The organism is Paraburkholderia solitsugae (assembly GCF_013177695.1).
GTDB lineage: Bacteria > Pseudomonadota > Gammaproteobacteria > Burkholderiales > Burkholderiaceae > Paraburkholderia > Paraburkholderia solitsugae.
Genome location: NZ_WOEY01000112.1, coordinates 1 through 52334, shown reverse-complemented (window position 1 = coordinate 52334; position 52334 = coordinate 1). Strand labels below are relative to the sequence as shown.

General features: G+C 62.4%; 46 protein-coding genes. 22 read left to right on the top strand and 24 right to left on the bottom strand.

What is annotated here, in order from left to right; genetic code table 11:
* Positions 1–753: 753 nt before the first annotated feature.
* The 3 genes from GNZ12_RS28370 to GNZ12_RS28360 are packed head-to-tail and all read right to left on the bottom strand — an operon-like array spanning position 754 to position 6291.
* The gene (locus GNZ12_RS28370; RefSeq protein ID WP_172315490.1) at positions 754–3804 is read right to left on the bottom strand and encodes an efflux RND transporter permease subunit; all 3051 of its coding nucleotides are present in this window, start codon (positions 3802–3804) and stop codon (positions 754–756) included.
* Positions 3801–4934 carry an efflux RND transporter periplasmic adaptor subunit gene (locus GNZ12_RS28365; protein ID WP_172315489.1) on the bottom strand — a complete coding sequence of 378 codons (1134 nt, stop codon included), beginning with the start codon at positions 4932–4934 and terminating at the stop codon, positions 3801–3803. Before GNZ12_RS28365 ends, GNZ12_RS28370 begins: the two co-directional genes overlap by 4 nt.
* A complete protein-coding gene (locus tag GNZ12_RS28360) occupies positions 4924–6291 on the bottom strand; it encodes a TolC family protein (RefSeq protein ID WP_328806083.1) in 1368 nt (455 codons plus the stop codon). The genes GNZ12_RS28365 and GNZ12_RS28360 overlap by 11 nt, the downstream gene beginning before the upstream one ends.
* Positions 6292–6688: 397 nt before the next feature.
* On the opposite strand from GNZ12_RS28360, the gene GNZ12_RS28355 reads away from it, so the two are divergent.
* Complete coding sequence (locus tag GNZ12_RS28355) at positions 6689–7348, top strand: response regulator (RefSeq protein WP_172315488.1); 660 nt, start codon at positions 6689–6691, stop codon at positions 7346–7348.
* The gene (locus GNZ12_RS28350) at positions 7348–8712 is read left to right on the top strand and encodes an ATP-binding protein (RefSeq protein ID WP_172315487.1); all 1365 of its coding nucleotides are present in this window, start codon (positions 7348–7350) and stop codon (positions 8710–8712) included. The genes GNZ12_RS28355 and GNZ12_RS28350 overlap by 1 nt, the downstream gene beginning before the upstream one ends.
* A 988-nt stretch (positions 8713–9700) precedes the next feature.
* Here the strand turns inward: GNZ12_RS28350 and GNZ12_RS28345 are convergent.
* Both GNZ12_RS28345 and nodI read right to left on the bottom strand, forming a co-directional pair.
* Positions 9701–10528: an ABC transporter permease gene (locus GNZ12_RS28345; protein ID WP_172315486.1), complete on the bottom strand. Its 828-nt coding sequence runs from the start codon at positions 10526–10528 to the stop codon at positions 9701–9703.
* A gap of 65 nt (positions 10529–10593) precedes the next feature.
* Positions 10594–11508 (bottom strand): nodulation factor ABC transporter ATP-binding protein NodI, encoded by a 915-nt coding sequence (gene nodI, locus GNZ12_RS28340; RefSeq protein ID WP_172315485.1) that lies wholly within the window; start codon positions 11506–11508, stop codon positions 10594–10596.
* Between the two features lie 265 nt (positions 11509–11773).
* Here nodI and GNZ12_RS28335 point away from each other — a divergent pair, with 265 nt between their 5' ends.
* Positions 11774–12238, top strand: coding sequence for a universal stress protein (locus GNZ12_RS28335; protein WP_074284336.1), 465 nt, complete (start codon positions 11774–11776; stop codon positions 12236–12238).
* A gap of 133 nt (positions 12239–12371) precedes the next feature.
* On the opposite strand, the gene GNZ12_RS28330 is transcribed toward GNZ12_RS28335, so the two are convergent.
* From GNZ12_RS28330 to lexA, 3 genes are all read right to left on the bottom strand, one after another.
* Positions 12372–13016, bottom strand: coding sequence for a DUF2939 domain-containing protein (locus GNZ12_RS28330; RefSeq protein ID WP_172315484.1), 645 nt, complete (start codon positions 13014–13016; stop codon positions 12372–12374).
* Positions 13017–13207: 191 nt separating this feature from the next.
* Entirely contained in the window at positions 13208–13552 is a 345-nt protein-coding gene (locus GNZ12_RS28325) for a hypothetical protein (RefSeq protein ID WP_172315483.1), read from the bottom strand.
* A gap of 57 nt (positions 13553–13609) precedes the next feature.
* Positions 13610–14260: a transcriptional repressor LexA gene (gene lexA / locus GNZ12_RS28320; protein WP_120348284.1), complete on the bottom strand. Its 651-nt coding sequence runs from the start codon at positions 14258–14260 to the stop codon at positions 13610–13612.
* Positions 14261–14575: 315 nt separating this feature from the next.
* Here lexA and GNZ12_RS28315 point away from each other — a divergent pair, with 315 nt between their 5' ends.
* From GNZ12_RS28315 to GNZ12_RS28290, 6 genes are all read left to right on the top strand, one after another.
* Positions 14576–15625: a sulfate ABC transporter substrate-binding protein gene (locus GNZ12_RS28315; RefSeq protein WP_172315482.1), complete on the top strand. Its 1050-nt coding sequence runs from the start codon at positions 14576–14578 to the stop codon at positions 15623–15625.
* Between the two features lie 165 nt (positions 15626–15790).
* The gene (gene cysT, locus GNZ12_RS28310; protein WP_172315481.1) at positions 15791–16687 is read left to right on the top strand and encodes a sulfate ABC transporter permease subunit CysT; all 897 of its coding nucleotides are present in this window, start codon (positions 15791–15793) and stop codon (positions 16685–16687) included.
* On the top strand, positions 16684–17709 hold the full coding sequence (gene cysW, locus GNZ12_RS28305; RefSeq protein WP_172315480.1) for a sulfate ABC transporter permease subunit CysW: 1026 nt from the start codon (positions 16684–16686) through the stop codon (positions 17707–17709). The genes cysT and cysW overlap by 4 nt, the downstream gene beginning before the upstream one ends.
* Positions 17709–18767 carry a sulfate/molybdate ABC transporter ATP-binding protein gene (locus GNZ12_RS28300; RefSeq protein ID WP_120291561.1) on the top strand — a complete coding sequence of 353 codons (1059 nt, stop codon included), beginning with the start codon at positions 17709–17711 and terminating at the stop codon, positions 18765–18767. Before cysW ends, GNZ12_RS28300 begins: the two co-directional genes overlap by 1 nt.
* Before the next feature lie 107 nt (positions 18768–18874).
* Positions 18875–19801, top strand: coding sequence for a CysB family HTH-type transcriptional regulator (locus tag GNZ12_RS28295; RefSeq protein WP_074284329.1), 927 nt, complete (start codon positions 18875–18877; stop codon positions 19799–19801).
* Positions 19802–19976: 175 nt separating this feature from the next.
* Entirely contained in the window at positions 19977–21020 is a 1044-nt protein-coding gene (locus GNZ12_RS28290) for an asparaginase (protein WP_172315479.1), read from the top strand.
* Between the two features lie 159 nt (positions 21021–21179).
* Here the strand turns inward: GNZ12_RS28290 and GNZ12_RS28285 are convergent, their stop codons facing one another.
* From GNZ12_RS28285 to gcl, 4 genes are all read right to left on the bottom strand, one after another.
* The gene (locus tag GNZ12_RS28285) at positions 21180–21581 is read right to left on the bottom strand and encodes a DUF3597 domain-containing protein (RefSeq protein ID WP_172315478.1); all 402 of its coding nucleotides are present in this window, start codon (positions 21579–21581) and stop codon (positions 21180–21182) included.
* A gap of 538 nt (positions 21582–22119) precedes the next feature.
* On the bottom strand, positions 22120–23028 hold the full coding sequence (locus tag GNZ12_RS28280) for a 2-hydroxy-3-oxopropionate reductase (RefSeq protein ID WP_172315477.1): 909 nt from the start codon (positions 23026–23028) through the stop codon (positions 22120–22122).
* 57 nt (positions 23029–23085) lie between these two features.
* A complete protein-coding gene (gene hyi / locus GNZ12_RS28275; RefSeq protein ID WP_172315476.1) occupies positions 23086–23895 on the bottom strand; it encodes a hydroxypyruvate isomerase in 810 nt (269 codons plus the stop codon).
* A 118-nt stretch (positions 23896–24013) separates the two neighbouring features.
* Positions 24014–25789 carry a glyoxylate carboligase gene (gene gcl, locus GNZ12_RS28270; RefSeq protein ID WP_172315475.1) on the bottom strand — a complete coding sequence of 592 codons (1776 nt, stop codon included), beginning with the start codon at positions 25787–25789 and terminating at the stop codon, positions 24014–24016.
* A gap of 328 nt (positions 25790–26117) precedes the next feature.
* On the opposite strand from gcl, the gene GNZ12_RS28265 reads away from it, so the two are divergent.
* The 10 genes from GNZ12_RS28265 to GNZ12_RS28220 all read left to right on the top strand — a co-directional run bounded on the left by GNZ12_RS28265 (position 26118) and on the right by GNZ12_RS28220 (position 33815).
* Positions 26118–27032: a LysR family transcriptional regulator gene (locus GNZ12_RS28265; protein ID WP_172315474.1), complete on the top strand. Its 915-nt coding sequence runs from the start codon at positions 26118–26120 to the stop codon at positions 27030–27032.
* A gap of 101 nt (positions 27033–27133) precedes the next feature.
* Positions 27134–27889, top strand: coding sequence for an RNA polymerase sigma factor (locus GNZ12_RS28260; protein WP_172315473.1), 756 nt, complete (start codon positions 27134–27136; stop codon positions 27887–27889).
* Positions 27879–28811, top strand: a complete 933-nt coding sequence (locus GNZ12_RS28255; protein WP_172315472.1) for an anti-sigma factor family protein — start codon at positions 27879–27881, stop codon at positions 28809–28811. Before GNZ12_RS28260 ends, GNZ12_RS28255 begins: the two co-directional genes overlap by 11 nt.
* Before the next feature lie 236 nt (positions 28812–29047).
* Entirely contained in the window at positions 29048–29422 is a 375-nt protein-coding gene (gene rpsF, locus GNZ12_RS28250; RefSeq protein ID WP_097392318.1) for a 30S ribosomal protein S6, read from the top strand.
* 50 nt (positions 29423–29472) lie between these two features.
* The gene (gene priB, locus GNZ12_RS28245; protein ID WP_028196682.1) at positions 29473–29772 is read left to right on the top strand and encodes a primosomal replication protein N; all 300 of its coding nucleotides are present in this window, start codon (positions 29473–29475) and stop codon (positions 29770–29772) included.
* 2 nt (positions 29773–29774) lie between these two features.
* Complete coding sequence (gene rpsR, locus GNZ12_RS28240; protein WP_012432802.1) at positions 29775–30050, top strand: 30S ribosomal protein S18; 276 nt, start codon at positions 29775–29777, stop codon at positions 30048–30050.
* 27 nt (positions 30051–30077) lie between these two features.
* Positions 30078–30530, top strand: a complete 453-nt coding sequence (gene rplI / locus GNZ12_RS28235) for a 50S ribosomal protein L9 (RefSeq protein ID WP_063495981.1) — start codon at positions 30078–30080, stop codon at positions 30528–30530.
* 134 nt (positions 30531–30664) lie between these two features.
* Complete coding sequence (locus tag GNZ12_RS28230; protein WP_063495982.1) at positions 30665–32050, top strand: replicative DNA helicase; 1386 nt, start codon at positions 30665–30667, stop codon at positions 32048–32050.
* Positions 32051–32178: 128 nt separating this feature from the next.
* A complete protein-coding gene (locus GNZ12_RS28225) occupies positions 32179–32805 on the top strand; it encodes a DUF47 domain-containing protein (protein WP_172315471.1) in 627 nt (208 codons plus the stop codon).
* A complete protein-coding gene (locus GNZ12_RS28220; RefSeq protein WP_172315470.1) occupies positions 32805–33815 on the top strand; it encodes an inorganic phosphate transporter in 1011 nt (336 codons plus the stop codon). The genes GNZ12_RS28225 and GNZ12_RS28220 overlap by 1 nt, the downstream gene beginning before the upstream one ends.
* 119 nt (positions 33816–33934) lie before the next feature.
* Here GNZ12_RS28220 and GNZ12_RS28215 read toward each other — a convergent pair whose 3' ends face one another.
* The 12 genes from GNZ12_RS28215 to GNZ12_RS28160 form a co-directional block, all read right to left on the bottom strand.
* Positions 33935–34741: an SDR family oxidoreductase gene (locus GNZ12_RS28215; RefSeq protein WP_172315491.1), complete on the bottom strand. Its 807-nt coding sequence runs from the start codon at positions 34739–34741 to the stop codon at positions 33935–33937.
* 170 nt (positions 34742–34911) lie between these two features.
* Complete coding sequence (locus GNZ12_RS28210; RefSeq protein ID WP_172315469.1) at positions 34912–36174, bottom strand: NlpC/P60 family protein; 1263 nt, start codon at positions 36172–36174, stop codon at positions 34912–34914.
* A gap of 206 nt (positions 36175–36380) precedes the next feature.
* Entirely contained in the window at positions 36381–38270 is a 1890-nt protein-coding gene (locus GNZ12_RS28205) for a PhoH family protein (RefSeq protein ID WP_172315468.1), read from the bottom strand.
* Positions 38271–38616: 346 nt separating this feature from the next.
* Positions 38617–39078: a peroxiredoxin gene (locus GNZ12_RS28200; RefSeq protein WP_172315467.1), complete on the bottom strand. Its 462-nt coding sequence runs from the start codon at positions 39076–39078 to the stop codon at positions 38617–38619.
* A 140-nt stretch (positions 39079–39218) separates the two neighbouring features.
* On the bottom strand, positions 39219–40112 hold the full coding sequence (locus GNZ12_RS28195; RefSeq protein ID WP_172315466.1) for a polysaccharide deacetylase family protein: 894 nt from the start codon (positions 40110–40112) through the stop codon (positions 39219–39221).
* Positions 40113–40122: 10 nt separating this feature from the next.
* Positions 40123–41187, bottom strand: coding sequence for a bifunctional UDP-4-keto-pentose/UDP-xylose synthase (locus tag GNZ12_RS28190; RefSeq protein ID WP_172315465.1), 1065 nt, complete (start codon positions 41185–41187; stop codon positions 40123–40125).
* Positions 41184–42119 carry a formyltransferase gene (locus GNZ12_RS28185; RefSeq protein WP_172315464.1) on the bottom strand — a complete coding sequence of 312 codons (936 nt, stop codon included), beginning with the start codon at positions 42117–42119 and terminating at the stop codon, positions 41184–41186. Before GNZ12_RS28185 ends, GNZ12_RS28190 begins: the two co-directional genes overlap by 4 nt.
* Positions 42116–43159, bottom strand: coding sequence for a glycosyltransferase (locus GNZ12_RS28180; protein ID WP_172315463.1), 1044 nt, complete (start codon positions 43157–43159; stop codon positions 42116–42118). The genes GNZ12_RS28185 and GNZ12_RS28180 overlap by 4 nt, the downstream gene beginning before the upstream one ends.
* Positions 43160–43165: 6 nt before the next feature.
* Positions 43166–44317: a DegT/DnrJ/EryC1/StrS family aminotransferase gene (locus GNZ12_RS28175; RefSeq protein WP_172315462.1), complete on the bottom strand. Its 1152-nt coding sequence runs from the start codon at positions 44315–44317 to the stop codon at positions 43166–43168.
* 257 nt (positions 44318–44574) lie between these two features.
* Positions 44575–44946 (bottom strand): DMT family transporter, encoded by a 372-nt coding sequence (locus tag GNZ12_RS28170; RefSeq protein WP_120291601.1) that lies wholly within the window; start codon positions 44944–44946, stop codon positions 44575–44577.
* A gap of 25 nt (positions 44947–44971) precedes the next feature.
* Positions 44972–46735, bottom strand: a complete 1764-nt coding sequence (locus GNZ12_RS28165; RefSeq protein ID WP_172315461.1) for an ArnT family glycosyltransferase — start codon at positions 46733–46735, stop codon at positions 44972–44974.
* A gap of 205 nt (positions 46736–46940) precedes the next feature.
* Positions 46941–47315, bottom strand: a complete 375-nt coding sequence (locus GNZ12_RS28160) for an Mth938-like domain-containing protein (RefSeq protein WP_172315460.1) — start codon at positions 47313–47315, stop codon at positions 46941–46943.
* A gap of 525 nt (positions 47316–47840) precedes the next feature.
* Between GNZ12_RS28160 and GNZ12_RS28155 the strand changes: the two genes are divergently transcribed.
* The 3 genes from GNZ12_RS28155 to thrC all read left to right on the top strand — a co-directional run bounded on the left by GNZ12_RS28155 (position 47841) and on the right by thrC (position 51954).
* The gene (locus tag GNZ12_RS28155) at positions 47841–49088 is read left to right on the top strand and encodes a pyridoxal phosphate-dependent aminotransferase (protein ID WP_328806081.1); all 1248 of its coding nucleotides are present in this window, start codon (positions 47841–47843) and stop codon (positions 49086–49088) included.
* 74 nt (positions 49089–49162) lie between these two features.
* A complete protein-coding gene (locus GNZ12_RS28150; protein WP_172315458.1) occupies positions 49163–50494 on the top strand; it encodes a homoserine dehydrogenase in 1332 nt (443 codons plus the stop codon).
* A gap of 8 nt (positions 50495–50502) precedes the next feature.
* On the top strand, positions 50503–51954 hold the full coding sequence (gene thrC, locus GNZ12_RS28145) for a threonine synthase (RefSeq protein ID WP_172315457.1): 1452 nt from the start codon (positions 50503–50505) through the stop codon (positions 51952–51954).
* Positions 51955–52334: the final 380 nt, after the last annotated feature.

Genomic DNA, 52334 nt, shown 5'->3' with positions numbered 1-52334 from the left:
TGCCCCTGTGCGGGGCGGCACTTACTTTCTTTGCCGCCGCAAAGAAAGATAAGCAAAGAAAGCGGCTCACCCCGCTAATTCTTAAGCGGGTCCCCCGCGCAGTCGCGGTAGTGGTGCATCTGGAATCCGTGCCCTCGCACATTCGGCGTTGGCGACAAAGCGCTCATCAGCTCCCACTCCGCACTGCGTGCGTCGCGGATGGGTCTGCCAGGGAAACCAGGGGCTTCGTTCGGGGGCGGTGGGGGCCATCGGCTTCGCCTCGGCGAAGCGCCTCTGCAATCATGCGCGAACCCCTACTTCGAATGAAATGTCGGCTGCGTGGCAGCTTTAGCCGCAGGCCCCGGCCCCAGTTGCGGTGGCAGATTTGGTCGCGGTGGCGATGCAACGGCGAGCCGCAGCGTTGAGCGAAGCGCGAACACTAAACCGCTGCGGGCGGTTTTAGGAAGTGGGTTTCGGCGCGCGCAGCGCCGCCGGAAGTATGACTGCCTTGTCACTGGCGCCGAATGTGCGAGAACACAGATTCCAGATGCACCACTGCCCCCTCCAAGCCAGGGGACCCGCTTAAGAATTAGCGGTGTGAGCCGCTTTCTTTTGCCTGGCACAGGGGCAACGCTAATAGACCAATAACAAATCAAGGAAAGGCCAACGCCGCAGGCAAACAGACGAACAAGCGCCGAGCAGGCAAACAGATCAAGGAAAGGCCAACGCCGCAGGCATACAGAAACAAACGCCGAGCAGGCAAAAACCCCAATTTTAAATAGCCTGCTTCTTCATCAACACCTTCAACACCACAGGCAAAAGCAACAACACCAACGGCAACTGCACAATCAACCCAGAAATAATGGCAACCGCCAAAGGCTGCTGCATAGCCGCCCCCTGCCCAAGGGCAAACGCAAGCGGCAGCAACGCCAAAATAGCCGCAATAGTCGTCATGGCAATTGGCCGCAACCGATTCCGCCCAGCCGCGATCAGCGCTTCCTCAAACCCAACACCTTCATCCCGAATCAGCCCCTGCAACTCCGATACATAAAATATCGCCACCTCAGTCACGATACCGATAATCATCGTCATCCCCATCATCGCGGAGATATTCAACTCGATACCGGTCATCCACAACCCAATAAACACCGCGCCCGCTGCTAGCAACGGCATCGCCATCACCGCCAGCGCAACGCGGAAGCGCTCGTACAGAAACAGCAGCAACCCAAACACCAGCGCAATCGCGGCACCGAACACGGTCAACAACCCCTTGAAGGCAATCTGTTGTTGCTGGTACAACCCGCCCAACTCGTAATACACACCAGTCGGCAACAAGCTCCTGTCACCCAGCACCTTCTGCACGTCGGCGATCGTCGAGCCCAGATCGCGGCCATCGATTCGTGCCGTCACCGCCACCATCCGCTTGAGGTTGTCACGGCTGATCTCCGGCTGGCCGGTCACCGTCACCTGATCGGCAACACGATTCAGCGCGAACAGATGGCCGTCCGGTGCGCGAATCTGCAACTGCCCCAGTTGCGTATCGGTTAGCTTCAGTGCGCCTGCCACAAGCACCCGTACGCCCACCGTCTTCGGCCCGGTCTGGAACTGCGTCGCAACGTTGCCTTCCACCATGTCGGACACGGCCTGCGCAATCGACTGCGGGTCCATGCCCTCAGCCGCCGCGGCCTCCGGCCGGATGTGCAGTTCGAGCGCGTCGCCTGCGGGGTTGATGCCGTCGTTGACGTCCACCACGCCCTGAATCTTGCCGATCTGCGCGGCCACCTTGCGCGCGGTAGTGGCGAGCGTGTTCTGGTCATCCGAATAGATCTTGATCTGCACCGGTTGCGGCACCGCGGTCAGGTCGCCGATCAGGTCTTCCATCAGTTGCGCGAGCTCGATGCTCTCGCCCGGCACCTGCGTCTCGATCTTCGAACGGATCTCTTCCATCACCGTTTCGATTGGCTCACGGCCGCTCGATTTCAGCCGCACGAAGAAGTCGCCCTTGTTGGGCTCGTTCAGATCGCCGCCGAGACCGGCGCCGGTGCGGCGCGAGTAAGTCGCGACATTCGGATTCGTGCGGATGATGCCTTCGATCTGCTTCATCAACCGGTCGGTTTCCGTCACGGACGTGCCCGGGTCGGTGTGATAGTCGAGCACGAAACCGCCTTCGTCCATGCTCGGCATGAAACCGCTGCCCACCCGCGTGAAGGCGAACGCAGCCACCACGATCAACGGCAGCACGCCGAGCAGCACGAGAATCGGGCGTGCCGTCACGCGCTCGATCAGATAGCCGTAGCGCCGGTTCATCCATGAAGCGAAGCGGGTTTCCTTGTGCTCTTCGGCGTCTTTGGGCTTCAGCCAGCGGTCGCACAGAATCGGCACCGCGAGCCACGTGACGAGAAACGAAATGAACAGGGCGCTTGCCATCGTCACGGAGAGCGCCTTGAAGAACGCGCCCGTCACGCCCGACAGAAACGCGAGCGGCACGAAAATGATCAGCGTGGCCGCCGACGAACCGGCAAGCGGCCGTGTGAATTCGAGCGCCGCCGTCATCACGCGGCCGTGAAACTGGTGCGCGCCGCCTTCGCGCATGCGTCGCACGATGTGTTCGATCATCACGATGGCGTCGTCGATCACGAGCCCGACCGCGGCGGCCATCCCGCCGAGCGTCATGATGTTGAAGCCCATGCCGAACACGTCGAGCAGCAGGATCGTCGCGGCCATCACAACCGGCACCAGCGCGACCGCAATCACGGTGATCTTCCAGTTACGCAGGAAGGCAAACAGCGTGAACGCGGCCAGCACGACGCCGATCATGATCGCGTCGCGCACGCTGGTCGCTGAGGCGATCACCAGTTCGCTCTGGTCGTACCAGTTCGAGAGATGCACGCCCGCCGGCATCTGATGCTGGAAGGCGGCGAGCTTCGCACGGATCGCCTTGGCCATCGCCACGCTGTTCGCGCCTGGCTGCTGGTAGACGTTGAGCAGCACGGCGTCCTGGCCGTCGGCCGTGACGCGCATCCATTGCGGCACGACGCCTTGATGGACTGTCGCGATGTCGCCGAGGCGGATTTGCGTCGCGCCGCTGGCCGACACCACCACGTTGCGCAGTTCGTCGAGTTGCGTGATCGTGGTGTTGGCAATCACGAGGTACAACTTGTCATGATCCTCGATGCGGCCAGCGGCCATCAGCACGTTGCTCGCGCCGATCGCTTTCGACACATCCGGGAGCGAGATCTTGTAGGCGGCGAGGCGCGCCGGATCGATCGCGACTTCAAACTCGTCCTGCGCGCCGCCCGTTACCTCGACGCGCGCCACGCCTTCCACTGACGACAGCAACGGCCGCATCTGGAACTGCGCGAGATCGCGCAGCGCCGACAGCGATTGCTGTTTCGATGTCAGGCTATACGCGAGCACCGGGAACACGGTCGGGTCCATGCGACGGACCTGCATCGAAGTGCCTTGCGGAAGCGTCGCGAGAATCTCGCTGATTGCCGACTGCGCCTGCAACGTGGCTTGCGCCATGTCGGTGCCCCAGTCGAAATTGATCGAGATTTCCGCCGAACCGCGGCTCGTGGTCGATTCGACGTCGCGTACGTTCGGCACGCGCCGCAGTGCTTCTTCGACCGGCATCGTGACGAGCGTGGCCATCTGTTCAGCGGGACGGTCGCCCGCGTCGAGCGAGACAACGGCGCGCGGAAACGCGACGTTCGGGAACAGCGAGATCGGCAGGCGAAACGCGGTCAGTGCGCCCGCGATCGCCAGCAACGCGATCACGAACAGCAGCGAGCGCCGGTGCTTCTGCATCCATTGACCGAAATTCATCGTGGCGCGCCTCCGCTATCGCGCACCGCCATGCCGTCCTTCAACTCATAGTTGCCGCTGACGACGAGGCCTTGTGCGCCGTCGATCGGGCCGTCCACGCCGTAGCGGTCGCCGTTCTCGATCTGCGTGACCACCGCCACGCGGCGCGCCTTGTTTTGCGGCGTGATCTGGAACACGTACGCGCCTTTGTCGTCTTTCAGGACGGCGGCACGCGGCACGACCCAATGCGTGCCGCTGCGCGTCGCGATATCGGCGCTAACTCGCGTGCCCGGAATGAATGCGGTCTGTCCGAGCGGGACGTTCGCGCCGACGTTGACGAGTTGGCTTTGCTGATCGACCGATGCCCCGACCAGCACCACACGGCCATCCACCGCGGCCTTCGCGAGCGTGGTGGACAGGCCGTGCAGCGTGACCGTGTCGCCGGCATGGATAGCGGGGACGTCCGACGGTTCGACGCCGAGCATGACGTTCGCCCGTGCGTCCTTGCCGTTGCCGCTGCCGGTGGTCAGTTGCAGGATCGCGGCACCGGGCTGCACCTGATCGCCCTGTGCCGCCGATATCTGCAAAACCACGCCGTCGATCGGCGCCGCGATGACTTTGTGACCGTTCGCGACACCCGTCTGGTTCTGCGCGGCGAGCGCCTGCTGCGCGTCCTCAACGGCCTTGCGGGCCGTGGCGAGTTGCGATTGCGTGGCGAGCCCTTTGTCGTACAGCGATTGCGTGCGCGCCAGTTCGCCTTGCGCCAGCGTCACGGCGCTTTTCGCCTGGTTGGCGGCGAGCACCGCGGCAGGGTCGGCTTGCACGACAAAAAGCGGCGTGCCGCGCGTCACGCTCTGGCCGGCCTGCACGCGCATCTGCACGATATGCGCGAGGTACGGCAGATTGACCGTGGTCAGATTCGACGCGGATGCCGCGACGATGCCATAGGCGCGGACCGGTTGTGCGATGACGGCGCGCTGCACCTGCACTGTTTGCACCGATACGACGGCTTGGTCGGCCGCATCGTCGCCGGCGGACGCATTGGCCGCACCGGCCGCATGCACGGTGGTGCTCGTGAGCGCGACGCAGGCAAGGGCAATCGCATAAGAGGCGATGCGCGGCCGCCGCGCCGACAGTAGGCTATTTCGCATGAGTTTCGGTGAAGGTCTGAGCGGAGGAAAAGGCGTCGGGGATCGCGCTGCCCAATAGCGCTTGCAGGCCGACGCGTTGTTCGGCGAGCGATTCGCGCAGCGTGGCGACGTCGACACGTTTGGTGAGCGCGGCGCTTTCTGCATCGGTGTAGGCGCCGAGCACGAGGTTGTGCTGCGCGTAGGCCGCGGCCGCGTGCTGCGCGGCGAGGTCGACGTCGGGCAGTGCGGCTTCGGTCTGCTGCAACTGTCGCGCGAGAATCACGCTGTCCGCCCGCAGATGGGCGACATCGGCATACGCCTGGTTCAGGCGTGACTGATATTCGTCGTGCAGGCGCTGACGCGTCGCTTTTTCGATCGCCACGTTGCCTTGATTACGGTTGAAGATGGGCAGGCTCAGATTGATCTGGAAGCCGCTGGTGTAAATGTTCGAGGTGTCTCGCGCCCGCACGAAACCGACCGACAGGCTCGGGAACTGGCTGAGAATCGCAGCGCGGTATTTCTGCTCCTGCGCTTCATAGCCCGCTTGCAGCGCGATCAGGTCCGGACGGCGCTGTGCGAGTTGGGCGAGCGCTGCATCGAGCGTTGCGTCGGGCAGTTCGGTCGTGTCTTCGCTGCCGGTGAGTTTCAGTTGCACGTCAGGCGAGAGGCCGAGCAGCGCGTTCAGATCGTGATGAGTCTGTTCCGCAGCCCGTTCGGCGTCGGTGTATTGCTTGCGTGCGTCGCTGTATGCGGTAAGCGCGGCGGTCAGCGTGTCGTCGGTCAGATTGCCGTCACGGTGCGCTTCGGCCATGCGCTCGTAGCGCGTGCGCGCGAGGTCGCGCTGCTGTTGCAGCAGCGGCAGCGTGTCCTGCTGAAAGTGCGTCTTGATGAACAACTGCCGCGCCTGGGCGACGATCTGCCATTCTTGCCACAGCAGCCCGAGATCGGTCTTGGCCACCGTCGCGTCGGCGGATTGCTTGTTTGCGCTGCGCAGCACGATCGCCATCACGTCGATGCTCAGACCATAATTGAACGCGCGCGTGAAGCCGGCCGCGCCCGGATAATCGCTCGATACGCTCAGTTGCGGGTCGGGCAGCAGTCCGGCTGAATAAGCCTGCGCCCGGGCGATGCCGAGATCGTCGCGGGCCAGCTTCAGGTCGGGATTGTTCGCCACCGCCAGCATCGCGACGTCGTCGATGTCGAACCCGTCGGACGGATCGAAGCGATGCGCGGCCAGTTCGGGTAGCGGCATGGTGGACGGATCGATCTGGATGCGTTCGAGCGAACGGGCCGAGGTTGACGTATCCTGCGGCGCGAGCGGTTCGCGGTGATACCACGTGCACCCGCCTAGCAGCATCGCGCAGAGGGGCACGAGCACGCGCAATCGTGCCGCAGGGTCGGCCGAAAATGCAGACGCGAATCTGGCCGGGAATCTGGCCGCCAAGGTAGCAGCCAACGTCGCCGCTGAGGTGGCCGCTGAGGCCGCCGTCGGCTTCGCCGGTCGCCTCGCTGTCGAGGTAGCCGCTGAAATGGCCGCTGCGGCGGCGTTGAAAACGGGCAAAATCCGGCTCCTGAACAATAGGTGGGACAGCCGCGAGCGGATGTCGCAGAACAGGTGCCGATTCTGATGATGTGGAGCTTAAGGAACGCTTAACGGACATTAAGCGTCCCCTAAGCCTCCCTTCAGCGTCCCCTAAGCGTCCGATAAGGAACGCATAAGGAAGCGTTAAGCTAACGGGCCGGACAATGCGGGCAAACTGGAAAGAGGAGAGGCCATGCGTCTGCTACTGGTCGAAGACGACGACATGATTGCGGAGACGGTATTGGGCGCGATGCGCCGCTCCGGCTACGCGATCGACTGGGCCGAAGATGGCCGCGCGGCGGAACTGTCGCTGGGTAACGGCGTGTACGACCTCGTGCTTCTCGATCTCGGCTTGCCGAAGAAGGACGGCATCGACGTGCTCAATACCTATCGCAAGAGCGGGGGGGCTGCGCCGGTGATCATCCTGACCGCGCGTGACGCGGTCGAGGAGCGGATTCGTGGCCTCGATGCGGGCGCTGACGATTACCTGATCAAACCATTCGACCTCGACGAGCTGGCCGCGCGGGTACGCGCGCTCTTGCGGCGGCGCACCGGGCAGAAGCAACCCATCTATGCGCACGGCGAGCTCACACTCGATCCGGCGGCGCACGAAGTCACCAAAGGCGGGGAAGTGCTGCCGCTCGTGCCGCGCGAGTTCGCGTTGCTGCAGGCGCTGATCGAAGAGCCCACGCGCGTGTTCACCAAGGCTGCGCTGGAAGAGAAGCTATATGGCTGGGGCGAGGAGGTGGGCAGCAACACCATCGAAGTGCACGTGCACAGCTTGCGGCGTAAGATCGGCGCGGAGCAGGTGGTGACCGTGCGCGGCGTGGGCTACCGTTTGAAGAGGTGCTGATGACGTCGATTCGCCGCTGGCTGCTGGGCTGGCTGATTTTCGGGCTGGCCGCGGCCTCGGGCGTGGCCGGGTTCGGCATCTTTCACACCGCGCGCGAAGAAGCGAGCGAACTGTTCGACTACGAGCTGCACACGGTGGCGCTGTCGTTGCCGTCGAATCTGGCTGGTGCGAGCGACGGCGAGCATCGCAATCCTGACCTGGGCGATCTGGCCGATGACCGGGTCGTGATCGAGATCTGGGACCGGTCCGGCAATCTCATCTATCACTCGACGCAGGCGCCGGTATTCTCGCGTTTGCCTGCTGGCTTCGGCACGGTCGAGCGTGGCGAGAGTCACTGGCGTGCATTCGGATTGGAACAGCGAGACCGTTATATCCAGGTTGCGCAGCCGATCTCCGTGCGCGAGGACCTCGCGTTGCAACTGGCGCTGCATACGCTGTGGCCGCTCGGCGTGCTGGTGCCGGTGACGATCGTGCTGGTGCTGCTGGTGGTGGCAAAGGGGCTGGCGCCGATTGGCGGGCTGACGCGCGCACTGTCGACCCGTTCGATCGATTCGCTGGAGCCATTGCGTCTGGACGGCGCCGTGCCGGTCGAAATCAAACCGTTGGTGGAAGCGCTCAACGATCTGCTGCAGCGGCTGAACATTGCGTCGCAGGCGCAGCGTACGTTTATCGCCGATGCCGCGCACGAGTTGCGCTCGCCGCTTGCCGCGCTGAAGCTGCAATTGCAGGCGGCTTCCCGCGATGGCTCGTTAAAGGGCGAGGGGCAAGCGCTCGAGCGCGTCGAGGGGCGAGTCAACCGGATCATTCACCTGGTGCAGCAGTTGTTGACGCTGGCGCGTGAGGATGCGCATCCGGTGACGTCGATGGTGCCGGTGAGTTTGCGCCGGATTGGCGAGCAGGCGGTGGGGGATCTTTCGCTGCTCGCGGAGACGAAGGAGATCGATCTTGGGCTGGAGTGTGAAGACGCTCGGGCGGGCTACGATGCTTATACGGTGCTGGCTGAGCCGCACGGCATGAGTGTTCTGTTGGGGAATCTGATCAACAACGCGATTCGGCATACGCCGCGAGGTGGGCGCGTGGATGTGATTCTGAAGCGTGCTGGCGAGCGGGTGGGGTTTGATGTGGTGGATAGCGGGTCCGGGATACCGGAGGCGGAAATCGAGCGGGTTTTCGATCGGTTTTATCGCGGTGAGGAAGCCCAGGGGGAGGGTAGCGGGCTTGGGTTGGCGATCGTGTCGCGGATCGCCGCGCGGCATCAAATGGGGGTTTCTGTGCGGAATAACGCTGCGCGGGCTGGGTTGTGTGTTTCGGTTTTTGGCCTTGCGGCGTATGAGGTTGTGGGGCCTGTTGTGGTTAAGAGTTGATTTCTTTGCCAGCGCGGCGCTTGTTTCTGTATGCCTGCGGCGTTGGCCTTTCCTTGTTTTCTTATTGGTCTATTAGCGTTGCCCCTGTGCGGGGCGGCACCTACTTCTCTTTGCCGGCGGCAAAGAGAAGTAGGCAAGAGAAAGCGGCTCAAACCGCTAATTCTTAAGCGGGTCCCCCGCGCAGTTGCGGTAGTGGTGCATCTGGAATCCGTGCCCTCGCACATTCGGCCCTGGTGACAAGGCAGTCATACTTCCGGCGCGCGCTGCGCGCGCCGAAGGGCATTTCATAAAACCGTCCGTTGTGTTCTGGTTCCCGCGGTTTGTCACAGAACCGTGGCCGGCAGTCGCATCAACTCTGCCGCTGCCGCTGCCGCTGCCGCTGCCACTGCCACGGTGACGGTGACGCGCCGGCGTTTCATTCGGGCTGTATATTCGCACTTTCATTTGCTAGTGGAACTTGCCCTTTGAATACTTGAGCGCTTCGCCGAGGCGAAGCCGATGGCTCCCACCGAACCCAAACGAAGCCATGGGTTTGCACGATGAACCCTTCCGGCGAGCACGTAGTGCGAGGCGGGAAGCATGACTGCTTTGTCACCCACGCCAAATGTGCGAGGGCACGGATTCCAGATGCACCACTACCGCGACTGTGCGAGGGGCCCGCTTAAGAATTTGCGGTTTGAGCCGCTTTCTCTTGCCTACTTCTCTTTGCGGCCGGCAAAGAGAAGTAGGTGCCGCCCCGCACAGGGGCAACGCTAATAAACCAATAAGAATTCTAGGAAAGGCCAACGCCGCAGGCACACAGACGAACAAGCGCCGCGCAGGTAACCAGCTCAAGAAAAGCCCAACGCCGCAGGCGTACAGACGAACAATCGCCGAGCAAGCTAACAGATCAACGAAAGACCAACGCCGTAGGCAGACAGAAAGCACCACGAAGCAAAAAAACCCTTCACCCGCCACGCGAAAAAAACCTGGCCGAAGGCCCCCACCTCTATTTCATCATCCTGCGCCGAAACAAAACCGCCGAAACCACAAACCCACCCACCGCATAAGCCGCCAGCACGGCAACGTGCAAAACAGCCCCGTCAACAGGCCGCCCAAGCATAGCCGGCCGAATCAGATCGACTGCATGCGCCAAAGGCAACAATTCAGTCACCACCCGCGCCGCAGCGGGCAACTGCGAAATGGGAAAGAACACCCCGGACAACAGCAACATCGGCGTCAACACCAAGGTCTGGTAAAACATAAAGAAGTCATACGACGGCGCGAGCGCCGTCACCACCATCGCGATACTCGCGAATGCGAGCCCCGTTAGCACGATCACCGGCAGCGCCAGCAGCATCGACGGAAAACTCGCATAGCCGAGCGCTCCCGCGACCAGCATGATCGCCGCGCCCGATAGCATCGACTTGCTACCCGCCCAGATCACCTCGCCGAGCACAATGTCGCCGAGCGTCAGCGGCGTATGCATGATCGCCTCCCACGTGCGCTGCACGTGCATGCGCGAAAAGCCCGAATACATCGACTCGAAACTCGCCGACATCATCACGCTCGATGCCACCGTGCCCGCAGCCAGAAACGCGATATACGACACGCCGTCGACGTGCCCGACCATCAGCCCAAGCCCGAAACCCAAGCCGAACAGATAGATCATCGGATCGGCAAGATTTCCGAACATCGAAGCAATTGCGAGCTTCCGCCAGACCAGATAATTGCGGCGCCAAACCGCAATCCAGTTCACGGCATTGGCGGGGAAAGCAGCGAAGGTTTCCTGCTTCAAGGGTGCCTCGCCGTGAGTTTCGTAAGTGCGTGCGTCCATTGCGTATCTCTTGCCGTGTCGTTATAGCTGTGGAGGATTGCGAGCTGAGCCGATGTCGATTCGCGTCAGTCCTGCATCTCACGCCCGGTCAGACGCAGGAACACGTCTTCCAGATTCGCCGGACGATGCAGGTAGCGCAGATCGGCGCGTTGCTTGAGCCGGGCATGCACCGGCTGAGCGTCGTTCACATAGCAGAAGAGCGTCTCGCCACTGATCTCGGTGCGCTCGACAAGCGGCGCCAATTCATCGCGCAAAGCAACCGGATCGGGTCCGAAAATTTCGATCACGTCGCAGCCGATCTCGGATGCGATCAACGCGCTCGGCGCGCCTTCGGCGATCTTGCGTCCTTCCTCGATCACACAGAGGCGATGGCACAGCCGTTCGGCTTCTTCCATGAAGTGCGTGGTCAGCAGGATGGTCTTGCCGCGTGCAAGCAGCGAGCGCAACCGCTCCCAGATCAGATGGCGCGCTTGTGGATCAAGGCCGGTGGTCGGCTCATCCATGATCAGTACGTCGGGGTCGTTGACGAGCGCGCGAGCCAGCGTGAGGCGCCGCTTCATGCCGCCCGACAGTTCGCTCACCCGTGCATCCGCCTTGCTTTCGAGGCGCGCGAATTCGAGCAGCGACGGTACCATCGCGCGGCATTGCGCGGCGCTCAGGCCGAAGTAGCGGCCGAACACCAGCAGGTTTTCGCGGACCGTGAAGTCGGGATCGAGATTGTCGAATTGCGGCACGACGCCGACACGCGCTCGCGCCACGCGCGCGCGGCCGGGAATCGGCTCGCCGCACAGGCGGATCGTGCCGGCATCCGGTGCGGCAATGCCGAGCAGCATCCGCAACGTGGTGGTCTTGCCCGCGCCGTTCGGGCCAAGGAGACCAAAACATTCACCCGCGTTGACATGAAACGACAGTCCATCGACGACCGTCTTCTCGCCGTAACTTTTTTTAACCTGGTGGAATTCAATAGCGGCTTCAGACATGGATCGATCGAGGCTCCGGGAAAAGACGCAAATTGCCGGTAAGGCCGCTCATTCTATGGCATCGGCAGAGAGGTGTTGGTTGCCGCCCGATGCGCCGAACAGCGTTTCTTGCGCTGCGGCAGAGGTTCAAGCGTGACCCAAATTCGCCCTGGACCCAGCACGCACCTGTTTAGGGCGCACTTAGCGTTTTCCATCCCTTGCAACCTGAATTGCGGCGCACCATGATTCATTAAGACCGCGTTCCTCGCGGGATGGGAGAAAAATCATGGCGAGCTACCAAAAAATTCTGTTGTGCTACGACGGCTCGCGCGAAGGCCGCAAAGCGTTACGTTGCGGCGCCGACCTGGCGTTGGATCTGAAGGCGGAAACGCACTTATTGTCAGTGGTGGATATGCGCTCGAGCATTGCGCAAAGCGCGGGCCTGCTGACCGATGTGGCCTGCGGCAGCTTCGAAAAAACAGCCCGCGACATCCTGCAGGAAGGAGTGGACTGGCTCACCGAACGCGGCGTGACCGCGCAAGGGCATTTTGCGTTTGGCCATCCGATCGACGAGATCGCCAACCTCGCCAATGAACTGCATGTCGACCTCGTGGTGGTCGGCCACCGTTGCCGCACCGGTCTGTCAAGATGGTGGATGGGCGCAGGGAATACCCCGCTGCTCGACCGGATCTCGTGCAGCATTCTGGTGGCGTGCTCCTCCGCGCAGGAGCAGCAGCAAGCGGCGGCTTGACGCACGGTGGGGTGGAGGCGCTGACTGGGCTGAATGGGTCACGTGGGCCGAACGGTCGCTCGTTCCGGGAGACCGTGTCGGCCAGACTGTGATTCGCTCAAGTCCGCTCAAGTCAATAACGCTCGCCAGACGATCACTCGTTCAGATTGACTGCGGCCAGCTTCCATGTGAACAAACCCTCGCGCCGCAGGATCGCCGAGTAACGTGCGTCGCCAGCACCATGCTGATAGTTGACGGCGAACTCGTTGAGGCTGCGATAGCCCGCAGTGGTTTGCGGCGGTTGCGGTGGCGCCGCGTTGTTCTCGCTATTAGCTGTGCCGTTGGCCGTATTGCCAGCAGCAGGCGGTGCGGGTTCCGGTGCAGGCGCACCTGCGCCAGGCGGCACCGGCGGCCGTTCGCCCGGATCGCCGCGCGGCGGCATGCCGTTCAGCAATGCCGCCACGCCGTCGGGTGTCGCATAAGCGTCGACCAGCGGACCGATCAAGGCCACGCCAATCATTGCGCCAATCGCCGCGAACGGGTTGCCGTTGCCGTGCGCGTCGAGCCGGCGGGTTAACAAGCCGGTGACCTGCTGCTTCAGGCTCTCGCGCAACGCGGGAAAGTCGACGTATTCATTGACGGTTTGCGCATCACGCGCATCCGCCGCGCGTTTGAGGTTATTCAGCGCCATGTAGGGCGACGCGTAACCAAACCCCAACGCGGCGATCACCGCAATCACAATCAAAGTGACGATCAGCGGCCGCGCGGCACTGCGCTTCGTACGAGTTGAAACTGCCATCGAGTGGGACTCTCTATCAGGTGTGATCTAACGTGGACCGCGGCCACGCGAAAACGATCCCATGCGATGCGATATCCGAGAAGGGAGGGGCGGTCGAGAGGCTTTACGCCGGGCGTCGCACGCCGGGCGTCGCCCCGCGGATGCCGCGCGACGCACAGCAGCTGTGGAATGCAGTCCACGCGCCGTGCAGCTTATGACTCGAACACCGCGCCGTGCACGTTGGCCTCGTCGGCGATACAGCGATCGATCATGCGGCACACGGCGTCTACTGTGCCGACCATGATCAGCCGCGATGGCCCGTGATAGACGCGCACCGGTGCACGACGTGCCGGTTCAGCCGTATTCAGTCCCGAATTCAACGACACGCGAGCAAAAGCCGGCAACGAGGACGGCAGGCTCGATACGCCGGCGGGCGCATCGAACAGCGATGGAGTACTGGCGGAGGACGCCTCGATCAGTGAGCAGGGCACCAGCTTGCGCAGATGGCGCAAACGACCGAACTGGCGAAAAGGCAGCAGGCGGGCAAGGCGTTCCATGAGTCTCTCCAGGCGATTCAACGTTGGGGCAGCTTTGGGTTGGCGCACAAGCAGGGGTTAGAACTCGCCCGGGCGGATCAGCCCGACAGCGATACCCTCGAGTGCGAAGTCCGCACTGCCGGTTTCAACGAAAATGTTGTCGTAATCGGGGTTCTCGGCGATCAGCTCGATACCGTTCGGCCGGCGCTTCAACCGCTTGACCGTCACGTCGTCGCCAAGGCGCGCGATGATGATCTGGCCGTCTTTGGCTTCGCTTTTCTTCTGTACCGCGAGCAGGTCGCCGTCGAAGATGCCCGCGTCGCGCATGGACAGCCCACGCACCTTCAGCAGGTAGTCAGGCTTGCTCGAAAACAGCGCGGGGTCGCACGCGTAGTGCTGCGAGATATGTTCCTGCGCGAGGATCGGGCTACCTGCGGCAACCCGGCCAATCAGCGGCAACGACAGTTGCATGATGCTGGCGTGCGGCAGCGTGAACTGGTACGGCGAATCTTCCGCCCCGCCCAGCAGGCGAATGCCGCGCGATGCGCCGGCCGCCAGTTCGATCACACCCTTGCGAGCTAGTGCGCGCAGATGTTCTTCTGCCGAGTTGGCTGAGCTGAAACCCAGTTCGGCGGCGATCTCCGCACGAGTGGGCGGAAAACCGGTGCGTTCTATAGCCCGGCGGATCAAATCGAAAACCTGCTGCTGTCGTGCGGTAAGTTTGGTCATGGCGCCACTGTATGTATGAACAGGTGACTGTATTTTTATACAGTATTCCGCGCAATTCAAGCTTTACTTTAAGTTCGTGGCCCGGGGTGGCGTTCCAGTGCCGTAAACGGATGCCCCAACCCCCGTTTTCGTGCCGCAACGCCTTATCCGGCCGTCATTACCACTTTTGCGTATTAAAGAATGAAGAAACATTATTTTTAATGATGAAAGCCTTTCGATAGACTGCCCTTCGAGTTGGCGCTCATGTGCACGTGACCGCGACACAGAACAACACCACACGCTGTTTCAGCGGACCACAACGCGGAGAAAGTTGACATGAAACATCACGGCACGGGGCTGGCAGGCAGGACCAAAAAACTTATCGCGGCGCTCGCATTCGGTGCAGCCGGCACGATTGCCGCAGTCGGCGTCGTGGCACAGGCACAGGCAGCCGAGACCACGCTGCTGAACGTGTCGTACGACCCGACACGCGAGCTGTACCAGGACGTCAACCAGGCATTCGGCAAGGAATGGAAGGCGAAAACGGGCGAGACGATCACCTTCAAGCAATCGCACGGCGGTTCGGGTGCGCAAGCGCGCTCGGTACTGGACGGTTTGCAGGCGGACGTCGTGACCCTGGCCCTGGCCTACGACATCGACGCGCTGGCTAACAAGGGTTTGCTCGACAAGAGCTGGCAAAAGCGTTTGCCGGACAACGCCTCGCCGTACACGTCGACGATCGTGTTTCTGGTGCGCAAGGGCAACCCGAAACAGATCAAGGATTGGGACGATCTGATCAAGCCGGGTGTGTCGATCGTCACGCCGAACCCGAAGACGTCGGGTGGCGCGCGCTGGAACTACCTGGCCGCATGGGCCTATGCCGAACATCAGCCCGGCGGCAACGACCAGAAGGCCAAGGAGTTCGTCGGCAAGCTCTATAAGAATGCCGGCGTGCTGGATTCGGGCGCGCGTGGCGCGACCACCAGCTTCGTGCAACGCGGTATCGGCGACGTGCTGATTGCGTGGGAAAACGAAGCGTTTCTCTCGCTGAAGGAATTCGGGCCGGAGAAGTTTGAGATCGTCGTGCCGTCGGTGAGCATTCTGGCCGAGCCGCCGGTTGCGGTGGTGGACAAGGTGGTCGACAAGCACGGCACGCGCAAGCTGGCCGAAGCGTATCTGAACTTCCTGTACAGCGAGCAAGGTCAGGAAATCGCTGCGAAGAACTTCTACCGTCCGCGTTCGAACAAGGTTCCGGCCGAGCTGACCGCGAAGTTTCCGAAGCTGAAGCTGTACACGGTGGACGATTCGTTCGGTGGCTGGGCGAACGCACAGAAGACGCATTTTGCCGACGGCGGCGTGTTCGATTCGATTTACTCGCCGCAGTAACGGGCACTCAGTTGGACGACATGCGCGGTTCGACGCCGCAGTTCGACGCCGCAGTTCGACGCGTTAGTCACACCCGCCAGAAAGCGCGCCCACGGGGCGCGCTTTCTGGCCAGCCAGGCGGCCGGAAAAAGAGCCACCGGCCTCAACCCTGAAAGAGTACTCAGCATGACGACGTTGACCTTCCGAAAACCGAGCGCGTTGCCCGGTTTTGGCCTGACACTCGGCATCACGGTGGCTTATCTGAGCCTCGTGGTGCTGATTCCGCTTGCAGCGACCTTTCTCAAGACCGCCACGCTCAACTGGAGTCAGTTCGTGCACGCGGTGACTTCGCCGCGCGTGCTCGCGTCGTATCGCCTCACGTTTTTCTCGGCCCTCGGCGGCGCGCTGATCAATGCGCTGTTTGGTTTTCTGGTCGCGTGGGTGCTGGTGCGCTATACGTTCCCGTTCAAGCGCATCGTCGATGCGGTGGTCGATCTGCCGTTCGCGCTGCCTACTTCGGTGGCCGGTATCTCGCTCGCGGCGGTGTATGCGGGCAATGGCTGGATCGGGCAGTTTCTCGAACCGCTCGGCCTCAAGATCGCCTTTACCCCGGTGGGTGTGCTGGTCGCGCTGACCTTTATCGGTTTGCCATTTGTCGTACGGACCGTGCAGCCAGTGCTCGAAGAGTTCGAACGCGAGCAGGAAGAGGCCGCCGCGTGCCTCGGCGCCTCGCGCTGGCTGACGTTCCGCCGCGTGGTGCTGCCGGCGGTGTTCCCCGCCTTGTTGACCGGTTTCGCGCTGGCGTTCGCGCGGGCGCTCGGCGAGTACGGTTCGGTGATCTTTATCGCCGGTAACGTGCCGATGAAATCCGAAATCACCTCGTTGCTGATCATTACCAAGCTCGAACAATACGACTACGCCGGTGCCACCGCCATCGCGGTCGTGATGCTGGTGGTGTCGTTCCTGATGCTGTTGTTGATCAATACGCTGCAGTGGTATCTGCAGCGCCGGACGAGTCGTGGCGGCGCAGGCCCGGCGCCTGCCGTTGCGAGCGTGGCGGCGATCGGCGGAGGTGTGCAATGAGCCGCAACACCTCGAATGGCGTGGACGCCGTTGCGGTTGCCGTGGCGCCGCGCGCGCCGCTCAATGTCACGCGCCGGCCCGATCCGGTCACCGAGCCGCCCGTCGTGCGCTGGATTCTGACTGGCATCGCGTTGCTGTTTCTCGCACTGTTTCTCGTCGTGCCGCTCGTCGCCGTGTTCTATCAGGCCTTGGCCAAGGGCATTGGCTTCTATCTGGAATCGCTGGCCGATCCGGATGCGCTGTCGGCCATCAAGCTCACCGTCATCACGGCCGCAATCGCGGTGCCGCTGAATCTCGTGTTCGGCCTCGCTGCGTCATGGTGTATCGCCAAGTTCGACTTCCGCGGCAAGGCGTTGCTGACCACGTTGATCGATCTGCCGTTTTCGGTCTCGCCGGTGATTTCCGGTTTGATCTACGTGCTGATGTTCGGCGCGCAGGGCTGGTTCGGCCCGTGGCTGCAAGACCACGACGTGCAGATCATCTTCGCGGTGCCGGGCATCGTGCTGGCGACGATCTTCGTCACGTTCCCGTTCGTTGCACGGGAACTGATTCCGCTGATGCAGGCGCAAGGCAACGATGAAGAAGAGGCCGCGCACGTGCTCGGCGCATCGGGCTGGCAGATCTTTCGGCGCGTCACGTTGCCGAACGTCAAATGGGGCCTGTTGTACGGCGTGATTCTGTGTAACGCGAGGGCGATGGGCGAGTTCGGCGCGGTGTCGGTGGTGTCCGGCCATATTCGCGGCCAGACCGACACGATGCCGCTGCACGTCGAGATTCTCTATAACGAATACAACTTCTCGGCGGCCTTTGCCGTGGCGTCGGTGCTGGCCTTACTGGCGCTCGTGACGCTCGGTCTGAAACTGCTCGCCGAGCGCCATATGTCGGCGGAACTGTCGGCCGCGCGCGATGTGCCTGCGTATGCAGGGCCTGTCACGCCGACGTCCGCTTCACAATTCGTTTCACAGTCCGTCAATGCAATGCATGTATCGCAGCAACACCCGCTCAAGCAAGGAGAGCTGTAATGGGTATCACCGTTCGTAACCTGCAAAAGCGCTTCGGCGATTTCGTCGCGCTCGATAACGTTTCGCTCGACTTTCCGCCGGGTGAACTGGTTGCGCTGCTCGGGCCGTCGGGTTGTGGCAAGACCACCTTGCTGCGGGTGATCGCCGGCCTCGAATACGCGGACGGCGGCCAGGTTGTGCTGCAAGGGCAGGACGTCGCAACGGTCGGCGCGCGTGAACGGGAAGTCGGTTTTGTGTTCCAGCATTACGCGCTGTTCCGTCATATGACGGTGTTCGAGAACGTCGCGTTCGGCTTGCGTGTGAAGCCCCGCAAGGAGCGGCCTTCGGAAGCGGTGATTCGCGAGAAGGTGCATGAACTGCTGAAGCTCGTGCAACTCGACTGGCTCGCGCAACGCTATCCCTCGGAATTGTCGGGTGGTCAGCGGCAGCGGATTGCCTTGGCGCGCGCGTTGGCTGTCGAACCGAAGGTGCTGCTGCTCGACGAGCCGTTCGGCGCGCTGGATGCGAAGGTGCGCAAGGAGTTGCGCAGCTGGCTGCGTCGTTTGCATGACGATCTGCATATCTCGACGATTTTCGTTACGCACGATCAGGAAGAAGCGCTCGAAGTGGCCGATCGTATCGTCGTGTTGAATCGCGGGCATGTGGAGCAGGTGGGCAGTCCGCAGGACGTGTACGATCATCCGCAAACCTCGTTCGTCTATGAGTTCCTCGGTGCGGCGAACCGTCTGCATGGCAAGGTGGATGCGAGCGGCTTCGTGGTCGACGGCGCAGCGCTGCCGGTCGCGATCAAGGCTGATTTCAGCGGGCCGGCGTTCGCCTATGTGCGTCCGCACGATCTGCAGCTGTACCCGCAAGCGTCTGGCCACCGCGAAGGCATTGTGGTCGATGTGCGGCGTGTGGTGACGCTCGGCGGCTCGGTGCGTGTGGAACTGGCGGGCCGCGAGGGCAATGTGCTCGAAGCGGAACTCGATCGCGAATCGTGGCGCGATCTGCAACTGGCGATCGGCGATGGTGTGACGGCGGTGCCGCGCGCGTTGCGCGTTTTTCCGGCGCAATGAATAGGGTTACAGGCGATGGCACAAGCCGCGCCACAAGTAGTGCAACAAAACTCGGTGTTTCAATCAAACTCTAATAACTCAACTCTGGCAGAACCGGAGACATACAGATGAACTTCCAGCAATTGCGCTTCGTGCGCGAGGCCGTGCGTCAGAACATGAATCTGACTGAGGTGGCAAACGTGTTGTACACGTCGCAGTCGGGCGTATCGAAACAGATCAAGGATCTGGAGGACGAACTCGGCGTCGATATTTTCATCCGGCGCGGCAAGCGTCTGACGGGTCTCACCGAGCCGGGCAAGGCGGTGCATCAGCTGATCGAGCGGATGTTGCTCGACGCGGAGAATCTGCGCCGCGTCGCGCGTCAATACGCGGATCAGGACAGCGGCCACCTCGTCGTGGCGACAACTCATACGCAAGCGCGTTACGCGCTGCCGAAGGTGATTCGTCAATTCACCGAGGTGTTCCCGAAGGTGCATCTGGCGTTGCGCCAGGGCAGCCCGCAACAGATCGCGCAGATGATCATCAACGGCGAAGCTGACATCGGCATTTCGACGGAGGCGCTCGACCGCTTCCCGGATATCGTCACGTTCCCGTGCTATTCGTGGCATCACATCGTGGTCGTACCCAAGGGCCATCCGCTGGTTGGGCGCGAGAATCTGACGCTCGATGAGATCGCCGAATTCCCGATCGTCACGTACGATCAGGACTTCACCGGCCGCTCGCACATCGACCAGGCGTTCGCGAAAGCGGGCGCGTTGCCCGACGTCGTGTTGACCGCAATCGATGCCGACGTGATCAAGACTTACGTCGAACTCGGCATGGGTATCGGCGTGGTCGCGGCCATGGCCTACGATCCGAAGCGCGACACGGAACTGGTTGCGCTCGATACGCAGCATCTGTTCGAGGCGAGCACGACGCGGGTCGGCTTGCGCAAGGGCGCGTTCCTGCGCGCGTACGCGTACCGGCTGATCGAAATGTTCGCGCCGCAGTTGAACGAAGCGGAAATCGCGGCACAGTTGCGCGAGGCGGTTTGAGGCCGGGCCGGACCATCGCGGGTCGGCTCGATCCACGGGTGCATTCACCCGTGGGGCCGAGCGGCGCGCCGGCGGACCTGAATCCGCCGTTTGAACGTAGAGGCGACCTCAAAACGAACGGGAATCCATTTTTTCACGCATGGCGGCGCGCGGCGCATCGCTTACAATCGGCGCCATGAATACTTCGACTTCTTCTTCCGCGACGCCTTCTAACGAAGGCGCAACGCCCCAGTTGCCGCGCATCGCCGTGCTGGCAACCGGCGGCACGATCGCCGGGGCGGCTGCGGACGCCACCAACACGTCCGGCTACCAGGCAGGTGTGGTCGGCGTCGATCAATTGCTCGCCGTGGTGCCGGCTTTGTCCACGGTCGCGCGGATCGCGCCCGAACAGATTGCGAGCGTCGACAGCAAAGACATGGCGATGCCGCTGTGGACCACGCTCGCGCAACGCATCAACACGCTGCTGGCCACTGATGACGTCGACGGCGTGGTGGTCACGCATGGCACCGACACACTCGAAGAAACAGCTTATCTGCTGCATCTGACGATCAAGTCGGACAAGCCGGTCGTGCTAACGGCGGCAATGCGCCCGGCATCGGCGTTGTCCGCCGATGGTCCGTTGAATCTGCTGAATGCCGTGACGGTTGCGGCGAACGTGGGCTCACGCGGGCAGGGCGTGCTGGTGGCCTTCAACAACAAGATTCACAGCGCACGCGACGTGGTCAAGACGAGCACGTATGCCGTCGATGCCTTCCAGTCTCCGGAGATCGGTGCGCTCGGCTGGGTGCAGGACGGCCGCGTCGAATTCCAGCGCAGCGTGGTGCGCCCGCATACGCTCGCGACCGAATTCGTGATCGGTGCGAAGTGGCCGCATGTGGAGGTTGTCGTGAGCCATGCAGGCGTCTCGCGGATCGCCGTGGATGCCGTGGTGGCAGCGGGCGTGCGCGGCATTGTGGTGGCGGGCACGGGCAATGGCTCGATCCACGCGACCATGCAACAGGCATTGGCCGACGCAGCCTCGCAAGGTGTGGCGGTGGTGCGTTCGTCGCGCGTGGGCTCAGGCCACGTCATGCGCAACGGCGCGGCTGCGGACGATGCACTCGGCTTTATCAGCGCGGGCTCGCTGAATCCGTACAAGGCGCGGGTTCTGCTGATGCTCGCACTGGCCGCGGGCGGTACAGGGCCGGTTGCGTTGCAGAAGACTTTCGATACGTACTGATTGATTGAGCGCGGGCAGCCCGGTTCAAAGTCAGAACCGTGTCCCACACATGAAGCTTAAATGACAACGCGGCGCCCAGGTCATCGACCCGAGCGCCGCGTTGTCGTTTCAGCTTAAGGTTTATCGCTGTCGGCGGAACCAGGCTACGCCGACAAGCAGTTAGGCCGCCAGATCCGGAGGCAACTTCCCGCCGTTCGCCGCCAGCGCTTGCATCACCTGTTTGTGCAGCCAGATGTTCATGCTTGCCGAATCGTTCGTGTCGCCGTCGTACTTCAGTTCCTGTGCGAGTTGCTTGCGATGCTCGAGGCTGCTGTCGACGCCGAGCGCTTTCAGCGTGTCGACGATCGACGTGCGCCAGTTCAACGTTTGCCCGCTCTCACTCACGAACTGGTCCATGACGGCAGCGACGTCGACGTCGGCCAGCGGCGCGGGCGCCGGTGCAGCGTCCGGAGCAGCAGCTTGTGCCGCTGCCGGATCCGGTGTCGGCTCAACCGCAGGCGCAGGCTGGTCGGGCTTCGCTTTGCCGAAGAGCTTGTTTACGATGTCACCAAAGATGCTCATTCTGAATCCTTTGCAGATGGGTTACCGGCGCAAGCACATTCCGCTCACGGGTTGAACTCTGGTTGCGAATCGGGCGAATGAAACAGAGCACATGTGCTGCGATGATTGGCAAGCCGCACGTGAACGCTGATACGCCAGCAACCAGACTCAACGAGTGTAGGAGAAAAGCGCGGAGGGATGTGTCAAAAAAGGTCGTGCTGCGGGCGCGGAGTTGCAAGCAAATGCAAGCGGACTTGCGAGCACACCTGCACAGAGAGGTGCTGGCAGGCGGCGTGCATGATGCAGCCGCTGCGAGAGATTGGCGGAAAACGCATAAATTTGAAATCCGACAGCCGGACACCCGACGACGACGTCTGACCGACCAAGGCTTCCCCGGCGCCGCCGGGTGCCGCTGCGGACCCCACTTGCCGCTCTCAGCCCAGAGCGGCACGATTTGCCCGTTCCGCCATGCATGCCGCACGACGAACCGGGCGCCCCACCTGCGGTTGCCAGGACGGTCACGTTGAAATCGCAACCGTCACGGCAACCTTGTTCCTGCTTAAGCCGCCTTGGCGTCGCTACCCGGCGCTTGCGCGACTTCGTAGTTCGCCATGATTTCCAGTGCACGGACCATTGCCGAGTGGTCCCATGCCTTGCCGCCGTTCGCTGCGCACACGCTGAACAGTTGTTGCGCGCTCGCCGTGTGCGGCAGAGCGATGCCGAGCTTGCGTGCGCCGTCCAGTGCGAGGTTCAGATCCTTCTGGTGCAGTTCGATGCGGAAGCCCGGATCGAACTTGCGCTTGGTCATGCGCTCGCCATGCACTTCGAGGATGCGCGACGAAGCGAAGCCACCCATCAATGCCTTACGCACGCGCTCCGGATCGGCGCCCGAGCGCGAAGCGAACAGCAGGGCTTCAGCCACCGCTTCGATGTTCAGCGCGACGATGATCTGGTTCGCGACCTTGCAGGTTTGACCCGCGCCGTTGTCGCCGATCAGCGAGATGTTCTTGCCCATCAGTTCGAACAGCGGCTTGGCCAATGCGAAAGCCTTTTCCGGACCACCGACCATGATCGTCAGCGACGCTTCACGCGCGCCGACTTCGCCACCGGATACCGGCGCATCGAGGTAGTCGGCGCCGAGTGCGTTGATCTTCTTCGCGAAGGCTTGCGTGTCGAGCGGCGAGATCGAGCTCATGTCGATCACCAGCTTGCCCTGCGTGAGGCCGGCGGCGACGCCGTCGTCGGCGAACAGCACGTTGGCGACGTCAGGCGTGTCCGGCACCATGATGATGACGATGTCGGCGGCTTGTGCCACAGCGGTCGAATTGGCGACGACGGTGGTCGTCTTGCTCAGATCTTCCGGCACCGGGTACGCGCCATTCACGAACAGCGTGTGACCGCCCTTGATGAGGTTGCGCGCCATGTGCGCGCCCATGATGCCGAGGCCGATGAAACCGATCTTTGCCATGTGTCTAAATCTCCAGTGTTGTTTGGGGAGGTGTGCCTGATGTGATCAATGGGTCGATCAGGCAGCGGCGTGGGCTGCGCCGCGGGATTGCCCGGCCAAGCTCTGCACCCAGCCGAGGCCGGCGGCAGTGGTCGTGCGCGGCTTGTATTCGCAACCGACGTAGCCTTCGTAGCCGAGCGAATCGAGCAGGTCGAACAGGAACGGGTAGTTGATTTCACCGGTGCCCGGTTCGTTGCGGCCCGGGTTGTCGGCGAGCTGGATGTGCGCGATCTGCGGCAGGTTCTTCTTGATGGTCGCCGCGAGTTCGCCTTCCATCCGCTGCATGTGATAGATGTCGTATTGCAGGAACAGATTGTCCGAACCCACCGCGCGAATCACGTCGAGGCCTTCGCCCGAACGGTTCAGCGCGAAGCCGGGGATGTCGTACGAATTGCACGGCTCGACCAGCAGCTTGATGCCGGCTTTTTTCAGTTCGCCCGCGGCGAAGCGCAGGTTGTCGACGATCGTCGAGCGCGCCTTGTCCGCATCGACGCCCGCCGTCGGAATGCCGACGAGGCAGTTCAATTGCGGCACTTTCAGGGCGGTTGCGTATTCGATCGCGCGGCCAACCCCTTCCTGAAATTCGCCCACGCGATCCGGCAGGCACGCGATGCCGCGTTCACCTGCTTCCCAGTTGCCCGCGGGCAAGTTGTGCAGCACGAGCTTGAGACGGTTCTGCTGCAGACGTTCGCTCAATTCAGCGATCTGATACGGATACGGAAACAGGAATTCGACGGCGTTGAAGCCCGCGTCCGCTGCTGCCGCAAAGCGGTCGAGGAACGGGACTTCGTTGAACAGCATGGTGAGATTCGCTGCAAATTTCGGCATGGTGCTTGTGTCTCGCTGGTCGGTCAGTGGAATAACTTCATGAGCGCGGCTCAGTGATGCCGAGCCGCGCTCATGTGATGCTCATCGTGTCAAAGCGCGTGTCAACGCGTCAGGACGCTCAGTCGAGCATGCTGATTGCCGTCGGCGCGTCCTGGCGCTTTTCGGCCAGGTCTTCGAACTCGTTGATCGCGTCGATCTCGGTGCCCATCGAAATGTTGGTCACACGTTCGAGGATCACTTCGACAATCACAGGCACGTTGAACTCGGAGAGCATCGATTGCGCTTTCAGCAGGGCCGGCTTGAGTTCTTCCGGCTTGAACACACGGATCGCCTTGCAACCCAGACCTTCAGCAACCGCGATGTGGTCCACGCCGTAACCGTTCATTTCCGGCGCGTTGATGTTCTCGAAGCCGAGCTGCACGCAGAAGTCCATATCGAACGCGCGCTGTGCCTGACGGATCAAACCGAGGTACGAGTTGTTCACCACGACGTGGATGTACGGCAGCTTGAATTGCGCGCCGGCTGCCAGTTCTTCGATCATGAACTGGAAGTCGTAGTCGCCCGAGAGTGCGACGATCGGACGTTGCGGGTCTGCTGCACGCACACCGAGCGCTGCCGGAATCGTCCAGCCGAGCGGGCCTGCCTGGCCGCAGTTGATCCAGTTGCGTGCCTTGTAGACGTGCAGGAATTGCGCGCCGGCGATCTGCGACAAACCGATCGTGCTCACGTAGCACGTATCGCGGCCGAACACCTGGTTCATCTCTTCGTACACGCGCTGCGGCTTCATCGGCACGTTGTCGAAGTGCGTCTTGCGCAGCATCGTCTTCTTGCGTTGCTGGCAATCGGCGACCCATGCGCTGCGGTCCTTCAGCTTGCCGGCGGCCTTCCATTCCTTCGCCACTTCAACGAACAGTTCGAGCGCGGCTTTCGCGTCCGACACGATGCCGAGGTCCGGGCCGAACACGCGGCCGATCTGCGTCGGCTCGATGTCCACGTGCACGAACTTACGGCCCTTGGTATAAACCTCGACGCTACCCGTGTGACGGTTCGCCCAGCGGTTGCCGATGCCGAGCGCGAAGTCGGAGGCGAGCATCGTCGCATTGCCGTAGCGGTGCGAGGTCTGCAAGCCGACCATGCCGGCCATCAGCGGATGGTCGTCGGGAATCGCGCCCCACGACATCAGCGTCGGGATCACCGGCACGCCGACGGTTTCGGCGAATTCGACCAGCAGGTCTTCAGCGGCTGCGTTGAGCACACCGCCACCCGACACGATCAACGGCTTTTCAGCGTCGTTGAGCATCTTCAGCGCGGCTTCGATCTGTTTACGTGTCGCTTTCGGCTTGTAGACCGGCAGCGGCTCGTACGTGTCGATGTCGAATTCGATTTCGGCGAGCTGCACGTCGATCGGCAGGTCGACCAGCACCGGACCCGGACGGCCCGAGCGCATCAGGTGGAACGCCTGCTGGAACACGCGCGGCACCAGCGCCGGCTCACGCACGGTGACGGCCCACTTGGTGACGGGCTTGGCGATCGATTCGATATCGACGGCCTGGAAGTCTTCCTTGTACAGACGCGCACGCGGTGCCTGGCCCGTGATAGCCAGAATAGGAATCGAGTCGGCCTGAGCGGAGTACAAACCGGTGATCATGTCGGTACCGGCAGGGCCCGACGTGCCGATACACACGCCGATGTTGCCCGGCTTGGCGCGCGTATAGCCTTCGGCCATGTGCGACGCGCCTTCAACGTGACGTGCCAGCACGTGGCTGATGTTGCCTGCCTTTTGCATGGCCGAGTAGAACGGGTTGATTGCTGCGCCCGGAACACCGAATGCGGTGTCGATGCCTTCTTTTTCGAGCACCAGCACGGCTGCGTCGACGGCTCTCATCTTGGCCATGAATGTCTCCTGAATGTTTTGGGTGGGCGAATAGGTGGGGTAACGAATTCGCTGACGGATGTGCAAACCAAAAGGTGTTGATCGAACTGTAGGCTTCACCTAAAGGTTTGATAAGATCAGTCCGGGTCGCTTATTTCGAAACAAAAAGTATGGAATGGCGTCTGGCTTACCTGTCCGGATGGGCGGGTGCGGCGCGTGGCGCTTGGGGCGCGGCGAGCAGCGGGCGGCCGGCGCTATGAAGCCGGCGGCGGGAAGCGCTGAACCCCGAGCCGTTGGCCTCGGGGCGCGAGACGGGGCGCAGCGATGCTGCATGGGACCGGAGACAAAAATGGACCGCTTCAAACAGATCGAAACTTTCGTGCGCGTCGCCGACGCGGGCAGTCTCGCGGCGGCCGCGCTGGAGGAGGGCGTGTCGCCAGTGATTCTCGGGCGCCGCATCGACGCGCTGGAAAAACGCCTCGGCGTGAAGCTGATGTACCGCTCGACGCGACGCCTCGTGGTCAGCGAAGACGGTGCCGCGTTTCTCGAGCGCTGCCGCGGCCTGCTGACCGAATGGGACCAGGCGGAAAACGAACTGAGCGCCGGACGGCGGGCGGTGAACGGCCATCTGATCGTGTCGGCGCCGGCCGCGTTCGGGCGCAAGCACGTCGCACCGCTTGCACCGGCCTTTCTCGCCGACAAGCCGGAATTGCAGGTGTCGTTCAACCTGACCGACCGGGTCGTGGATCTGGTGCGCGAGGGTTATGACCTGTCGATCCGGATCGGCGGCGCGGTCGATCCGAATTTCGTCGCGGTGAAACTGGCGTCGAACCGGCGCGTGGTCTGCGGCACACCGGACTATTTCCGCAAATACGGCAAGCCGAAAACGCTCGAAGATCTGCCGCAGCACAACTGCCTGGCGTTCAACCTGCAAGGTGGGCAGAACCGCGGCTGGTACTTCCGCCGCAACGGCAAGCTGGCGACGGTGCGGGTGGGCGGCACGCTCGACTGCAACGACGGCGAGCTGCTGCACCGTTGGGTATCCGAAGGGCTCGGGCTCGGCTGGCGCTCCACGTGGGAGATCCAGCAGCAACTGGCGCGCGGCGAGCTGGAAACCGTGCTGGATGAATTCGCGCTGCCCGACTACGACATTCTGGCGGTCTATCCGCAGCAACGTTATGTGCCGGCCAAGGTGCGCTACTTCATCGATTATCTGAAAGAGGTGTATGCCAGCGAGGATTACTGGAATCGCCCGGCTTATTGAGTATGGGGGTAAGGTAATTTTTCGCGGATTTCACGCGATGGCGGGAATAAACTTGGCATGCGACCGGTCATGTTGGATGACGAGTCAACAGCTTAGCCGTAATGCCCCGGAGGGCCGAGGTGGGTCAACCCGATTCAAATGCCGCCCGCGCGCACGACGACGCCGATGCAGCGAGGAACCGCCGTTTTCAGGAACTGGCGCTCCCGCATCTCGACGCCGCGTACAACCTTGCGCGCTGGCTGTGCGGCAACGCCAACGATGCCGACGACGTCGTGCAGGAAGCATTCATGCGCGCGTTTCGTTTCTTCGACACGTTCCGCGGCGACTCCGCGCGGCCGTGGCTGCTGGCGATCGTGCGCCGCACCTGGTACACGGAATGGCGGCGGCGCGCGTCGTCGCACGAGGTGGTCGAGTTCGACGACACCATGGACGACGCGACTTTCGAAGGCTGGAGCGCGGGCGGCGCCGATCCGCAGACGCTCCTGATCCGCGATGAAGACACGAAGCTCGTGCACGAGGCGCTGGCGCAATTGCCGGTCGAGTATCGCGAGGTGCTGATCCTGCGGGAGCTCGAAGAGATGGGTTACCGGGAGATCGCCATGGTGGCCGATGTGCCGATCGGCACGGTGATGTCGCGGCTCGCGCGGGGCCGGCGCAAGCTGGCAGCGCTGCTGATGGCGAAGCAGGCGTCCGGGCTTCCGGGCGGTGGCAGTCCGCCGCGAGCCACGGCGCCGGGTGCCTGTGCGGCCCCCACGGCTTCCGTCACACCACTCCGGGCGGCCTCCAACGGCCGTCCATCCAACAACCCCGGCGCGAGTGCTACCGGCTTAACTCAGGAGACGCCAGATGGACTGTAACGAAGCGCGGCCGCTCCTCGATGCGAACGCCGACCACGAATTGCCCGCGCCGGATGCGCAGCGCGTCCAGCAGCACATTGAGAGCTGCGACGCCTGCCGGCGCGAAAGCGAAAATCTGCGTACGTTGAGCGCCTCGCTGCGCGCACAGCCTTATTACCGGGCGCCGGATGCCCTGCGGGCGCGGATTCTAGCTGCCCTCCCGGTGGGCGACACCGTCGCCCACGAGCCCATCGAAGCCCCACGGGCCGCCGCACAGCCGAGGCCGAAGCGAAGCTGGCTGGGTAACTGGCTGAATGGCTGGCTGGGTCCGCAAGGCGCGATGGGGCGGCCGGGCGGTGTAGGCTCAGGCGCAGGTTCAGGCGCAGCGATCGGGCAGGGCTGGCTCGTCGCGCTGGTGGTCGCGCTCGGTGCGGTGGCGGTGGGCGTGACAATGAACCAGCATCGTCCGGCGCAAGGCGGCGGGTTCTCCGATGAACTGGTCGAAAGCCATGTGCGAGCGCAAATGTCCGGCCACGACATCGACGTCATTTCGACTGATCGGCACACGGTCAAGCCGTGGTTCAACGGCCGGATCGACTATTCGCCGCCGGTCGAGGACCTCGCGGCGAACGGTTTTCCGCTGGAAGGCGGCCGGCTGGATTACATCGCGCATCAGCGGGTGGCGGTGCTGGTGTACCGCTATCAGAAGCACATCATTGACGTCTACGTGTTTCCGGAAGCGCGCTCTGCCGATGCTGGACCGGAAGCCGCCGCCGGGCTTTCGATGGCGCAGACCCGCGAGGGTTACTCGCTTGCGCACTGGAACGCGCAGGGGATGACCTGGTGGGCGGTCACCGACGCCGCGCCGGACGCGCTCAGCGGGCTCGAAAAGGCGCTGAAAGCCCGTCTGGCGGGCGGCAGCGAGCAGACCGAGGGGGGCTGAGCGGGCTTCGTGTGCGCGCTCCGGGGGTGATTTTCCCGGGCGCGCACGCGTGGCGGCCGTTTGTCCCCGTTTTTCCGCTTCGACCTAAACCCTTGAAAACACACCTGATTCACGTGCTAGATTAACGGGATATCTTGCAACCCGGCCCTAATCGGGTTACACTCTTTGGCTTCTCACTTGCCACACCGGTTCAGACGCCCGGGTGGCTCTAATCCACAAGTCCACAAGGAGTGTGTATGCGTCATTATGAAATCGTCTTTATTGTGCACCCCGATCAGAGCGAGCAAGTGCCCGCCATGATCGAGCGTTACAAGAGCACGATCACCTCGCACGGTGGCCAGATCCACCGTATCGAAGACTGGGGCCGTCGCCAACTGGCCTACATGATCGAGAAACTCGCGAAGGCTCACTACGTCTGCATGAACATCGAATGCGACCAAGCCACGCTCGACGAGCTGGAACACGCATTCAAGTTCAACGACGCTGTTCTGCGTCACCTGATCGTCAAGATGAAGAAGGCCGAAACCGGCCCGTCGCCGATGATGAAGGAAGTGCAGCGCGAAGAAGCCAAGAAGTCGGCTGCTACGCAACCGTCCGAAGCGCAGGCTTAAGACACACTATTTAAGCTGCCAGAACAAGCGTCGCTTTAGCCAAAGGTTACATGAATCGGCTGCAACTTACGGCCAGCGTCGTCGAACGCGAACCGGTGCGGTATACCCCCGCCGGCGTTCCGATTGCAGGCTGCACGTTGCACCACCGCACGGAAGTCGTCGAAGCCGGCATTGCCCGGCAAGTCGAATTGACCATGCAGGCGGTAGCCGCAGGTGAGGCGAGCGGTAAGCTGGAAGGCTGTCAGATGGGCGTAGAAACGCTCTTCACAGGCTTTCTGGCGAAAAAGCACCGCAACGCAAGAACTCTGGTATTTCACATCACAGAATTGCAGGACATTGGAAAGGACTGAACATGCCCCGCCCGACTGGTAAGAAATTCGACAAGCGTCGTCAACAACAAAATCCGCTCTTCAAGCGCAAGAAGTTCTGCCGTTTCACGGCCGCTAACGTCGATCACATCGACTACAAGGACCTCGAAACGCTGAAGGACTTCATCGGCGAAAACGGCAAGATCACGCCGGCGCGTCTCACGGGTACGAAGTCGCACTATCAACGCCAGCTGGATACGGCAATCAAGCGCGCACGTTTCCTCGCGCTGGTGCCGTACACCGACCAGCACAAGGCCTAACCCGACGACGCGATAAGGAGTATCCGAATGCAAATTATTCTTCTGGAAAAAGTCGTCAATCTGGGCAACCTGGGCGATATCGTGAAGGTCAAGGACGGTTACGCACGTAACTTCCTGATTCCGAACAAGCAAGCTCGCCGTGCAACGAAGGAAGCCCTGGCTGAATTCGAAGTTCGCCGTGCTGAACTGGAAAAGATCGCCGCTGAAAAGCTGGCTATCGCTCAAGCTCAAGGCGAAAAGCTGGCAGGCTCGACGGTTCAGATCAATCAGAAGGCTGGCGTCGACGGCCGTCTGTTCGGCTCGGTGACGAACGCCGACATCGCTGACGCATTGGTTAAGCAAGGCTTCGCAGTGGAAAAGGCGCAAGTGCGTCTGCCGGAAGGCCCGCTGAAGCTGGTTGGCGACCACGCTGTTCAGATCTCGCTGCACACCGACGTGCTCGTCGATGTGAACGTGGCTGTGATCGGCGAACACGTCTAAGCATCTCGTAGCATCTGCCAGGTTGTTGCTGGCAAAAGGCAGGGGCCGGGTGACCGGCCCCTGCCTTTTTTTGTGCCCGTTTTTTAGTTTTTCCCCCGCCCGCGCGCGCTCGATTTACCCGATAATTCCTCTCCATGAACGCACCGTCCAAAGATCCCCAAATCGAGTCGCTGAAAGTCCCGCCGCATTCGATCGAAGCCGAGCAGTCGGTGCTGGGCGGCCTGCTGCTCGACAACGCGGCATGGGACCGCATCGCCGACTTTCTGTCGCAGAGCGATTTTTACCGATACGACCACCGCATCATTTTCGAGCACATCGGCAAGCTGATCGCGGCGACGCGTCCGGCCGACGTGATTACCGTGTACGAGGCGCTCGGCACCTCGGGCAAGGCAGAAGAGGTCGGCGGTCTGGCGTATCTGAACGCGCTGGCGCAGAACACGCCGAGCGCGGCCAATATTCGCCGTTACGCGGAAATCGTGCGCGATCGCGCGGTGCTGCGCCGCCTTGTGTCGGTGGCCGACGAAATTTCTGCTGACGCTTTCAACCCGCAGGGTAAGGAAGTCCGCCAGTTGCTGGACGAGGCCGAATCGAAGGTGTTTTCGATCGCCGAAGACGGCGCGCGCGGCACGCAGGGCTTCCTGGAAATCGGGCCGCTCCTGACCGAGGTGGTCGAGCGAATCGACACGCTGTATCACACCGCCAATCCGAGCGACGTGACCGGCACGCCGACCGGTTTTGTCGACCTGGACCGAATGACTTCCGGTATGCACGGCGGCGAGCTGATCATCGTGGCGGGTCGCCCGTCGATGGGTAAAACGGCGTTTTCGATGAACGTCGGCGAATACGTGGCGGTCGAGTATGGCCTGCCGGTCGCCGTGTTCTCCATGGAAATGCCGGGCTCGCAGCTCACGATGCGTATGCTGGGCTCGGTCGGCCGGCTCGACCAGCACCGCATGCGGACCGGGCGCCTGACCGACGAGGATTGGCCGAAGCTCACGCACGCGGTGCAGAAAATGAGCGAGGCGCAGATTTTCATCGACGAAACCGGCGGCCTGAACCCGATGGAACTGCGTTCGCGCGCGCGTCGGCTGTCGCGCCAGTGCGGCAAGCTCGGCCTGATCATCATTGACTATTTGCAGCTGATGAGCGGTTCGTCGTCGGGTGAAAACCGTGCAACCGAAATCTCGGAAATCTCGCGTTCGCTGAAGAGTCTCGCCAAAGAACTCGACGTACCCGTGATCGCGTTGTCGCAGCTCAACCGGGGTCTCGAACAGCGCCCGAACAAGCGGCCGATCATGTCCGACTTGCGCGAATCCGGCGCTATCGAACAGGATGCGGACGTCATTCTGTTCATTTACCGCGATGAGGTATACAACCCGGACAGCCCGGACAAGGGCACGGCGGAGATTATCATCGGTAAGCAGCGGAATGGTCCGATCGGCCCTGTTCGACTCACGTTCCATGGGCAATTCACGAAGTTCGACAATTTTGCCGGCGCGCAGAATTTCTACAGCGAGTAAAGCGGTCGCTGCCGGAATAACTGGCGGACCTGTTGTAACGACGCTTTCAAAAGTGCGGCATCGATCCTGGAACGGTACAATGTGGCGGTTTTATGTCAGCCATAATGTGACCAATTTCCGGGATCCCAATGTTCGGTCGTTTCATGCCCACCGAGGGCAAGTTCTTTGAAATTTTCAATGCGCACGCAACGTGCATCGTTTCGGCAAGTCGCGAACTCGAGCTGCTGATCGATAATCTGCAGGACGCCGAGACCCACAAGCAAAACGTGCAGAAGGCCGAAAAGGCCGCTGACAAGCTTACGCACGAAGCCATCGACCTGCTGCACAAGACCTTCATCACGCCGCTCGACCGCGACGAGATCCACAAGCTGATCACCACGATGGACGACATCCTCGATTTGATGGAGGACGTCGCCACCGCTATTTCGCTGTACGACGTGCAGGCGGTGACCTCCGAGGCGAGCCAGTTGGCGCACATCTGCACGGTCACCTCGGAGCGCGTGCAGTTCGCCGTCGGCCTGCTGTCGGACATGAAGCAGGCGAGCCAGATCCTGAAGGCGTGCGAGGACATCGACCGTCTGGAATCGGAAGCCGACCGTGTGCTGCGCTCGGCCATGTCGAAACTCTTCCGCGAAGAAGACAACGTCAAGACGCTGATCAAGCTGAAGGCAATCTACGAACTGCTCGAAACTATCACGGACAAGTGTGAGGACGTGGCGAACATTATCGAAGGCATCGTGCTGGAAAACGCATAATGCAATCGATACAACTCGCTATCTGGGTCGTTGCCGGCCTGGTCGTCGTCGCGCTGATTTTCGACTTCATGAATGGCTTCCACGATGCGGCGAATTCGATCGCCACGGTCGTGTCAACCGGCGTGCTGAAGCCGCAGCAGGCCGTGGCCTTCGCGGCGGCGTTCAACGTTATCGCGTATTTCGTGTTCCACCTGAAAGTGGCGCAGACGGTCGGCAAAGGCACGATCGATCCGCATATCGTCGACCACTATGTCATTTTTGGGGCGTTGGTCGGGGCGATCGGCTGGAACATCATCACGTGGCATTACGGTATTCCGTCCAGCTCGTCGCATGCGCTGATCGGTGGGCTGGTGGGCGCGGCGCTCGCCAAGTCGGGCTGGGGTTCGCTCAATATCGACGGATTGATGAAGACGGTTGCCTTCATTTTCATCTCGCCGCTGCTCGGTTTTGTACTCGGCTCATTCTTCATGCTGGCGGTGTCGTGGATCTATTTCCGCACGCCACCAAGCAAGGTCGACCGGCGGTTCCGGCGCCTGCAACTGGTCTCCGCAGGCTTGTATAGCCTCGGCCACGGCGGTAACGACGCGCAGAAAACCATTGGTATCATCTGGATGCTGCTGATCGCGACCGGCTACGCCTCGTCGATCGCGGATGCACCGCCGCTGTGGGTGATCGGCGGCTGCTATCTGTCGATGGGTATCGGCACGTTGTTCGGCGGCTGGCGGATCGTCCGCACAATGGGTCAGAAGATCACCAAGCTGAAGCCGGTCGGCGGCTTCTGCGCGGAGACGGGCGGTGCGATCACGCTGTTCACGGCGTCCTGGCTCGGCATTCCGGTGTCCACCACGCATACGATTACCGGCGCGATCGTCGGTGTCGGCGCGACGCAGAAGTTAAGCGCGGTGCGTTGGGGGGTAGCGGGCAACATCGTCTGGGCGTGGATTCTGACGATTCCGGCCTCCGCAGCGCTCTCCGCGGCTGCCTGGTGGCTGGGCCACCGCCTTCTGTAAATGCAGTGCGGACGGCAAAGGCCGTCCGCGCGTTTTCAGGTTTCAATGCTCTGCCCCCGGAGCCCGGAGCGAAAAGCGCCTGCCGTCACAGCCCTAAAGCTGCAAATAAAGCGCGCTGCTCAGATCAGCGGCGTGCTGCCTCCATCCATCGGGACGATCGCGCCCGTCACATAGCTCGCGCGGTGGCTCGCCAGAAACAGCGCAACGTCAGCGATTTCCTCCGGTTTTGCATAGCGTCCGAGCGGTACTTTAGCCTGCCCGCGCGCCAACGCGTCCGCGCTTTCGATGCCTTGCTGCGACGCCTCCAGTTTGACCGCTTCCTCGACGCGCTCGGTCAGTGTCGAGCCCGGATTGATCGCATTGATGCGGATGCCGTAGCGCGCGTAGTAGTGAGCGAGGCCGACCGTGGCGAGCATCAGCGCGGCATTCGCGGCGCCACCGGCGATATGGATGTCGCTCGCGATCTTGCCGCCCATCCCGATGATGTTGACGATCGTGCCGGGTGCGGCGCCGTCCCCGGCCTTGACGCGTTCGGCCATGCGCCGCAGTACTTCCTGCTGCGGGTAAATGTAGGGGAAATACTTGGCTTCCATGGTTGCGCGGAACGCGTCGGCGTCCAGCGTTTCCGGGTCATAGCGGCGGGCTGCGCCGGCGCTGTTGATCAACACGTCGATGGGGCCGACGGCGGTGCTGACTTCCTCGACGATGTCCGCAGCACTGTGCGGTTCGTGCAGGTCGGCGCGGGTCCGATGCACGTGCAGACCCTCTTGTTTCAACTGTTCGTAAGCGCGCGCGAGATTAGCGGGGTCGCGCGAAACGATTGCCACTTTCGCCCCCTCCAGGGCGAACGCTCGGGCGCAGGCGAACCCGATCCCTTTGCTGCCGCCCGTGATTAACACCACCTTGTCTTTCAGCCCGAGGTCCATCGTCACCACCCGCTGTCAGAAGAATATCGATGACGATAGCAGATCGGCAGCGCAGCGGGGATGGACAGGCTCGAGGTGTGGAGTGTGGGCGCTATCGGGAGACAAAATTCGAGCGGCACGGCCATCGCCATGAGTGACGAGCGATGAGTCACGAGGCGCGGCCTGAGCCGTTAGAAACTGCCGTTGGCGAAGCGCGCGATTGGGTCGTCGGTGGTTTGCGTCGGGGCAGGAATGCCACGTGACGCTGTCGAGGCGCGCATGATCTGCACGCCCGCTTGACGAGCTTGTTGGGCCTGGCGCACGGCGACGGAAGCGGGTGGAGGTGGCTCGAACGCATCGGCAGCGGCGTCGATCGGATCAGGCGCGCGCGCGGTAACTGTTGGCGGTTCAGCACGCGCAGCCGCCGTCTGCTGATTCGCTGAGTCGGCAACAGCGTCATACGTACTCGCCTGAGCGGCCGGCACAGATCCCGGAGACACCGCGCCTGCCGCGCGCGCTTGCATCTGCGCGGCGCTAATACCAGGCGGCGGGGGTTCGAACGGATCAGCTTGCGGTGCCGCAGCCGCGGCTACGACAGGTTGGCCGGTTGCAGTCAGCGGAGGACGAGTGGTCGCCGCGACACGCGCCGTTTGCTGTGGCGTGACAGGGTTCGCGGTATAGCCCGACGCTTCCGGCGCAACAGGGACTCCCGCATAGGCCGACGCTTGCGGCGCAACGGAGGCTGCCGCATAGCTCGAAGGCCGCGTCGCCGCAGAATTCGCCGAATAGCCCGAAGCTTGCGCCGCCACTGCGGCACCCGCATAAGCCGGGGTAGCCTGAGCCACCGGCGCGACACGCTCGGGTTGAGGTGCCGCAGCCTGATAGCTCGGCGTATCGAACGGTGCCGGTGTCGCAGCCGGTGCTGCCACTCGGCGAATACCGTCGAAGCGCTTGGCCCAATACGGATTGGTCAGGTAGTCGAGCCGCACGGTGCCACCCGTCGACGGCGCGTTGACGAAGCGCAGCTTACCCACATAAATGCCGACGTGCGAATGCGCGCGCCCGGTGGTGTTGAAGAAAATCAGATCGCCCGGCGCAATTTCATCTGGTTCGATCGATTCGCCGCGGCCGCTCATATCCGCGGTCGTCCGCGGCAGATTCACGGAAGCGGCGCGCGACACCACGTAGCGAACCAATCCGCTGCAATCGAAGCCGCTATCTGGCGTATTGCCACCCCAGCGGTATGGAATGCCGACCAGACTCATCGCCTGGATTGAGATTTCCTCGCGGCCGATGCTGTGGTCGACGAAATTCGGGAAGCCTGGCGGCGGTGCATGATAAGCGTCGTTCGTGACCACGACCGATGAACCCGGCCCGCGCGACGTCTGTTGCGGCGCGCCGGCGCAAGCGGCGAGCAGCAAAACGGTCAGCAGCGAAAAGGCGAGTCGGCGCATGAAGACGAAGGGAGCGATAAACGCTCGTTTAATGGCGGACGATGTCGGGATGGTAGCCCGTCGAACATGGCTCAGGCAAGAATTCTTGACAAATTACATGAAGTTTGTGCGCTAAGTGTGGCCGGAACGGAACGTGCGGCCAATGAAAAAGCCGCGTCCGGAGTGATCCGGACGCGGCTTCGCGGCAAAAACTAAAGCGTTGAAACTTAAAGAATTTCCGATGCGTAATCCGCCAGACGCGAGCGCTCGCCGCGCGCCAGCGTCACATGCCCGCTGTGCGCCCAGCCCTTGAAGCGGTCGACCACGTAGGTCAGACCCGAGCTGCCTTCGGTCAGGTAAGGCGTATCGATTTGCGCGATATTGCCGAGACAAATGATCTTAGTGCCGGGACCGGCACGCGTGACCAGCGTCTTCATCTGCTTCGGCGTCAGGTTTTGCGCCTCGTCGATGATCAGATACTTGTCCACGAACGTACGGCCGCGCATGAAGTTCATGCTCTTGACCTTCAGGCGCGAGCGGATCAATTCCTGAGTCGCGGCGCGGCCCCATTCGCCGGCGGCGTCGTCGGTTTTCTGGAGGACTTCGAGGTTGTCGTCGAATGCACCCATCCACGGCTGCATTTTTTCCTCTTCCGTACCCGGCAGAAAGCCGATGTCTTCACCGACCGGCACCGTTGCGCGCGTCACGATGATCTCGTTGTAGCGCTTGTCGTCGAGCACTTGCGCGAGGCCGGCCGCGAGCGCGACCAGCGTCTTGCCGGTACCGGCCTGACCCAGCAGCGTAACGAAGTCGATCTCCGGATTCATCAGCAGGTTCAGTGCGAAGTTCTGCTCGCGATTGCGCGCCGTGATGCCCCACACGTTGTTCTTGTGGTGGCCGTAGTCGCGCAAGGTTTGCAGCAACGCCGTCTTGCCGTTCAGCTCGCGCACCAGCGCATGAAACGCCGGTTCGCCGTTCTGTGGCTCCAGGTAGACGAACTCGTTGACCAGCATCGAGGCGCACAGCGGACCCGTCACACGGTAATACGTGGTGCCGGTTTTGGTGTCCTGCCAGCTCTCCATGCCTTTCGCGTGCTTGGTCCAGAAATCCTGCGGCAGCGCTCGGATGCCCGTGTACAGCAGATCGCTGTCTTCGAGCACCTGGTCGTTGAAGTAATCTTCCGCAGGCAGGCCGAGCGCATGCGCCTTGATGCGCATGTTGATGTCTTTCGACACCAGCACGACCTGGCGATCCATCCGGTCGCGCTGCAACGCGCGTACCACGCCGAGAATCTGGTTGTCGGCTTTACCTTCCGGCAGCCCTTCGACCGGCTCGATGGCAGTAAGCTTGGTCTGGAAGTACAGGCGCCCGGACGCCTCGCGGCTGCCGAGACGCGCCAGCGAAATGCCGTCGGACATGTTGCCGGCGTTCGCCACCAACGCGTCCAGCGTGCGGCTCACCTGGCGAGCGTTACGCGCAACTTCGGACATGCCCTTCTTGTGGTTGTCGAGTTCTTCCAACGTCATCATCGGCAGATAGACGTCGTGTTCCTCGAAACGGAACAGGCAGCTTGGATCGTGCATCAGCACGTTCGTGTCCAGCACGAAGAGCTTCTGGACTTCGAGCGGGCCAGCGGACGTGCCGCGCTTCTTGCTGGTGCCGCGCGTGCTGGGTGCGACGGCTGCGGGCTCGCTGGCGGCCGGGTCTTTCGCGCTTGGCGCGCGTGCGACGACCGGCTGCGATTTGGCAGCGGGTGTGGCAAAAGCGGCCGGCTCGGCTTGCGGACGGGCAGCGGGAACCGGTTGCAGCAATGCGGCGGTCTGCTTTGTTTTGCGACCGCGCGCCCCTGCGTCGCGCGCCGGTGCAGCCTGCTCGGCGGATGCGGACGCAGCAGGGGAGGCCGACGATGCCGGCACGGGCCGCAACGTGGTCGCGGCATTGGCGGCGTGCGCCATCGGTGTGGCGACGTTCGCGCGGCCGTAATCGGCCGGCTCTGCTGATTCCCCTCCGACTGCCTGTTTCTTCGCGGCGGAGCTCGCCGGCGTGGCGGCTTTGGCCTTGTATTCGTCAGGCGGCAGGAGATTGCCGAGCTTGCTGGGGGGGGTAGGCAAAGGCATGGTTTCCCTCGAATTAATCGGGCACATTTCGTGCGCCGCCTGTCGCATTCTGCCGGTGCCAGTGGGTGCGCACGCAGTTTGCGCCCGGAGGCGCGCATTCGGTCTAGAGATGCCGGTTCGCCTGGTTTTCGATCGGCTCCTTAACGGAAGCGCGTAGCCGAGTGAACGAACGGCTGCGCGCAATTGAAAAAGCCGCCGCCCCGGCGTACGGGACAAGCGGCTCGCCTTCGGCTATCGCGTTGCGCCTCATGACTTCGACGGAACCGACAAAACGGCCGTCAAGTCTGGCGCAGCTGCGAAAAGTGTGGGGTGGACAGGCACTCATTGGAACCCAATATAACGCGCCTCAAAGCGCTTGTACAGCCTCCAGAATGTCATCGACGTGCCCTGGCACTTTCACGCCGCGCCACTCCTGGCGCAGCACACCTTCGGCGTCGATCAGGAACGTGGAGCGTTCGATCCCACGTACTTCTTTGCCATACATTTTCTTCAATTTCATGACGCCGAAGAGCGTACACAAGGCTTCTTCGGGGTCCGAGATCAATGGAAACGGCAATTCGAGCTTTGCCTTGAAATTGTCATGGGAGCGCAGGCTGTCGCGCGACACGCCGAGAATTTCCGCGCCGGCCTTCTTGAACTTCGGATACAGATCGCGGAATTGCAGACCCTCGGTCGTGCAGCCCGGCGTGTTGTCCTTCGGATAGAAATACAGCACCACCTTCTTGCCCCGCAGCTTGGACAGCGTGATATCGCCACCGGTAGAGGGAGCGGTAAAGTCGGGGAGGGGTTGGTCGACTGCGATTGGCACGAGGTTCTCCGGTTGTTATGGCCGGCGCAGGGTGTTGCTGCGGCGTCGGCCTGGCATCGAGGCTTTTGGGGAGGTCGGCTGGCGCGCCGTGTACGTTCGCGCGGTGGCCGGGCCGTCAGGTCCGGCTATGGATTGGCCAGTCAGGGTTGGACAATCAACTCGCCGGAGCGGCCTGGAATTTCGCCCCACGTAACAGGGTACGATGGCAGCGTGCTGCGGTCTAGCGTGGCGTAGTAATCACCCATGGTCGCGAAGGTGTGACCCTGCGCGCGCCAGCCCTCCAGCAGCTGTTCGAAAAACGGCGCGAGCTTTTGTCCTTCGAGTTCCGCGTGCAGCGTGAACACCTGATCGTGCGGATTGTTTTCGGTGTGCTTCAGCATCCATGCGGCGACGTTGTGCTCATCGACACCGTCCACGCCGAGCACTTCGTCGAGCGTGGGCAGCGTGGTGGGCATCTGCACGTGCGACAACTGCCTGCCGCCGACCACCGGCAGATACGGCGAGTGGCCGCGGCCGTCGGACGCGTACCGCATGCCCCACGCGTCGATCTGCTCGAACGCATGACCGTTCATCTGCCAGCCGGCAGCGCCGTGCGTGACGGGTGGGGTGCCGAAGATCGCGACGAAGCGGTTGAAGCTCTTCTGCATCTGCTTCTCGGTCCACTCGCGGTCTTGCGAACGCACGTTGTCCTGCCAATAGACGTGGTCCCACGTGTGGATGCCGCATTCGAAACCGGCCTCATGAATCGCGCGCATTTCCGCGGCGGTCTTCACGCCGATGTCCGGTCCGGGCAGCAGCACGCCGTACATCAATTGCTTGATGCCGTAATGTTCGACCACCGACGTGCGCGACACCTTCTTCAGAAAGCCCGGCCGCAATACGCGGCGCATCGCCCAACCGGTGTGGTCGGGCCCGAGGCTGAAGAGGAAAGTGGCGCGCGCCTTGAAGCGGTCGAAGATGCGCGCGAGATTCGGCACGCCTTCGCGGGTGCCGCGCAGCGTGTCGACGTCGATCTTCAGGACGATACGAGCCAAGGATCAGGCCTTATTGTTGTTCGACGAGGGCGCGCGCTTCGGCGACGTGACCACGATACGCTTCGAAAATCTTGCGCAGCGCTTCGTCGAAAGTCGACTTCGGCGCCCAGCCGAGTTCCTGCATCGTGTTGTCGATCTTCGGCACGCGGTTCTGTACGTCCTGATAGCCCGCACCGTAGTACGCGCCCGACGACGTTTCGACCAGCTGAACCTTCTTCGCGAGCTCGGCGTATTCCGGGAATTCGGCGGCCAGCGTCAGCATCTTGTGCGCGAGCTCGCGCACCGAGAAGTTGTTAGTCGGGTTGCCGATGTTGTAGATCTTGCCCGTGGCAACACCATCCTTGTTCTCGATGATCTTCATCAGCGCGCCGATGCCGTCGTCGATATCCGTGAACGCGCGCTTTTGCGCGCCGCCGTCCACCAGGCTGATGTTCTCGCCGCGCACGATGTGGCCGAGGAACTGCGTGACCACGCGCGAGCTGCCTTCCTTCGGCGTGTAGATCGAGTCGAGGCCCGGGCCGATCCAGTTGAACGGACGGAACAGCGTGAAGTTCAGGCCTTCCATGCCGTAACCCCAGATCACGCGGTCCATCAACTGCTTGGAGCATGCGTAGATCCAGCGCGGCTTGTTGATCGGACCGTACGACAGTTGCGATTCTTCCGGATCGAACTGCTCGTCCGTGCACATGCCGTAGACCTCGGAGGTCGACGGGAACACGAGGTGCTTGCCGTACTTGACGGCCGAACGCACGATCGGCAGGTTCGCTTCGAAGTCGAGTTCGAACACGCGCAGCGGCTGCTTCACGTACGTGGCGGGCGTGGCGATCGCGACCAGCGGCAGGATCACATCGCACTTCTTGATGTGATACTCGACCCACTCCTTGTTGATCGTGATGTCGCCTTCGAAGAAGTGCATCCGCTCATGATTGATCAGGTCACCCAGACGTTCGGTCTGCATGTCCATCCCGAAGACTTCCCAATCGGTATTTTCGAGAATGCGTTTGGACAGGTGATGGCCGATGAAGCCGTTCACACCCAGAATCAGGACTTTTTTGGCGAAACCTTCGGTTTTCATGAATGACGGGGAGTTTGGATGAGCTGGGCGAATTCGGCGGGGGCGACAACGGTTTCGTTGCCGTCATGCTGGTGCCGCAATTCGTGGATGGCGATCGAGCGGCCGTCGCCGCATATCGCGAAAACGGCATTATCGCTTACGTGCAGTCCCGGCGGCAAATCCGGGCGAAGTGCGCCGGGCACAGCCAGACGCGCGCGGGCGACGATGAAACGCTGCCCTTCGATATCGGTAAACGCGCCGGGATAGGGCGGCGCGACCGCGCGGATCAGGTTGTAGACCTGCTGCGCGGGTTGCGTCCAGTCGATCCGGCCGTCTTCAGGCTTGCGCCCGCCGTAATAGCTGCCGTGCGACAGATCGTTCGGCAGATGCGGCGCTTCGCCCGCGAGCAGAGCCGGCAGAACGCGCCATAGGGTTTGCTCGGCGGCCACCGTGACCTTGTCGAACACTTGCGCGGCGGTGTCGTCGGGCAGGATCGGCACCGGCGTTTGCGCGATGATCGCGCCCGCGTCGGGCTTGGCGGCCATTTCGTGCAGCGTCGCGCCGGTTTCGGTTTCACCGTGGATCACTGCCCAGTTGGTCGGCACGCGGCCACGGTATTTCGGCAGGAGCGAGCCGTGCATGTTGTAAGCGCCCCGTGCGGCGAGCGCCAGCAGGTCGACCGGCAACATGTGGCGGTAATAGAACGAGAAGATGAAGTCGGGTCGTGCGGCGCTGACCGCGGCGCGCAGTTCCGGGCTCTTCGGATCGGCCGGCGTGACGACCTTGATACCGTGCTCGGCCGCGACGGCGGCGACGCTGCCGAACCAGATGTTCTCGGTCGGGCTGTCTTCGTGCGTGACGACCAGTGCTACGTCCACGCCACGCGCGAGCAGCACCTGCAGGCAGCGCACGCCGACGTTGTGATACGCGAATACGACGGCGCGTGGTTTCATGGATTCGGCCCCTGATCGACCAGCGGCGCGGCCTGCACGGCCTGCACCACCGCCTGACGCGGCGCTTCGGTCACGGTGGTGCCGTCGCGCTGCTCGAGAATTGTCTGCACCAGATAACGCGGACGCGCGCGCACCTGCTGATAAATCCGGCCGATGTATTCACCGAGCAGGCCCAACGCGAAGATGATCACGCCGAGCAGGAAGAAGGTGATAGCGAACAGCGTGAACACACCTTGCACTTCCGCGCCGATGATGAAGCGGCGAATCAGCAGCAGCACGAACAGTGCGGCGGACCCGAGCGACAGGATCACACCGATGAACGACAGCCATTGCAGCGGCACCACCGAGAAGCCGGTGACCAGGTCGAAATTCAAACGGATCAGCGAATACAGCGAGTACTTCGATTCGCCGGCAAAGCGCTCTTCGTGAGCGACTTCGATCTCGACCGGATTCTGCGCGAAGGTGTACGCGAGCGCCGGGATGAACGTGTTGATCTCACCGCAGCGGTTGATCGTGTCGATGATGTGCCGGCTGTACGCGCGCAGCATGCAGCCCTGGTCGGTCATCTTGATGCGCGTGATGCGCTCGCGCAGACGGTTCATCGCGCGCGATGCCTTACGGCGCCACAGGCTGTCCTGGCGTTGCAGACGGATCGTGCCGACGTAGTCGTAACCTTCACGCATCTTGTTGACCAGCTTGCCGATTTCTTCCGGCGGGTTCTGCAGGTCGGCGTCGAGCGTGATGACGATCTCGCCGCGTGATTGCTCGAAGCCCGCCAGAATCGCCATGTGCTGGCCGTAGTTGCCGTTCAGCAGGATCACGCGAGTCGTGTCGGGCCGCGCGCGGAACTGATCGGCGAGCAGCGCGGGGGATTTGTCGCGGCTGCCGTCGTTGATGAAGATCACTTCATAGCCGGTGCCGAGCGCGTCGAGCGCAGGGTAGAGGCGCGCGAACAGCGCGGCCAGCCCGGCTTCCTCGTTGTACACCGGGATGATGATCGACACTTCCGGTGCGACGGCGCGATGTTCCGAATAAATCATTTCCGCTTATTTTCCGTATTGTTCGCAAATTTCATTGACCGCTCGGCAGACCCGTTCCACGTCGCCTTCGTTCATCAGCGTGAACAGCGGCAGCGTGACCGTGCTGGCGCCGTAGCGCTCCGCGTGCGGGAACATGCCTTCCTTGAAGCCGCGCGCACGGTACAGCGAAAACAGATGAATCGCAGGATAGTGCACGCCCGAGCCGATGCCACGTTCTTTTAGCGCACCCATGAAGCCGGCGCGGTCGATCGACAGCTTGTCGAGCGGCAGCGTGATCAGGAACATGTGCCAGTTGCTGTTTTCAAAATCCGCCAGCGGCAGGCCGACGCCCAGTTTGGCCGCCGCGCCGCCTTCGAAGCCCGCGAAGTACGCGCGCGCCAGTTTCTTGCGCTGCGCAATGAAGCGTTCGAGATGCGGCATCTGGCCAAGGCCGACGCGCGCGGCAACGTCCGTCAGGTTGTACTTGCCGCCGAGCAGATCGCAGTCCATGCCGTCGAAGCCCGTGCGGGTGATGCCTTGCAGACGGTACTTCTGCGCGAGGATGGCTTCGTCCTCGTTGTTCAGCACCAGTGCGCCGCCTTCGATCGAAGTCAGATTCTTGTTCGCGTGGAAGCTGAACGAGACGATGTCGCCGAGCTTGCCGATCCGCTCGCCTTTCCACGTCGAACCGAATGCCTGCGCGGCGTCTTCGATCACGCGCAGTTTGTGCGCGCGGGCGATTTCATACAGCCGGTCCATATCGACTGGCAGGCCCGACAGATAGACGGGGATGAGCGCCTTGGTGCGCGGCGTGATGGCTTTTTCCAGCAGATCGAGGTCGATATTGCGGGTAACCGGATCGATGTCGACGAACACCGGCGTCGCGCCGACTTCGTAGATCACGTTGCTGGTCGCGACCCACGACGCGGGCGTGGTGATGACTTCGTCGCCTTCGCCGACGCCGGCGATCCGCAGCCCGATTTCGAGCGTCGCGGTGCCGGAATTGAAGGTGCGCACCGGGCGGCCGCCGCAGAATTCAGACAGCGCCGCTTCGAACTTCTGGTTCTGCGGGCCGGTGGTGATCCAGCCGGAGCGGAGCACGTCAGCGACGCCCTGGATCGTTTCTTCATCGATCTCAGGTTTGACAAACGGCAAAAACGGGACTGTTGACTGGCTCATGAATGCTTCGCTCGATTGAAAGGGGCGCACCCGAAGGGCGCGAAGTAGATCACAAACTACGCGCAAACCCAAGGCCACGACTAAAAAAGGGCGCAACCGCCAAGCCTACCGCGGCCAACCTTACGTTTTACTTAGCCCGGCGACTGTGCCCGGCTTACCGCATCGTCTGCCGCCGGCATTTTCGCAGGGCTCGCAGCAGCGCCGGCAATAAACGGTAATAAATCGTGCCCGGCACAGCGCGGCCGGAGGCATGGCGCCTAGCTGCGCGCCAGGACGACAACGCCGATCAGGATGACGCCGATCCCTACCAGCTTCTGTACTGACATCACTTCGCCGAATAGATACCACGCCGCAAACGCGTTGACGACGTATCCGAGCGACAACATCGGATAGGCAATCGACACGTCCACCCGCGAGAGTCCGACCACCCAAACGCCCACGCTGATCACGTAGCAGGCCAGCCCGCCGATGATCGGCGGCTGTGTCGCGAGGCGAAAGGCGATGGGCAGGATGTTCGCACGGGTGAATTCGAAGTGTCCAACGGCATTCGTTCCGGCTTTGAGCAGCAACTGCGCGCCGGCGTTCAACGTGACGCCGGCGAGGATACAAAAGAGGGAAATCGGGTTCATCGAACGGTCAGTTCCTGAGATGGGGTCATTGTTGTGGTTTTTCCACTGGCGCAGGTGCGTTCTGCGCCGGTGCGCCCAGTGTTGCTGCGTCGGATGCGGGCGCGGGCACCGACACGGGCTTCATCACCACCACCCGGCGCGAGTCGCGCGCGATCACCTGCATCGGCAGCCCCTCTTTGAGCAGTCTGTCGTAAGTCGACGGCGGGATCAGCGCGAGCGCGTAGCGCTCGGCCTTCCAGCGCTCGATCCACTCGTCGACCGAGGGCACCCATTTCTGCGGTTCGACGGACACGCCGAACGCCAGCTCATCAGGATGTTCGACCATGATCATCGTGTGGTCGACGTAGAACGGCAGCGTGTGGTCGAGCACGCCGACCGAGTAGAACGGCGTATCGGCCGGCAGTTTGGCGATCTCGGCCTTGATCGCGGGCGCGAGCGGCGCGCCGGAACTCAGGCGGCCGAATACGTCATGACCCGTGCCGGCGATCGTGCCGAGCAGCAACCACGCCGCGCCGAAGCTCGCGACGGCGCCGAAGGTGCCGGAGCGGCTGCGGCGGTTCAGCCACAGCGCCGCCAGCGTGAGCACGAAGGCGACGCCGAGTGCCGCCAGCACCCAGACGCGGTATTCGACATACAGCTCGGTCGGGTTGCGCGCGTCGCCGAAGCGCGACATGAACAGCGCGGCAAACGCGGCCACGACGAGAAACAGCGCGTAGCCGGCCAGATGGCGGCGCAATTGGTCACGTGTGACGAGCGGCAGGTACATGCCGATCAGGAGCGCGATTGGCGGGGCGATCGGCAGCGTGTAGGACAGGAGCTTCGAGTGAGACGCGCTGAAGAACAGGAAGATGAACGCGGTCCACACGAGCATCAGCGTGACCGGCGCGAAGCCGTTCGGCTGGCGCGGCAGGCGCCATGCATGGCGAACACTTTGCACGGTGACCGACAACCACGGCAGGAAGCCGACCAGTAGCACCGGCACAAAGTAGTAGAAGGGCCCCGGGCGGTTCTGTTCGGGTGTCAGATAGCGCTTGAACTGCTGAACGATGAAGAAGAAGTTCAGGAATTCCGGGTTGCGCTGTTGCACCAGCACGAACCATGGCGTGACGATCGCGAAGAACACGATCAGGCCGCCGATCAGATGCAGACGTTTCCACACAGCCCAGTCGCGCGCGATCAGGGTGTACAGCACCAGCACCGCGCCCGGCAGGATCAGGCCGACGAGGCCCTTGGACAGCACCGCCAGCGCCATCGCCCCCCAGCACACCCACATCCATGCCCGCACGTTGGCCGTCGGCAGGTTGGGGCGCTGCGCCAGCAGCAGCGCGCACAGCGTCAGCTCCATCCAGAACGACAGGCCCATGTCGAGCGTGTTGAAGTGGCCCATCAGGTTCCAGTAGGGCGACGTGGCCAGCACGATCGCCGTGAACACGCCGGTTGCCGCGTTGAACACGCGCACGCCGGTGAAGCCGATCAGCAGCACGCCGGCAAAGCCCGTCAGCGCGGTGTAGAGCCGCGCCTGCCATTCACCGATGCCGAACCACGCGAACGTGAGCGCGTTCGCCCAGGTTTGCAGCGGCGGCTTCTCGAAATACTTGTAGCCGTTGTAGCGCGGCGTGATCCAGTCGCCGGTGACGAACATTTCGCGCGCCATTTCGGCATAGCGGCCTTCGTCGCTCGGCAGCAGATGGCGCCAGCCGAGCGGCACGAACCAGATCACGGCGAGGGCCAGCACCAGCAGCAGGATCGTGGTGCGATTGAGCGGTAGCCTCGTCGGCATATCGTTCATGGATTTCAACCTTTTTGTGCGACGCCGCATGGGCAGCGAGGCGGTGTTATCTGGATATGGCGGTTGTCGGTACGGCACCGACGGCGCGCAGTGTACGTCATCGGCCGTGGCGCGGCCAGGGCGCGCGGCCGGCTACGGCCACGCGAACGCTGTGATGCCGCGCATGGGCGGTGTGCGCCTGCACGCTGACTACCCTGCGGCGCCGCTATGCTTCGATCAGCAACGCGGCCGCGACCTTGCGGCCCTCGGCCATCAGGATGTTGTAGGTGCGGCAAGCGGCCTTGAAGTCCATCGTTTCGACGCCGATGCGTTTGGCGGTGAGTGCGGCGGTCAGGCGCGGATGCGGGAAGCGCAGCCGTTCACCGCTGCCGAACACGACCACTTCGGGCGCTGACTCCACCAGCATGGCGAAGTGCTCGGCGCTCAGATCGTCGAAAGAGGAGACCGGCCAGGCGATGACGGGCGCCTCGGGCAGCACGAGAATGCTGCCCGAATGGCGCACCAGATTGATTTCGACATAGTCGGCGCCGTAGCCGGTGACGGTGTTGAGGGCGCCGCTGGAATCCTGATGTAATTTCAAATTCGTTTTCCGAAGTCGTCGTGAGACATCATGCGTGTTGGCGGCCTGACCGGGCAGAACCGAAGCAGGGCGGTTTGACGCGAGTCAGACACGCGAGTGGGGCAGAAGCAGCCGAAAAGGCTTGCCATTGCGGTTGGTGCATTGCGGAAGTCGGCCAAAATCCGCTAAATTATAACTTTTTAGCCGCCTTGCGGCGCCCCTCGCTCAAGTGCCGCCTCATGTGCTGTCATAAGCCGCCCTGAGGGCACGGGCGCGGCCCACCGGCTACCTGCCTTGGTTCTGCCCGCTTTTCGACTGTTTTTTGCCTCTTTTGGTCTGTTCCTGGCCTGATTTGGACTGGCTTTGGGCCTGTTTTGCTGCTGCACCGGCGCAATCCGCCGGACGCGCGCCTAACCGGCCCGGGAAGTCAGCCCAATCCGTGTCTGGTGGCTGTGCCGCGTCATAATTCCCCGTATCGGCGGACTTGCCCGGGGCCCCGTTTATTTTCGCTCCCGCTTGTTCGCCCAAGCCCAACAACAGGATGAAGTGCCCGCCGTGAAACCGATTCTCAAATCCAACAAGTTGTTGAATGTCTGCTACGACATCCGCGGGCCTGTCCTCGAACATGCGAAACGGCTCGAAGAAGAGGGCCACCGCATCATCAAGCTGAACATCGGCAATCTCGCGCCGTTCGGCTTCGACGCGCCGGATGAAATCATTCAGGACATGATTCTGAATCTGCCGGGCTCGTCCGGCTACTCGGATTCGAAGGGTGTGTTCGCCGCGCGCAAGGCGATCATGCATTACACGCAGCAAAAGGGCGTACATGGCGTCGAACTGGACGACATCTACATCGGCAATGGGGCCTCCGAGCTGATCGTGATGGCGCTGCAGGGCCTCCTGAACGACGGCGACGAAGTGTTGCTGCCCGCGCCGGACTACCCGCTGTGGACCGCCGGTGTAAGCCTGTCGGGCGGCACGCCGGTGCATTACATCTGCGACGAATCGAACAGCTGGATGCCCGATCTGGACGACATTCGCGCGAAAATCACGCCGAATACGCGCGCGCTCGTGGTTATCAATCCGAACAACCCCACCGGCGCGCTGTACTCGGACGAACTGCTGCTCGGCCTGATCGAGATCGCCCGCCAGCACGGTCTCGTGATCTTCGCCGACGAGGTTTACGACAAGATCGTCTACGACGGCAAGACGCACACGTCGATGGCCGCGCTCTCCGAAGATGTGCTCACCGTCACATTTAACAGCCTCTCGAAGAGCTATCGTTCGTGCGGCTATCGCGCCGGCTGGATGTCCATCTCGGGCCTGACCGGCGAGAACCGTCGCCATGGCAAAGACTATTTCGAAGGGCTCGGCATTCTGGCCTCGATGCGCCTGTGCCCGAACGTGCCCGGCCAGTACGCGATCCAGACCGCGCTTGGCGGCTATCAAAGCATCAACGACCTGATCGTGCCGAGCGGGCGCCTGTACAAACAGCGCGAACTCGCGTATGACATGCTGACGGCCATCCCCGGCGTGAGTTGCGTGAAGCCCGAGGCGGCGCTGTACATGTTCCCGCGCCTCGATCCGAAGATTTATCCGATCCAGGACGACCAGCAGTTCATCCTCGACCTTTTGCTGGAAGAGCGTGTGTTGCTGGTTCAAGGCACCGGTTTCAACTGGAAGACGCCGGATCACTTCCGCGTCGTGTTCCTGCCGAACGTGGACGACCTCGCGGATTCGATCAACCGGATCGCGCGCTTCCTCGACGGCTACCGCAAACGCCACACGGCTTGAGATGGACGGCGCGCCCGGCGCGCCGCTGTTAGCCCCCGTTTCCTTTTAATCACTTACTCGAAAACACACGCTGCATGGAACCGATCAAAGTTGGACTGCTGGGCTTCGGCACGGTAGGCAGCGGCACCTTCACGGTACTGCGCCGCAATCAGGAAGAAATCAAACGTCGCGCGGGTCGCGGCATCGAGATTGCTCGCATTGCCGTGCGCAATCCCGCCAAGGCGACAGCGGCGCTCGGAAGCGTTGCCGGCACCGTGGCGCTGACCGATGACTTCAACGCGGTGGTCGACGATCCGTCGATCGATATCATCGCGGAAATGATCGGCGGCACGGGCGTGGCACGCGACCTCGTCCTGCGCGCGATCAAGAACCGCAAGCATGTGGTCACTGCCAACAAGGCGCTGCTCGCCGTGCACGGCACGGAGATTTTCGAAGCGGCGCGCGCCAATGGCGTGATGGTGGCGTTCGAGGCGGCGGTGGCGGGGGGCATTCCGATCATCAAGGCGCTGCGCGAGGGGCTCACGGCTAATCGCATCCAGTACATCGCGGGCATCATCAACGGGACGACGAATTACATCCTGTCGGAGATGCGCGACCGCGGGCTCGACTTCGCGACTGCGCTGAAGGCCGCGCAGGAGTTGGGTTACGCCGAAGCCGATCCGACCTTCGACATCGAAGGCGTCGACGCCGCCCACAAGGCGACGATCATGAGCGCGATCGCGTTCGGCGTGCCGGTGCAATTCGACAAGGCGTACGTCGAAGGCATCAGCAAACTGGCTGCAATCGACATCAAATACGCTGAAGAACTTGGCTACCGCATCAAGCTGCTCGGCATCTCGCGCCGTACGGACAAGGGCATCGAATTGCGCGTGCATCCCACGCTGATTCCGGAAAAACGCCTGCTGGCGAACGTGGAAGGCGCGATGAACGCGGTCGTGGTGCACGGCGACGCGGTTGGCGCCACGCTGTACTACGGCAAGGGCGCGGGCGCGGAGCCGACGGCATCCGCCGTGGTGGCTGACCTGGTCGACGTGACGCGTCTGCACACGGCGGACCCGGAGCATCGCGTGCCGCATCTGGCGTTCCAGCCGGACAGCCTGTCGAGCACGCCGATCCTGCCGATCGACGAGGTGACGAGCGGCTACTACCTGCGTTTGCGCGTGGCCGACGTGACCGGCGTGCTGGCCGATATCACGCGCATTCTGGCGGATAGGAGCATTTCGATCGACGCACTGTTGCAGAAGGAATCGGAGCAGGTCGACGCGAACGGTAAGGGCGAAACCGACATCATCCTGATTACGCACGAAACGGTTGAAAAGAACGTCAACGCGGCGATCAAGACGATCGAAGCGCTGAAGACCGTTGTCTCGCAAGTCACGAAGCTGCGCATGGAAGCGCTGAACTAGGCCGAACTATGAACTACCTTTCTACGCGCGGCGCCGGGGTCGGCGAGCGCCATACGTTTTCCGAGATTCTGCTGGGCGGTCTTGCTAAAGATGGCGGCCTGTACCTGCCGGCGGAATATCCGCGCGTCACGGCTGACGAACTGACGCGTTGGCGCACGCTGCCGTACGCGGATCTTGCCTTCGAAATTCTGTCGAAATTCAGCGACGACATTCCCGCCGAAGATCTGCGTGCACTGACGCGCAAGACCTACACGGCCGAGACTTACTGCAACGTGCGCGACGACGAAAGCGCCGCGCAGATCACGCCGTTGAAGACACTGGGCGTCGAGAACGGCGCGCCGCTGTCGCTGCTGGAGCTGTCGAACGGGCCGACGCTTGCGTTCAAGGACATGGCGATGCAGTTGATCGGCAACCTGTTCGAATACGCGCTGGCGCGGCACGGCGAGACGCTGAACATTCTGGGCGCAACCTCGGGCGACACGGGCAGCGCGGCTGAGTATGCGATGCGCGGCAAGAAGGGCATTAGCGTGTTCATGCTGTCGCCGCACAAGAAGATGAGCGCGTTCCAGACGGCGCAGATGTACAGCCTGCAGGACCCGAACATTTTCAACATCGCGGTCGAAGGCGTGTTCGACGATGCCCAGGACATCGTGAAGGCGGTGTCGAACGACCACGCGTTCAAGGCGAAGTACAAGATCGGCACGGTCAACTCGATCAACTGGGCGCGTGTGGTGGCTCAGGTTGTCTATTACTTCAAGGGATACTTTGCCGCGACGGAGTCGAACGACGAGCGCGTGTCGTTCACGGTGCCGTCGGGCAATTTCGGCAACGTATGTGCGGGCCACATCGCGCGCATGATGGGTTTGCCGATCGAGAAGCTGGTGGTCGCGACGAACGAAAACGACGTGCTCGACGAGTTCTTCCGCACGGGCACCTACCGCGTGCGCAAGGCGGCCGAGACGTATCACACCAGCAGCCCGAGCATGGACATTTCGAAGGCTTCGAACTTCGAGCGTTTCGTGTTCGACCTGCTGGGCCGCGACCCGGCGCGCGTACTGCAGCTATTCCGCGACGTCGAAGAGAAGGGCGGTTTCGACCTGGCGGCGAGCGGTGATTTTGCGCGCGTGAAGGAATTCGGTTTCGTGTCGGGCCGCAGCAGCCACGAGGACCGTGTGGACGCGATCCGCGACGTCTTCGAGCGTTACGACACGATGATCGACACGCACACGGCAGACGGCCTCAAGGTGGCACGCGAGCATTTGCAGGCGGGCATCCCGATGATCGTGCTGGAGACGGCGCAACCGATCAAGTTCGGCGAAACGATCCGCGAGGCGCTGCTACGCGAACCGGAGCGCCCAGCCGCGTTTTCGGGACTGGAGTCGCTGCCACAGCGGTTCGAGGTGCTGCCGGCCGACGTACAGCGCGTAAAGGACTTCATCGCCGCAAACACAGGCGAGTAACCCCGCGAGTATCGAGCGCGACAGAGTCGCGCTCGATACAACGGGCGAGGTTGACAAGAAGTACCGCTACGGCGCGCGCAGCGCCGCCGGAAGAATGACGCCTTTGTCACTCACGCCGAATGTGCGGGAACACAGATTCCAGATGTACCACTACCGCGACTGTGCGGGGGACCCGCTTAAGAATTAGCGGTTTGAGCCGCTTTCTCTTGCCTACTTCTCTTTGCGGCCGGTGGCAAAGAGACGTAGGTGCCGCCCCGCACAGGGGCAACGCTAATAGACCAATAACAAATCAAGGAAAGGCCAACGCCGCAGGCGCACAGAGAACAAGCGCCGAGCAGGCAAGTAAATCAAGCAAAGGCCAACACCGCACGCACACAGAC

Bases quoted from the DNA above. Each gene is read 5' to 3' on its own strand.
- GNZ12_RS28370 (WP_172315490.1), bottom strand. From the start codon at position 3,804: ATGAATTTCGGTCAATGGATGCAGAAGCACCGGCGCTCGCTGCTGTTC.
- GNZ12_RS28365 (WP_172315489.1), bottom strand. From the start codon at position 4,934: ATGCGAAATAGCCTACTGTCGGCGCGGCGGCCGCGCATCGCCTCTTAT.
- GNZ12_RS28355 (WP_172315488.1), top strand. From the start codon at position 6,689: ATGCGTCTGCTACTGGTCGAAGACGACGACATGATTGCGGAGACGGTA.
- GNZ12_RS28350 (WP_172315487.1), top strand. From the start codon at position 7,348: ATGACGTCGATTCGCCGCTGGCTGCTGGGCTGGCTGATTTTCGGGCTG.
- GNZ12_RS28345 (WP_172315486.1), bottom strand. From the start codon at position 10,528: ATGGACGCACGCACTTACGAAACTCACGGCGAGGCACCCTTGAAGCAG.
- nodI (WP_172315485.1), bottom strand. From the start codon at position 11,508: ATGTCTGAAGCCGCTATTGAATTCCACCAGGTTAAAAAAAGTTACGGC.
- GNZ12_RS28335 (WP_074284336.1), top strand. From the start codon at position 11,774: ATGGCGAGCTACCAAAAAATTCTGTTGTGCTACGACGGCTCGCGCGAA.
- GNZ12_RS28330 (WP_172315484.1), bottom strand. From the start codon at position 13,016: ATGGCAGTTTCAACTCGTACGAAGCGCAGTGCCGCGCGGCCGCTGATC.
- GNZ12_RS28325 (WP_172315483.1), bottom strand. From the start codon at position 13,552: ATGGAACGCCTTGCCCGCCTGCTGCCTTTTCGCCAGTTCGGTCGTTTG.
- lexA (WP_120348284.1), bottom strand. From the start codon at position 14,260: ATGACCAAACTTACCGCACGACAGCAGCAGGTTTTCGATTTGATCCGC.
- GNZ12_RS28315 (WP_172315482.1), top strand. From the start codon at position 14,576: ATGAAACATCACGGCACGGGGCTGGCAGGCAGGACCAAAAAACTTATC.
- cysT (WP_172315481.1), top strand. From the start codon at position 15,791: ATGACGACGTTGACCTTCCGAAAACCGAGCGCGTTGCCCGGTTTTGGC.
- cysW (WP_172315480.1), top strand. From the start codon at position 16,684: ATGAGCCGCAACACCTCGAATGGCGTGGACGCCGTTGCGGTTGCCGTG.
- GNZ12_RS28300 (WP_120291561.1), top strand. From the start codon at position 17,709: ATGGGTATCACCGTTCGTAACCTGCAAAAGCGCTTCGGCGATTTCGTC.
- GNZ12_RS28295 (WP_074284329.1), top strand. From the start codon at position 18,875: ATGAACTTCCAGCAATTGCGCTTCGTGCGCGAGGCCGTGCGTCAGAAC.
- GNZ12_RS28290 (WP_172315479.1), top strand. From the start codon at position 19,977: ATGAATACTTCGACTTCTTCTTCCGCGACGCCTTCTAACGAAGGCGCA.
- GNZ12_RS28285 (WP_172315478.1), bottom strand. From the start codon at position 21,581: ATGAGCATCTTTGGTGACATCGTAAACAAGCTCTTCGGCAAAGCGAAG.
- GNZ12_RS28280 (WP_172315477.1), bottom strand. From the start codon at position 23,028: ATGGCAAAGATCGGTTTCATCGGCCTCGGCATCATGGGCGCGCACATG.
- hyi (WP_172315476.1), bottom strand. From the start codon at position 23,895: ATGCCGAAATTTGCAGCGAATCTCACCATGCTGTTCAACGAAGTCCCG.
- gcl (WP_172315475.1), bottom strand. From the start codon at position 25,789: ATGGCCAAGATGAGAGCCGTCGACGCAGCCGTGCTGGTGCTCGAAAAA.
- GNZ12_RS28265 (WP_172315474.1), top strand. From the start codon at position 26,118: ATGGACCGCTTCAAACAGATCGAAACTTTCGTGCGCGTCGCCGACGCG.
- GNZ12_RS28260 (WP_172315473.1), top strand. From the start codon at position 27,134: ATGCCCCGGAGGGCCGAGGTGGGTCAACCCGATTCAAATGCCGCCCGC.
- GNZ12_RS28255 (WP_172315472.1), top strand. From the start codon at position 27,879: ATGGACTGTAACGAAGCGCGGCCGCTCCTCGATGCGAACGCCGACCAC.
- rpsF (WP_097392318.1), top strand. From the start codon at position 29,048: ATGCGTCATTATGAAATCGTCTTTATTGTGCACCCCGATCAGAGCGAG.
- priB (WP_028196682.1), top strand. From the start codon at position 29,473: ATGAATCGGCTGCAACTTACGGCCAGCGTCGTCGAACGCGAACCGGTG.
- rpsR (WP_012432802.1), top strand. From the start codon at position 29,775: ATGCCCCGCCCGACTGGTAAGAAATTCGACAAGCGTCGTCAACAACAA.
- rplI (WP_063495981.1), top strand. From the start codon at position 30,078: ATGCAAATTATTCTTCTGGAAAAAGTCGTCAATCTGGGCAACCTGGGC.
- GNZ12_RS28230 (WP_063495982.1), top strand. From the start codon at position 30,665: ATGAACGCACCGTCCAAAGATCCCCAAATCGAGTCGCTGAAAGTCCCG.
- GNZ12_RS28225 (WP_172315471.1), top strand. From the start codon at position 32,179: ATGTTCGGTCGTTTCATGCCCACCGAGGGCAAGTTCTTTGAAATTTTC.
- GNZ12_RS28220 (WP_172315470.1), top strand. From the start codon at position 32,805: ATGCAATCGATACAACTCGCTATCTGGGTCGTTGCCGGCCTGGTCGTC.
- GNZ12_RS28215 (WP_172315491.1), bottom strand. From the start codon at position 34,741: ATGGACCTCGGGCTGAAAGACAAGGTGGTGTTAATCACGGGCGGCAGC.
- GNZ12_RS28210 (WP_172315469.1), bottom strand. From the start codon at position 36,174: ATGCGCCGACTCGCCTTTTCGCTGCTGACCGTTTTGCTGCTCGCCGCT.
- GNZ12_RS28205 (WP_172315468.1), bottom strand. From the start codon at position 38,270: ATGCCTTTGCCTACCCCCCCCAGCAAGCTCGGCAATCTCCTGCCGCCT.
- GNZ12_RS28190 (WP_172315465.1), bottom strand. From the start codon at position 41,187: ATGAAAACCGAAGGTTTCGCCAAAAAAGTCCTGATTCTGGGTGTGAAC.
- GNZ12_RS28185 (WP_172315464.1), bottom strand. From the start codon at position 42,119: ATGAAACCACGCGCCGTCGTATTCGCGTATCACAACGTCGGCGTGCGC.
- GNZ12_RS28180 (WP_172315463.1), bottom strand. From the start codon at position 43,159: ATGATTTATTCGGAACATCGCGCCGTCGCACCGGAAGTGTCGATCATC.
- GNZ12_RS28175 (WP_172315462.1), bottom strand. From the start codon at position 44,317: ATGAGCCAGTCAACAGTCCCGTTTTTGCCGTTTGTCAAACCTGAGATC.
- GNZ12_RS28170 (WP_120291601.1), bottom strand. From the start codon at position 44,946: ATGAACCCGATTTCCCTCTTTTGTATCCTCGCCGGCGTCACGTTGAAC.
- GNZ12_RS28165 (WP_172315461.1), bottom strand. From the start codon at position 46,735: ATGAACGATATGCCGACGAGGCTACCGCTCAATCGCACCACGATCCTG.
- GNZ12_RS28150 (WP_172315458.1), top strand. From the start codon at position 49,163: ATGGAACCGATCAAAGTTGGACTGCTGGGCTTCGGCACGGTAGGCAGC.
- thrC (WP_172315457.1), top strand. From the start codon at position 50,503: ATGAACTACCTTTCTACGCGCGGCGCCGGGGTCGGCGAGCGCCATACG.